55 protein-coding genes (1 of these 55 cut by a window edge) are annotated in these 54,763 nt (G+C 70.1%); 23 read left to right on the top strand and 32 right to left on the bottom strand.

The features are described 5' to 3' along the window. The 7 genes from recQ to HNR28_RS06160 form a co-directional block, all read right to left on the bottom strand. Positions 1-171, bottom strand: the start of a protein-coding gene (gene recQ / locus HNR28_RS06190; RefSeq protein WP_084330706.1) for a DNA helicase RecQ. It extends 1,770 nt beyond the left edge of the window; the window shows 171 of its 1,941 coding nt (coding positions 1-171); it begins with the start codon at positions 169-171; its stop codon lies off the left edge, out of view. An 8-nt stretch (positions 172-179) separates the two neighbouring features. Beyond that, positions 180-764, bottom strand: coding sequence for a Holliday junction branch migration protein RuvA (gene ruvA / locus HNR28_RS06185; protein WP_043684045.1), 585 nt, complete (start codon positions 762-764; stop codon positions 180-182). A gap of 61 nt (positions 765-825) precedes the next feature. Then, complete coding sequence (gene ruvC, locus HNR28_RS06180) at positions 826-1,374, bottom strand: crossover junction endodeoxyribonuclease RuvC (protein ID WP_043684043.1); 549 nt, start codon at positions 1,372-1,374, stop codon at positions 826-828. Between the two features lie 13 nt (positions 1,375-1,387). After that, positions 1,388-2,983, bottom strand: coding sequence for a bifunctional phosphoribosylaminoimidazolecarboxamide formyltransferase/IMP cyclohydrolase (gene purH, locus HNR28_RS06175; protein ID WP_151025528.1), 1,596 nt, complete (start codon positions 2,981-2,983; stop codon positions 1,388-1,390). Between the two features lie 50 nt (positions 2,984-3,033). Further along, positions 3,034-3,273: a helix-turn-helix domain-containing protein gene (locus tag HNR28_RS06170; protein WP_043684041.1), complete on the bottom strand. Its 240-nt coding sequence runs from the start codon at positions 3,271-3,273 to the stop codon at positions 3,034-3,036. Between the two features lie 18 nt (positions 3,274-3,291). Continuing rightward, entirely contained in the window at positions 3,292-4,302 is a 1,011-nt protein-coding gene (gene dusB, locus HNR28_RS06165; RefSeq protein WP_043684038.1) for a tRNA dihydrouridine synthase DusB, read from the bottom strand. Positions 4,303-4,349: 47 nt separating this feature from the next. After that, positions 4,350-5,501: an FAD-dependent monooxygenase gene (locus tag HNR28_RS06160; protein WP_184142596.1), complete on the bottom strand. Its 1,152-nt coding sequence runs from the start codon at positions 5,499-5,501 to the stop codon at positions 4,350-4,352. A 157-nt stretch (positions 5,502-5,658) separates the two neighbouring features. Here HNR28_RS06160 and HNR28_RS06155 point away from each other — a divergent pair, with 157 nt between their 5' ends. Both HNR28_RS06155 and HNR28_RS06150 read left to right on the top strand, forming a co-directional pair. Continuing rightward, a complete protein-coding gene (locus tag HNR28_RS06155; RefSeq protein WP_151025637.1) occupies positions 5,659-6,516 on the top strand; it encodes a cytochrome c oxidase assembly protein in 858 nt (285 codons plus the stop codon). Positions 6,517-6,548: 32 nt separating this feature from the next. Then, complete coding sequence (locus HNR28_RS06150) at positions 6,549-8,030, top strand: M48 family metalloprotease (RefSeq protein WP_244978199.1); 1,482 nt, start codon at positions 6,549-6,551, stop codon at positions 8,028-8,030. A gap of 51 nt (positions 8,031-8,081) precedes the next feature. Here the strand turns inward: HNR28_RS06150 and HNR28_RS06145 are convergent, their stop codons facing one another. Then, on the bottom strand, positions 8,082-9,023 hold the full coding sequence (locus HNR28_RS06145; RefSeq protein WP_084330705.1) for a LysR substrate-binding domain-containing protein: 942 nt from the start codon (positions 9,021-9,023) through the stop codon (positions 8,082-8,084). Between the two features lie 160 nt (positions 9,024-9,183). Between HNR28_RS06145 and HNR28_RS06140 the strand changes: the two genes are divergently transcribed. From HNR28_RS06140 to HNR28_RS06100, 9 genes are all read left to right on the top strand, one after another. Beyond that, positions 9,184-10,212, top strand: coding sequence for an ABC transporter substrate-binding protein (locus HNR28_RS06140; RefSeq protein ID WP_151025084.1), 1,029 nt, complete (start codon positions 9,184-9,186; stop codon positions 10,210-10,212). A gap of 70 nt (positions 10,213-10,282) precedes the next feature. After that, on the top strand, positions 10,283-11,350 hold the full coding sequence (locus HNR28_RS06135) for an ABC transporter ATP-binding protein (protein WP_151025085.1): 1,068 nt from the start codon (positions 10,283-10,285) through the stop codon (positions 11,348-11,350). Then, positions 11,343-12,206: an ABC transporter permease gene (locus HNR28_RS06130; protein ID WP_151025086.1), complete on the top strand. Its 864-nt coding sequence runs from the start codon at positions 11,343-11,345 to the stop codon at positions 12,204-12,206. Before HNR28_RS06135 ends, HNR28_RS06130 begins: the two co-directional genes overlap by 8 nt. Before the next feature lie 10 nt (positions 12,207-12,216). Beyond that, complete coding sequence (locus tag HNR28_RS06125) at positions 12,217-13,011, top strand: ABC transporter permease (RefSeq protein WP_151025087.1); 795 nt, start codon at positions 12,217-12,219, stop codon at positions 13,009-13,011. Positions 13,012-13,040: 29 nt separating this feature from the next. Beyond that, on the top strand, positions 13,041-14,168 hold the full coding sequence (locus HNR28_RS06120; protein ID WP_151025088.1) for an NAD(P)/FAD-dependent oxidoreductase: 1,128 nt from the start codon (positions 13,041-13,043) through the stop codon (positions 14,166-14,168). Next, on the top strand, positions 14,158-14,505 hold the full coding sequence (locus HNR28_RS06115) for a (2Fe-2S)-binding protein (RefSeq protein WP_043687415.1): 348 nt from the start codon (positions 14,158-14,160) through the stop codon (positions 14,503-14,505). Before HNR28_RS06120 ends, HNR28_RS06115 begins: the two co-directional genes overlap by 11 nt. Continuing rightward, positions 14,498-15,931, top strand: a complete 1,434-nt coding sequence (locus tag HNR28_RS06110; RefSeq protein ID WP_151025089.1) for an FAD/NAD(P)-dependent oxidoreductase — start codon at positions 14,498-14,500, stop codon at positions 15,929-15,931. Before HNR28_RS06115 ends, HNR28_RS06110 begins: the two co-directional genes overlap by 8 nt. Then, positions 15,924-17,051, top strand: coding sequence for an NAD(P)/FAD-dependent oxidoreductase (locus HNR28_RS06105; protein WP_151025090.1), 1,128 nt, complete (start codon positions 15,924-15,926; stop codon positions 17,049-17,051). The genes HNR28_RS06110 and HNR28_RS06105 overlap by 8 nt, the downstream gene beginning before the upstream one ends. Positions 17,052-17,095: 44 nt before the next feature. Continuing rightward, a complete protein-coding gene (locus HNR28_RS06100) occupies positions 17,096-17,452 on the top strand; it encodes a RidA family protein (RefSeq protein WP_043684024.1) in 357 nt (118 codons plus the stop codon). Between the two features lie 96 nt (positions 17,453-17,548). On the opposite strand, the gene HNR28_RS06095 is transcribed toward HNR28_RS06100, so the two are convergent. The 4 genes from HNR28_RS06095 to HNR28_RS06080 all read right to left on the bottom strand — a co-directional run bounded on the left by HNR28_RS06095 (position 17,549) and on the right by HNR28_RS06080 (position 20,388). Continuing rightward, positions 17,549-18,631 (bottom strand): YheT family hydrolase, encoded by a 1,083-nt coding sequence (locus tag HNR28_RS06095; RefSeq protein WP_043684022.1) that lies wholly within the window; start codon positions 18,629-18,631, stop codon positions 17,549-17,551. A 132-nt stretch (positions 18,632-18,763) separates the two neighbouring features. Then, complete coding sequence (locus HNR28_RS06090; RefSeq protein WP_043684020.1) at positions 18,764-19,186, bottom strand: YybH family protein; 423 nt, start codon at positions 19,184-19,186, stop codon at positions 18,764-18,766. A gap of 8 nt (positions 19,187-19,194) precedes the next feature. Beyond that, complete coding sequence (locus HNR28_RS06085; protein WP_043684018.1) at positions 19,195-19,407, bottom strand: zinc-finger domain-containing protein; 213 nt, start codon at positions 19,405-19,407, stop codon at positions 19,195-19,197. 60 nt (positions 19,408-19,467) lie between these two features. Beyond that, positions 19,468-20,388, bottom strand: a complete 921-nt coding sequence (locus HNR28_RS06080; protein WP_043684016.1) for a branched-chain amino acid transaminase — start codon at positions 20,386-20,388, stop codon at positions 19,468-19,470. A 129-nt stretch (positions 20,389-20,517) separates the two neighbouring features. Between HNR28_RS06080 and HNR28_RS06075 the strand changes: the two genes are divergently transcribed. Continuing rightward, positions 20,518-21,903, top strand: a complete 1,386-nt coding sequence (locus tag HNR28_RS06075; protein WP_184142593.1) for a DEAD/DEAH box helicase — start codon at positions 20,518-20,520, stop codon at positions 21,901-21,903. Positions 21,904-21,943: 40 nt separating this feature from the next. On the opposite strand, the gene HNR28_RS06070 is transcribed toward HNR28_RS06075, so the two are convergent. Next, complete coding sequence (locus tag HNR28_RS06070) at positions 21,944-22,396, bottom strand: thioredoxin family protein (protein ID WP_151025507.1); 453 nt, start codon at positions 22,394-22,396, stop codon at positions 21,944-21,946. A gap of 64 nt (positions 22,397-22,460) precedes the next feature. On the opposite strand from HNR28_RS06070, the gene HNR28_RS06065 reads away from it, so the two are divergent. The 6 genes from HNR28_RS06065 to HNR28_RS06040 all read left to right on the top strand — a co-directional run bounded on the left by HNR28_RS06065 (position 22,461) and on the right by HNR28_RS06040 (position 30,771). Further along, entirely contained in the window at positions 22,461-23,252 is a 792-nt protein-coding gene (locus HNR28_RS06065) for an EI24 domain-containing protein (RefSeq protein WP_052355886.1), read from the top strand. A gap of 12 nt (positions 23,253-23,264) precedes the next feature. After that, on the top strand, positions 23,265-24,143 hold the full coding sequence (locus tag HNR28_RS06060) for a competence/damage-inducible protein A (RefSeq protein ID WP_244978198.1): 879 nt from the start codon (positions 23,265-23,267) through the stop codon (positions 24,141-24,143). Between the two features lie 229 nt (positions 24,144-24,372). Then, positions 24,373-25,095 carry an IclR family transcriptional regulator gene (locus tag HNR28_RS06055; protein ID WP_409360371.1) on the top strand — a complete coding sequence of 241 codons (723 nt, stop codon included), beginning with the start codon at positions 24,373-24,375 and terminating at the stop codon, positions 25,093-25,095. A gap of 230 nt (positions 25,096-25,325) precedes the next feature. Beyond that, positions 25,326-25,898 carry a TIGR01841 family phasin gene (gene phaP / locus HNR28_RS06050; RefSeq protein ID WP_043684012.1) on the top strand — a complete coding sequence of 191 codons (573 nt, stop codon included), beginning with the start codon at positions 25,326-25,328 and terminating at the stop codon, positions 25,896-25,898. A 311-nt stretch (positions 25,899-26,209) separates the two neighbouring features. After that, positions 26,210-27,613, top strand: coding sequence for an efflux RND transporter periplasmic adaptor subunit (locus tag HNR28_RS06045; protein WP_184142590.1), 1,404 nt, complete (start codon positions 26,210-26,212; stop codon positions 27,611-27,613). Then, entirely contained in the window at positions 27,610-30,771 is a 3,162-nt protein-coding gene (locus HNR28_RS06040; protein WP_151024919.1) for an efflux RND transporter permease subunit, read from the top strand. Before HNR28_RS06045 ends, HNR28_RS06040 begins: the two co-directional genes overlap by 4 nt. Positions 30,772-30,956: 185 nt before the next feature. On the opposite strand, the gene dmpG is transcribed toward HNR28_RS06040, so the two are convergent. The 10 genes from dmpG to araD1 form a co-directional block, all read right to left on the bottom strand. Beyond that, positions 30,957-31,997, bottom strand: a complete 1,041-nt coding sequence (gene dmpG, locus HNR28_RS06035) for a 4-hydroxy-2-oxovalerate aldolase (RefSeq protein WP_151024918.1) — start codon at positions 31,995-31,997, stop codon at positions 30,957-30,959. Between the two features lie 11 nt (positions 31,998-32,008). Next, positions 32,009-32,932: an acetaldehyde dehydrogenase (acetylating) gene (locus HNR28_RS06030; RefSeq protein WP_043684005.1), complete on the bottom strand. Its 924-nt coding sequence runs from the start codon at positions 32,930-32,932 to the stop codon at positions 32,009-32,011. A 272-nt stretch (positions 32,933-33,204) separates the two neighbouring features. Further along, positions 33,205-33,978, bottom strand: coding sequence for an IclR family transcriptional regulator (locus tag HNR28_RS06025; protein ID WP_043684003.1), 774 nt, complete (start codon positions 33,976-33,978; stop codon positions 33,205-33,207). A gap of 176 nt (positions 33,979-34,154) precedes the next feature. Next, entirely contained in the window at positions 34,155-35,090 is a 936-nt protein-coding gene (locus HNR28_RS06020) for a dihydrodipicolinate synthase family protein (RefSeq protein WP_043684002.1), read from the bottom strand. A gap of 47 nt (positions 35,091-35,137) precedes the next feature. Continuing rightward, a complete protein-coding gene (locus HNR28_RS06015; RefSeq protein ID WP_151024917.1) occupies positions 35,138-36,664 on the bottom strand; it encodes a UxaA family hydrolase in 1,527 nt (508 codons plus the stop codon). Between the two features lie 61 nt (positions 36,665-36,725). Beyond that, complete coding sequence (locus tag HNR28_RS06010) at positions 36,726-37,526, bottom strand: transporter substrate-binding domain-containing protein (protein WP_151024916.1); 801 nt, start codon at positions 37,524-37,526, stop codon at positions 36,726-36,728. 37 nt (positions 37,527-37,563) lie between these two features. Further along, the gene (locus tag HNR28_RS06005; protein WP_043687401.1) at positions 37,564-38,292 is read right to left on the bottom strand and encodes an amino acid ABC transporter ATP-binding protein; all 729 of its coding nucleotides are present in this window, start codon (positions 38,290-38,292) and stop codon (positions 37,564-37,566) included. An 11-nt stretch (positions 38,293-38,303) separates the two neighbouring features. Continuing rightward, positions 38,304-38,957, bottom strand: a complete 654-nt coding sequence (locus HNR28_RS06000) for an amino acid ABC transporter permease (protein WP_043683996.1) — start codon at positions 38,955-38,957, stop codon at positions 38,304-38,306. Then, positions 38,954-39,706, bottom strand: coding sequence for an amino acid ABC transporter permease (locus HNR28_RS05995; protein ID WP_084330701.1), 753 nt, complete (start codon positions 39,704-39,706; stop codon positions 38,954-38,956). The genes HNR28_RS06000 and HNR28_RS05995 overlap by 4 nt, the downstream gene beginning before the upstream one ends. 303 nt (positions 39,707-40,009) lie before the next feature. Further along, the gene (araD1, locus tag HNR28_RS05990; protein ID WP_151024915.1) at positions 40,010-41,014 is read right to left on the bottom strand and encodes an AraD1 family protein; all 1,005 of its coding nucleotides are present in this window, start codon (positions 41,012-41,014) and stop codon (positions 40,010-40,012) included. 125 nt (positions 41,015-41,139) lie between these two features. On the opposite strand from araD1, the gene HNR28_RS05985 reads away from it, so the two are divergent. Next, positions 41,140-42,081: a LysR family transcriptional regulator gene (locus HNR28_RS05985; RefSeq protein WP_151024914.1), complete on the top strand. Its 942-nt coding sequence runs from the start codon at positions 41,140-41,142 to the stop codon at positions 42,079-42,081. Between the two features lie 83 nt (positions 42,082-42,164). Continuing rightward, positions 42,165-43,736: an aldehyde dehydrogenase (NADP(+)) gene (locus HNR28_RS05980; RefSeq protein WP_151024913.1), complete on the top strand. Its 1,572-nt coding sequence runs from the start codon at positions 42,165-42,167 to the stop codon at positions 43,734-43,736. Between the two features lie 130 nt (positions 43,737-43,866). Here HNR28_RS05980 and HNR28_RS05975 read toward each other — a convergent pair whose 3' ends face one another. The 4 genes from HNR28_RS05975 to HNR28_RS05955 all read right to left on the bottom strand — a co-directional run bounded on the left by HNR28_RS05975 (position 43,867) and on the right by HNR28_RS05955 (position 47,448). Next, complete coding sequence (locus HNR28_RS05975; protein ID WP_043683988.1) at positions 43,867-44,910, bottom strand: quinone-dependent dihydroorotate dehydrogenase; 1,044 nt, start codon at positions 44,908-44,910, stop codon at positions 43,867-43,869. 49 nt (positions 44,911-44,959) lie between these two features. After that, a complete protein-coding gene (locus HNR28_RS05970; RefSeq protein WP_043683986.1) occupies positions 44,960-45,697 on the bottom strand; it encodes an arginyltransferase in 738 nt (245 codons plus the stop codon). A 167-nt stretch (positions 45,698-45,864) separates the two neighbouring features. Continuing rightward, positions 45,865-46,827, bottom strand: a complete 963-nt coding sequence (locus tag HNR28_RS05965; protein WP_244978197.1) for a leucyl/phenylalanyl-tRNA--protein transferase — start codon at positions 46,825-46,827, stop codon at positions 45,865-45,867. Positions 46,828-46,860: 33 nt separating this feature from the next. Beyond that, complete coding sequence (locus tag HNR28_RS05955) at positions 46,861-47,448, bottom strand: NUDIX hydrolase (protein WP_043683983.1); 588 nt, start codon at positions 47,446-47,448, stop codon at positions 46,861-46,863. A gap of 187 nt (positions 47,449-47,635) precedes the next feature. Between HNR28_RS05955 and hpaA the strand changes: the two genes are divergently transcribed. After that, on the top strand, positions 47,636-48,577 hold the full coding sequence (gene hpaA, locus HNR28_RS05950; protein ID WP_151025628.1) for a 4-hydroxyphenylacetate catabolism regulatory protein HpaA: 942 nt from the start codon (positions 47,636-47,638) through the stop codon (positions 48,575-48,577). 66 nt (positions 48,578-48,643) lie between these two features. On the opposite strand, the gene HNR28_RS18340 is transcribed toward hpaA, so the two are convergent. The 4 genes from HNR28_RS18340 to HNR28_RS05930 form a co-directional block, all read right to left on the bottom strand. Beyond that, positions 48,644-49,600: a p-hydroxyphenylacetate 3-hydroxylase reductase component gene (locus HNR28_RS18340; RefSeq protein WP_043683982.1), complete on the bottom strand. Its 957-nt coding sequence runs from the start codon at positions 49,598-49,600 to the stop codon at positions 48,644-48,646. A gap of 12 nt (positions 49,601-49,612) precedes the next feature. Beyond that, complete coding sequence (locus tag HNR28_RS05940; protein ID WP_151025466.1) at positions 49,613-50,782, bottom strand: p-hydroxyphenylacetate 3-hydroxylase oxygenase component; 1,170 nt, start codon at positions 50,780-50,782, stop codon at positions 49,613-49,615. Positions 50,783-51,045: 263 nt separating this feature from the next. Continuing rightward, positions 51,046-51,663, bottom strand: a complete 618-nt coding sequence (locus HNR28_RS05935) for a DUF2946 family protein (protein WP_043683978.1) — start codon at positions 51,661-51,663, stop codon at positions 51,046-51,048. Then, the gene (locus HNR28_RS05930) at positions 51,664-51,891 is read right to left on the bottom strand and encodes a hexameric tyrosine-coordinated heme protein (protein ID WP_043683977.1); all 228 of its coding nucleotides are present in this window, start codon (positions 51,889-51,891) and stop codon (positions 51,664-51,666) included. A gap of 134 nt (positions 51,892-52,025) precedes the next feature. Here HNR28_RS05930 and HNR28_RS05925 point away from each other — a divergent pair, with 134 nt between their 5' ends. Then, positions 52,026-53,507: a M20 family metallopeptidase gene (locus tag HNR28_RS05925; RefSeq protein ID WP_151025467.1), complete on the top strand. Its 1,482-nt coding sequence runs from the start codon at positions 52,026-52,028 to the stop codon at positions 53,505-53,507. Next, complete coding sequence (locus tag HNR28_RS05920; protein ID WP_043683973.1) at positions 53,500-54,429, top strand: ZIP family metal transporter; 930 nt, start codon at positions 53,500-53,502, stop codon at positions 54,427-54,429. Before HNR28_RS05925 ends, HNR28_RS05920 begins: the two co-directional genes overlap by 8 nt. A 124-nt stretch (positions 54,430-54,553) precedes the next feature. On the opposite strand, the gene HNR28_RS05915 is transcribed toward HNR28_RS05920, so the two are convergent. After that, positions 54,554-54,763 (bottom strand): NAD-binding protein (locus tag HNR28_RS05915; RefSeq protein ID WP_184142586.1); only part of this gene is annotated, 210 nt, incomplete at its 5' end.

Here is a 54,763-nt window from a genome sequence, read left to right as displayed (position 1 = left end):
GAAGGCGTCGTAGCCGAAGACCTCGCGCAGGGCGTCCAGGGCGCTGGCGTAGCGCGGCGTCGCCGCGGGCGGCGGCGCGCCGCGCGGCCCGGCCGACCGGCCGCCGGCGGGCGAGGCCGCCACGGGCTGGCCGTCCTCGTCCCAGAAGGGGATCAGGTCTTCGTCGTGCATGCCGGTCCTCAACCTCTGGCCAGGGCCTTCAGGGCCTGGCGGATGCCGTCGGACACGCTCAGCCCCTCGGGCAGGGCGGCCATGGCGCGGCGGGCCTCGGCGGCGGAATAGCCCAGGGCCTGCAGGGCGTTGAGCACGTCGTCGCCGCCGGCGGGGGCTGGCGCGCCGTCCGGGCGGGACAGCCCCGCCACGGCGCCGAGCTTGTCGCGCAGTTCCAGCAGCAGGCGCTCGGCGGTCTTCTTGCCGATGCCGGGCACCTTCACCAGGCGGCCGGATTCCTGGCGCTCGACCGCGTCGGCCAGGTCGTCCACGCTCAGGCCCGAGAGCACGGCCAGGGCGGTGCGCGCGCCGATGCCGCTCACCTTGATCAGCGCCCGGAAGGCGCTGCGTTCGGCCGGCGTGGCGAAGCCGTAGAGCACGTGCGCGTCCTCGCGGATCGCCAGGTGGGTGTGCAGCGTCACGGCCTGGCCCACGGGGGGCAGCTTGTAGAGCGTGCTCATGGGCACGTCGATCTCGTAGCCCAGGCCGCCGGCCTGGACGCAGACCGTGGGGGGGGACAGCTCGATCAGGGTGCCGGTGATGCGGCCGATCATGGCGGACTCCGTCGTTCGGGGTGGATGCGGGGCGCGGGGCGCGAGGGGAAGCGGGCGCGCATCAGGACACCAGGCGTCCGGTGCGCAGACGCCCCCGGCTCGCGGACAGGGTGCCGGGCGCCAGCGCCTGCAGCCGGCCGGCCAGCGGCGCGCAGTGGGCGTGGCAGATGGCGCAGGCCAGGGCGTCGGCGGCGTCGGGGGCGGGCACGCCGTCCAGCGACAGCAGGTGGCGCACCATGGTCTGGATCTGCTCCTTGGAGGCGCGGCCGGTGCCGACCACGGCCTTCTTGATCTGCAGCGCGGTGTATTCCTGCACGTCCAGGCCGCAGTCGGCCAGGGCGCACAGGGCGGCGCCGCGCGCCTGGCCCAGCAGCAGGGTCGAGGCCGGATTGGCGTTGAGGAAGACCTTTTCCAGCGCCGCCTGGTCCGGCCTGGCGTCGCGCGCGACCTCGCGCAGATTGTCCAGGATGACCTTGAGGCGTGCGTGCAGGGGCAGGGCGGGCGGCACGACGATGGTGCCGCTCGCCACGTAGCGCAGCCGCGCCCCCCGGGCCTCGATCACGCCGAAACCCGTGCGCCGCAAGCCCGGATCGACCCCCAGGATGATCATCGGTGCGCGGACGTCAATGGCGGAAGTGGCGGGCGCCGGTGAAGACCATGGCGATGCCGCGTTCGTCGGCGGCCGCGATGACCTCGTCGTCGCGGATGCTGCCGCCCGGCTGGATGACGCAGGCCGCGCCCGCGTCGGCCACCACGTCCAGGCCGTCGCGGAACGGGAAGAAGGCGTCCGAGGCGACCGCCGAGCCCTGCAGCGTCAGGCCGGCCTTCCCGGCCTTGATCGAGGCGATGCGGGCCGAGTCGATGCGGCTCATCTGGCCGGCGCCCACGCCCAGGGTCATGCCCTGGCCGCAGAACACGATGGCGTTGGACTTGACGAAGCGGGCGACGTTCCAGGCGAACAGCAGGTCGCGCATCTGCTGCGCGCTGGGCGCCAGGCGGGTGACGACGCGCACGTCGGCCTCGGTGGCCTGCAGGTCGTCCGGGTCCTGGACCAGCCAGCCGCCGCCGACGCGCTTGACGTCGCAGGGGTTGTGCGCCGTGCCCAGCGGCACTTCCAGCACGCGCACGTTCTTCTTGGCGGCCAGCAGGCCCAGGGCGGCGCCGGTGTAGGCCGGGGCGATCAGGACTTCCAGGAACTGCTCGGAGACGGCCTGCGCGGCGGCTTCGTCCACGGTGGTGTTGAAGGCGATGATGCCGCCGAAGGCCGAGGTCGGGTCGGTCTTGAAGGCCTGGCGGTAGGCCGACAGGGCGTCGGCGCCCAGGGCCACGCCGCAGGGATTGGCGTGCTTGACGATGACGCAGGCGCCGGACTGGAAGCTGCGCACGCATTCCCAGGCGGCGTCGGCGTCGGCGATGTTGTTGTAGGACAGCTCCTTGCCCTGGATCTGGCGGTAGCCGGCCAGCAGGCCCGCGCCCACGTGGGCGTCGCGGTAGAAGGCGGCGCCCTGGTGCGGGTTCTCGCCGTAGCGCAGGGCCTGTTCGCGGCGCATCTGCAGGGTCAGCACGCGCGGCCAGGGCTCGCGTTCGGGCACCTCGGCGGGCGCGGGCTCGCGTGCCGCCAGGCTGCTGAGATAGGCGGCGATGGCGCCGTCGTAGGCGGCGGTGTGGGCATAGACCTTGGCGGCCAGTTCCAGGCGCAGACCGTAGGACGGCTGGCGCGCCGGGCCGTCCATGTCGGCCAGCACGCGCGGGTAGTCGGCCGGGTCGATCACCACGGTGACGCCGCCGCCCTCGGGAGAGCCGTGGTTCTTGGCCGCCGAACGCAGCATGGCGGGCCCGCCGATGTCGATGTTCTCGATGGCGTCGGCCAGGATGCAGTCCGGCTTCGCCACGGTCTGCTGGAAGGGATACAGGTTGACCACCAGCAGGTCGATGGGGGGGATGTCCTGTTCTTTCAGCGTTTGCAGGTGCGCGGGGTCGTCGCGGCGCGCCAGCAGGCCGCCGTGGATGCGCGGATGCAGGGTCTTGACCCGGCCGTCCAGGATCTCCGGCGAGCCCGTGTGGGCGGCGACTTCGGTGACTTTCAGGCCGGCCTCGGACAGCAGGCGGGCGGTGCCGCCGGTCGAGAGGAGGGAGACCCCGCGCTGGGCGAGGGCCTGGGCGAATTCGACGATGCCCGATTTATCGGACACGGAGATCAATGCGGTCTGGATGGTCATGTCGGCAAGAGGGAAGGAAGGGAGAAGCGGGGGGCGGGCGCGGCGGCGCCTCAGGCCTGGATCTGGTGCGTCTGGAGCTTCTTGCGCAGCGTGCCGCGCGTGATGCCGAGCATGTCGGCCGCGCGCGTCTGGTTGCCTCCGGTGCGCTCCAGCGCGACTTCCAGGACGGTGCGCTCGACGCACAGGCCGACCATGGACAGCATGTCGTGCGGGGTGGAGTCGCCCAGGTCTTCAAAATAGCGTTCGAGCTGTTCGCGGACGGCTTGTTCCAGAGGGGTGGTGGTGCTCATGTCGGATCGATCGGGAAATCAGTGGTGGGAAGGCGCGGGTTCCAGAACGGCGTCGGCGGGCCGCTCGTCGAACCACCGCCGCAGGGCGTCGGACTGCTGCGCCGTGCCGTCCAGCGTCATGATGCGCGGCAGCAGCGTGTCCGCGCCCGGCAGGCCGGCCAGGTACCAGCCGATGTGCTTGCGGGCGCTGCGCACGCCGGTATGTTCGCCGTAGAAGGCGTAGTGGTCGTCCAGGTGGCTCAGCAGATGCTCGCGCAGTTCGCCGTAGGTGGGCGGCGGCAGGCGGGTGCCGTGCGCCAGGTAGTGGGCGATCTCGCGGAAGATCCAGGGCCGCCCCTGGGCGGCGCGGCCGACCATGATGGCGTCGGCTCCAGTGTAATCCAGGACGCGGCGGGCCTTTTCCGGCGAGTCGATGTCGCCGTTGGCGATCAGCGGGATGCGGATCTCCCGGCGCACCTCGCGCAGGGTGTCGTATTCGGCCTGGCCCGTGTACAGGTCGCAGCGGGTGCGTCCGTGCAGCGTCAGCGCGGCGATGCCGCAGTCCTCGGCCAGGCGGGCGATGCGCACGGCGTTGCGGCTGTCGCGGTCCCAGCCGGTGCGAGTCTTCAGGGTGACCGGCACGCCCAGCGGCGCGCAGGCGGCCACCACGCGCTCCAGGATGCGGGCCACCAGGGCCTCGTCGCGCAGCAGCGCCGAGCCCGAGGCGACGTTGCAGACCTTTTTCGCCGGGCAGCCCATGTTGATGTCGATGATGCGCGCGCCCTTGCGGACGTTGAACACGGCGGCCTCGGCCAGCATGCCGGGATCGGCGCCGGCGATCTGCACCGCCACCGGATCGGGCTCGCCGTCGTGGTTCAGGCGGCGCGCGGTCTTGACGCTGTCCCACAGGCGCGGGTTGCTGGCCGCCATCTCGGATACCGCGTAGGCCGCCCCCAGCGCCTTGCACAGGCGCCGGTAGGGGCGGTCCGTGACCCCCGCCATGGGGGCCACGCAGACGGGGTGGGGCAGGGTCCAGGATCCGATGCGCATGGCAGGCATTGTAAGGCGGCCGTCAGGCCGCGGGCGCGCGGCGCGCCCTACAGCCGCTGGCCCTGCAGCAGGTGGCGGGCCAGGGGCTTGCGCAGCGCCGGCAGCAGGTCCAGGGCGGCCAGCCCCAGGCCGCAGGCGTGGCGCAGCAGCGGGTTGGCGGTGGCGAACAGGCGCGGCAGGGTGTCGGTGACGCCCAGGGTCAGCGCGCGGTCCGCGCGCCGGCGCCGGGCGTGGCGTTCCAGCAGCGGCTGGACCGGGGCCTCGGGCGCCGCCAGCCAGGGCCGCAGCGCCTGGGCTAGCTGGGCCGCGTCGCGCAGGCCCAGGTTCAGCCCCTGGCCGGCGACCGGGTGCAGGGTCTGGGCGGCGTTGCCCACGGCCGCTAGGCCCTGGCCCAGCAGGCTCGGGCCGGCATGCAGCGACAGGGGGAAGGCGTGGGCCTCGCCCACCCGGCGCAGGCCGCCCAGGCGCCGGCCGAAGGCCGCCTGCAGCGCCGCGTCGAATTCGGTGTCCGGCAGATCGCGCAGGGCCCGGGCGCGCGCCGGCGGCACGCACCAGACCAGGCTGTAGAGATCGGCGCCGGCCGGATGCGGCAGCAGGGCCAGCGGGCCGGTGCGGGTGAAGCGCTCGAAGGCGCGGCCCGGCAGCGGGGCGGCGGCGCGCACGGTGGCCAGCACGGCGTGCTGGCCGTATTCCCGGTGCAGACCCTCGGGCCGGGCGCCGTCGGACAGCAGCGCCAGGCGTGCGCTGCGGGGCCCGCCGGCCAGCCGCAGCAGGACGGGCGAGCCCGCCAGGGGCCGCTGCGGGCGCTCCGGCAGCAGGGCGACGCCGGCGCGGCGCACGGCGGCGTACAGCGTGTCGAGCAGGTCGTCGTAGGCCACCACGCAGCCCAGCCGGGGGACCCCCAGCTCGGCCTGGTCGATCAGGGTGCGCCCCAGGTGCCCGGCCTGGGACACGTGCACGGTCAGGATGTCGGCGGCGCGCTCCGGCCAGGCGCCCAGGCTTTCCAGGTGGCGGCGGCTGCCGTGGTTCAGGGCCAGGGCGCGCGGATCGACGGCCTGGCCGGCGGGGCGCGGCGCGGGCTCCGGGCCCACCAGGGCGATGCGCGCGGGGTCCGGGGCCGCGTCCGCCAGGCCGAGGGCCAGGGCGCAGCCGACCGGGCCGGATCCCAGGATGGCGATGTCGTAGGTCGGAAGGGCCATGGCGTGTCGAAAGAAGCGAAAGGAGAGGGACGAAAAGCAGCGGGCGAAGACGGCCATTTTAGAATGATGCTTTAAACTGGGTCGCGTCGTTTGGGAGACGCGCCGTCTCTTCCAAGTTGTTTTGCCCGGTGACGGGCGTGGATTGAAACTGGATCTCATGGACGTACTCGCCTGGCTGCAGCCTTGGGAATTCTCGCCCGCCCTGGTGCTGGCCTTCGCGGCGTCGGCGTGGCTGTTCCTGCGCGGCCGCCGCGTCCACCATGTCGGGGCCGTGCGCCAGTCCCTGTTCTGGATCGGCTGGGTCATGCTGTACCTGTCCATGCACACGCAGCTCGACTACTACGCCGAGCGCATGTTCTTCATCCATCGCCTGCAGCACCTGGTCCTGCACCACCTGGGGCCGCTGCTCGTCATGGGCGCCTATCCGGGCCAGGTCATGCGGGCCGGCCTGCCCCTGGCCTGGCGGACGCGGCTGGCGGCGGCGCGCCGGACGTCCGGCCCCGTCCGCGCCCTGGAAGCCCTGGCGACGCACCGGTTCCTGGTCCCGCTGCTGTTCCTGCTGATGGTGCTGGTCTGGCTGGAGCCCACCGTGCAGTTCTATTCCATGCTCGACTGGCGGCTCTACCGGCTCATGAACTGGGCGGTGGTGATCACCGGCCTGATGTACTGGAACCTGATCCTGGACCGGCGGCCCCATCCGCCGGCGGCGATGGCGCCCGGCGGGCGCATCTTCTCGCCCGTCTTCACCATGGCGCCGCAGATGGTCGCCGGCGCGGTGATCGTCTTTTCCGAACACGACCTGTATCCGGTGTTCGACCTGTGCGGCCGCGCGCTGCCCGGCTTCAGCGCGCTCGACGACCAGGTGATCGGCGGACTGATCATGTGGGTGCCGGCGGGCCTGATCGAGACTTTCGGGCTGCTGGTGGCGCTGGGGACCCTGATGCGGCTGTCGGCCCGCAACCGCCTGCCGCAGCCCCGGCGGCGCCCGGCGGACCGGTCCGCGCGGGCGGTCTGATGCGGCCCCGAACGAAGGACGGAGGAGGCGTCATGAGGATCTGGATGCGGCGGGCGGGAGCGGGCCTGAGCCTGGCCGGCGCCCTGGCGGCCGGCGTGCCGCCCGCCTGGGGCCAGCCCATGGGGCTGCCCTCGATGGGGGCGGCTTCGGCGGCGGAACTGTCTCCGGCGGTGGAGCGCACCCTGGGCCAGGCCATCATGGAGCAGGGCCGCCAGGACCCGACCTACATCGGCGACCTGGACGTCGGCCAGTACCTGACCGCGCTCGGCCGGCGGCTGGCCGCCCACGCGCCGCAGGCGCTGGCCCAGGACATCACCGTGTTCGCCGTGCGCGATCCCGCGATCAACGCCTTCGCCCTGCCGGGCGGCTACATCGGCGTCAACAGCGGCCTGGTGGTCGGCGCGCAGAGCGAGTCCGAGCTGGCCGGCGTGCTGGCGCACGAAATCGGCCACGTCATGCAGCGCCACATCGCCCGCGGCATCGCGCAGCAGTCGCAGGGCACGGGCATCATGGTGGCCAGCCTGATCGGCGCCCTGCTGGCGGCCCTGGCCGGCCAGGGCGACCTCGCCATGGGTGTGGCCACCTTCGGCCAGGCCGCCGCCATCGACCGCCAGCTGGGCTTTTCCCGGGGCGCCGAGCAGGAGGCCGACCGCGCGGGGCTGCAGATGATGCGCCAGGCCGGCTTCGACCCGCGCGGCATGCTGGCCATGTTCCGCCGCCTGATGAACGCCTCGCGCCTGAACGAAGGCACGGGCGGCGGCTACGCCTCGACCCACCCGCTGTCGATCCAGCGCCTCTCGGACATCGAGAACCGCATCGAGGGCCTGCCGCCCGCCGCCGCGACGCCCGACCCCGAATTCTGGTTCGTGCGCGCGCGCCTGGCCCTGATCCAGGCGCGCGACCATGCCGACCGCCAGCGTCTGCGGCAGACGCTGCGCGGCGAGGCGCGCGACCTCCAGGGCGCGCGCCAGGCGGCCGCCCTGTACGGCCTGGCCGCGCTGGACCGGGCCGAGGGCGACCTGGCCGGCGCGCGCGCGCAGCTGGCCCAGGCGCAGTCCATCCAGCCGGCGCCCCAGCTGGACGTGCTGGCGATCCAGCTGGCCGGCGCCCAGGGGCCGGCGGCCGCGGTGGACGTCTCGGCGGCCGCCTCGAAGCGCTGGCCCCGCAGCCAGGGGGTGGCCGACGCGCGCGCCCGCGCCCTGCAGAAGGCCGGCCAGGACGCGGCCGCCGCCGATCTCCTGCAGGCTGCCGCCCGGCAGTGGCCCGACACGCCCGAATTCCAGAAGCTGCTGGCGACCAGCCTGCAGCGCCTGGGCCGCGAGGTCGAGGCCCACGAAGCCATGGCGAGCTATTTCGAGCAGACCGGCGCCCTGCCCACGGCGGTCGAGCATCTGCAGCAGGCGCGCACCCTGTCGAAGGACTTCTACGCCCAGTCGCGGCTGGACATGCGCATCCGCGCCCTGCGCGAACGCCTGGACAACCAGCGCGCGCTGCTGGAACCGTTCAAGAAGTAGCGTCCGGATGGACGGACGCGGGGCCGCCGTCCGGGGGCCGTGTCCGGGCGCTCAGCGTTCCGGGTAGAGGACGGCCTCGGCGGGAATGCGCCGCAGCATTTCGGCGCGCACGAAGTCGATGAAGGGCTGCTGGAGCGCGCCCGGCGTCTGGTCCGGCGCCTGCATGAGAGAAAAATTCATGGGGATGGCGGCCTCGAACGGGACGAAGCGCACGCCCTCGTTCTGGTGGCAGGCCGCCGTCAGCGCATCGATCAGGGCGATCCCGACGCCGGCTTCCACGAGCCTGAGCATGGCATAGGAATTCTGGGTTTCTATGTCCAGGGTGCGCGTGACCCCGTGGGTCGCGAATGCGGCGTCCACCATGGCGCGTGTGTCGAGCAGGGTGGGATAGGACACGAAACGTTCGCCCTGCAGGTCTTTGGGCTTGATCAGGTCGCGTTGCGCGAGCGGGTGCGCGGCGGGGATGGCGCAGACCATCCTGGTGGACATCAGCAGCTGGCAGTAGCTGGATTGCAGCTGCAGCGAAAGAATGATGAAGCCGATGTCGGATCGTCCTTCCCGCACGCGTTCCATGACCGCCTGGGAGCTCAGCAGGAGCAGCTGGATCTGCGCGCGCGGATGGCGTTCCAGGAATTTCCCGATGGTCTGAGGCAGAAAGTCCAGCGCGAGCGAGGGCGCGGCGGCGATGCGCAGGCTGCCGCGCCGCAAGGTGCGTATTTCCGCCGCCGCGTCGGCGATGCGTTCCACGCCGGCCAGCGATTGCTTGACTTCCTCGTAGAGCAGCTTGGCCTCGGGCGTGGGATGCAGGCGCCCCCGCTGCCGTTCAAACAGGCGGATGCCGATGCGCCACTCGAATTCGGCGAGCAGCCGCGTGACCACGGGTTGCGAGATGCACATGGAGGATGCGGCACTGGTGACGGTCTTGTTGAGCATGACCGCGCGGAAGGCTTCCATGTGCCGCAAGGTGATGCGATTCGTCAGGCGGTTATCCATAGTGAAAAGACATTATATTATACATAAATAGAACTATTTTATCGCTTTGGTGGTTATTAAGATAGTAAACACAATGAGTTGGAACCGATTGAATCCATCTCAAAAAAACATAGGGTTTCTACTAATCATGGCCTGCCCTAGAGGCTCAAGGAGACGACATATGAAAAACTTGTTGAAACTGGCGTCGGTCTTTTCCCTGGCCGTCGCGCCGATGCTGTCGCAGGCGGTCACGCTGAACGTGGGTTCGTACGGCGGTTCGACGGAGCAGGCCTTCCGCGACAGCATCATCCCCATGTTCAAGGAAAAGACCGGCGTGGACATTACCTATGTGCCGGGGAATTCCACGGATACGCTGGCCAAGCTGGTGGCGCAGAAAAAGCACCCGCAGTTCGACGTGGTGCTGATCGACGATGGCCCCATGGAGCAGGCCCAGCAATTCAATCTGTGCGCCGCCCTGGCGCCGGCGCCCGTCTATCAGGACCTGTATCCCTTGTCGAACATGGGCAAGACCGCGGTCGCGCTGGGCGTGGTGGCGACGGGCCTCTTCTACAACAAGGAAGCCTTCGCAAAGGCCGGCTGGGCCGCGCCCGACTCCTGGCTGGATCTCGAGGATCCCAAGTTCCGCCAGAAGGTCGTGATTCCGCCGATCTCGAACGGCTACGGCCTGCATACGCTGATCAAGTTCGCCGAGCTGAACGGAGGGGGCGTCAAGGACATCGAACCCGGATTCAAGGCCATCATCGACAAGGTGGCGCCCAATGTCCTGGCCTGGGAGCCGTCCCCCGGCAAGATGTCCGAATTGTTCCAGAATGGTTCGGGGGTCCTGGGCGTATGGGGCAGCGGCCGGGTGGAAGCGCTGAAAAACACGGGCTTCCCGGTGGAGTTCGTCTATCCCAAAGAAGGCGCGGTCGCCTTGTTCACGGCGGTCTGCCCGGTGGCGCGCCCGGATGCCAAGCCCGAGGCGCAGCAGTTCGTGCAGTTTCTCCTCAGCCCCGAGATCCAGGCCATTCTCGCCAAGACCCAGGCCTGGGGGCCGGTCAACAGCAAGACCCGGTTGACGCCGGAAGTGGCCGCCGCCGTGCCGTATGGCCCGGAGCAGATCGGCAAGCTCGAGGCGGTGGACTATTCCGTGGTGAACGTGGAACGCGGCAAGTGGGCCAACCGCTGGAACCGTACGGTCGAGCGCTAGGACTTGGATATTGACGATGGGTTCAAGCGGTCTCCGGCTCGGCCGGAGACCGCGAGCCGGGAAGGGTATCGTGAGCTTTCTTGAAATCCGTGGTCTCAGAAAAGAGTTCGACGACTTCATCGCGGTCGAGCACCTGGACTTGCAGGTCGAAAAGGGGGAATTCGTCTCCCTGCTGGGACCGTCCGGATGCGGCAAGACGACGACGCTGCAAATGATCGCCGGCTTCCTGACGCCCACGCGGGGCGACATCCGGGTGGCGGGAAGCAGCGTCCTGGAGCAGAGGCCCGAGAAACGGGGCATGGGCATCGTTTTCCAGAGCTACGCGCTGTTCCCCCACATGACCGTCGAGGAAAACGTGCGGTTCGGACTGGAGATGCGCGGTGTGGATCGCCCGACCTGTAAAAAGCGGGTCGCGGAGGTCCTGGACATGGTGCGCCTGGAAGGATGCGACACGCGGTATCCGCGCGAATTGTCGGGCGGACAGCGCCAGCGCGTGGCGATTGCGCGCGCCCTGGTCATCCGCCCCGAAGTCCTGCTGCTCGACGAGCCCATGTCGAATCTGGATGCCAAGCTGCGCAGCGAAATGCACATCGAACTGCGCGCGATCCAGCGCCAGCTGGGGACGACGACCATTCTGGTGACGCACGACCAGACGGAAGCCATGACCATGAGCGACCGGATCGCCGTCATGCACGGCGGCAGGATCGTGCAGTTCGACAAGCCTCACACGGCCTATGAACATCCCGCCTCCGCCTTCATTTCGGACTTCCTGGGCAAGACCAATGCCTTGCGGGGGCGCGTCCTCCAGTGGCGGGAAGGCTGTTGCGACGTGCGCCTGGAAGAAATCAGCGTCACGGTGTCCTGCGATGCGCCTTTGCCCACGGACGAGGTCTCGGTCTACATCCGCCCCGAAAAGATCCGCCTGGTCCCTGCGGGCCGGGGCCGGCTCGACGCCGTCGTGCTGACGCGCCTCTTCCTGGGCGACCACTGGATGCTCGAAGTGGAGACTGGCCTGGGGGTGATGCGCGTCACGGTGCCGAACGTGGGCGCGTTCGACATCGACGAGGGCGGCCGGGCCGGGCTCGAATGGGATGACGCCAGCCTGAGGGTTCTGGGCAGGGAGCGGGATCATGTCTAGCCAATCCCGCGGTTCCTGGGTCCCCTGGGCATTGTCGGCGCCGGCGCTTGCGCTGTTCCTGGTGATGCTGCTGACCCCGCTGGGGCTGACCGCCGTTCTGTCCTTCCATGTGTTCGACGGCATCGGGACGATCAGCGACGACTATTCGCTCGTCAACTACCTGGAAGTCCTCTCCGACCCGTATTACCACGAGATTTTCCTGCGCACATTGGGTCTGGCCCTGGGCACGACCTTTCTGTGCGCGGTGTTCGGCGTGCCCGAGACCCTGATCCTGTCCAGGATGCGCAGCCCCTGGCGCGGCCTGTTCCTGGTCGTCATCCTGGCGCCACTGCTGGTCTCCGTGGTGGTGCGCACGCTGGGGTGGGCCATCCTCATGGACAACGAGGGCCTGATCAACCAGGCGCTGCTGGCCCTGGGCATCGTGCATGAACCGGTGCGCCTGGCCTTCACCATGACGGGCGTGGTCGTGGCGTTGACGCACGTGCTGATTCCCTTCATGGTGATTTCGGTCTGGGCTTCGCTGCAAAAGCTGGATCCGCAGGTCGCGCAGGCCGGCCTGTCGCTGGGCGCCTCGGGGGTGACGGTCATGCGCCGGGTGATATTGCCGCAGATCCTGCCGGGCATCCTGTCCGGCAGCATCATCGTCTTCGCGCTCTCCGCCTCGGCGTTCGCAACGCCGGCCATCCTGGGCGGACGGCGCCTGAAGGTCGCCTCCACGGCGGCCTATGACGAATTCCTGAGCACCTTGAACTGGCCGCTGGGGGCGACCATCGTGCTGTTTCTGCTGGTGGCGAACATCGTGATCATCCTGGGGTGCAACCGCCTGGTCGAACGCCGCTTCCAGCAGGTCTTCTGAGGAGGGTGCCATGAGAAAAAACCGCTGGCCGGCCTTGTGCTATCACGCCCTGTTCATCGCATTCATCCTGGCCCCGCTGGCCGTCGTGGTGGCGGTGTCCTTCACGGACAAGGGCTATATCTCCATGCCCGTGGACGGCCTGTCGCTGCGCTGGTTCCGCGCCATCGCGCAGGCGCCCGAGATGGTGCAGGCCTTCTGGATCTCGATCTGGCTGGGCCTGGCCTCGGCGACCACGGCCGTCATCCTGTCCGTTCCCGCCGCGCTGGCCATGGTGCGCTATCGCTTTCCGGGACGCAGCGCGTTGATGGCCTTTTTCCTGTCGCCGCTGATGATTCCCCCCGTGGTGCTGGGCGTGGCGTTCCTGCGGTTCTTCAATCTGGCCGGCATCAGCGGATCTTTTCCCTGGCTGGTGGCGACGCACGTCATCTTCGTCGCGCCTTATTCGTTGCGTCTGGTGCTGGCCGCCGCCGCGGGCATGGACCGGGATGCGGAACGCGCGGCGCTGTCCCTGGGCGCGCCGCGCCGGACCATGGTGCGGCGCGTCCTGCTGCCCATGATCCTGCCGGGCATCGCCGGCGGCTGGCTGCTGGCCTTCACGCAGAGCTTCGACGAACTGACGATGACGATCTTCGTGGCCACGCCGGGCATGACCACGCTGCCTGTGGTCATGTACAACCACATCGCCCAGACCATCGACCCGCTGGTGGCGTCCGTATCCACGGTCCTGATCGCCGTCACGCTCGTGCTCATGGTCCTGCTGGATCGCGTCGTGGGCCTGGAACGCGTCCTGGCCGGAAACCATTGATCGACTGAAGCCTCAACGCTGGATGAAAAATGAGTGATGTGATTGTTGTCGGGGCGGGGCTGCTGGGCAGCGCCATGGCCTATGGGCTTGCGCGCACGGGCGCGCGGGTCACGCTGCTGGACGGCGGGGATCAGGCGTACCGGGCCTCGCGCGGGAATTTCGGCCTGGTCTGGGTGCAGGGCAAGGGCGTGGGCAAGCCCGAGTACGCGCGCTGGAGCTGGGGGTCGGCGCGCCTGTGGCCCGGCCTCGCCCGGGCGCTGCTGGAGGAGACCGGCGTGGATGTCCGGCTGCAGCAGCGCGGGGGACTCCATATCTGCCTTTCCGAGGACGAACTGGCGGAGCGGCGCAGCCGCCTGCAGGGCATCCGCGAGGCGGTCGGTCCCGATTACGAATTCGAGATGCTGGACCTGCAGGCCGCGCGCGAGCTGATGCCCGGCCTGGGGCCCGAGGTCCCGGGCGTGAGCTTTTCGCTCATGGACGGCCACGTCAATCCGCTCAAGCTGCTGGGCGCCCTGCATGCGGCCTGCAGGCATCGTGGTGTCGCCATCCTGACGGGGCGGCATGTCGAGGCCATCGCGCGCAAGGGGGCGGATTTCGAGGTGCGGGCCGGCGGCGAGCGCTGGCAGGCCGCCCGCGTCGTCCTGGCGGCGGGCCTGGCGAATCGCACGCTGGCGCCCCTGGTCGGCGTGGACGCGCCCATCGGGCCGAATCGGGGCGAGGTGCTGATCACCGAACGCCTGCCGCCCGCGCTGGCCTATCCCACCAACTACATACGTCAGACGGACGAGGGCACGATACAGATCGGCGATTCCCTGGAGGACGTGGGGTATGACGACAGCGTCAGCACGCCGGTGCTGGGCGGCATCGCGCGTCGCGCCATCCGCTGCCTGCCATCCCTCGCCGGCCTGCGCCTGGTGCGCAGCTGGGCGGCGCTGCGGGTCATGACCCCGGACGGCTTTCCGATCTATCAGGAATCGGCGTCCATGCCGGGCGCTTTCGTCGTCAGCTGCCACAGCGGCGTCACGCTGGCGGCGCAGCATGTATTTACGATCGCGCCCTGGCTGGGCGGCGGTGAGCGGCCGCGGGCCATCGACGGGTTCCGGGCAGATCGTTTTCACTCGGGCGTGCTCATGGAGGAGCCTTTGGATGCGCACTGAAAGTTTGTTTCGCAGGCTGCCGGAAAAAGAAACCGGCGCCGAGCGGGAAATCGGGATGGACCTGGATGGCATGGCGGTGCGCGTGCCCGCCGGGATTTCCGTGGCGGCGGCGCTGCTGCTGCTGGGCGTGGACCGGTTTCGCGCCTCCGCCGTGAGCGGCATGCCGCGCGCGCCCTATTGCATGATGGGCGTGTGTTTCGAGTGCCTGGTGGAGATCGACGGCGAGCCGAACCAGCAGGCCTGTCTCGTCACGGTGCGCGACGGCATGCGGGTCGCCACCCTGCGGACGCCCGATCTGGCGGAATTCATGCGCGGCGGGGAGAACCTCCATGGCTGACTTGGCGGAACAGGGGCACGTGCCGTTGCGCGCGCCGGATCGTACCGTGGACCTGATCGTCATCGGGGCCGGACCGGCCGGGATGGCGGCGGCCGTCGAGGCCCGGCGGCACGGGATGTCGGTGCTGCTGCTGGACGAGCAGGAGACGCCGGGCGGCCAGATTTATCGCCGCGTCACCCAGGCGGACGAGGACCGGCGCCGGATCCTGGGGCCGGACTATGCCCGGGGATCGGATCTGGCGCGGGAATTCACCGTTTCGGGCGCCGAATACTGGCCGCGCACGGCCGTGTGGCAGGTCACGCGCGAGCGGCGCGTGCATGCGCTGCGCGATGGGCGCGTCGCGGCGCTGGAGGCGCGCGCGATCGTGCTGGCTACGGGCGCGATGGAGCGTCCCTTTCCCATTCCCGGCTGGACCCTGTCGGGCGTGATGACCGCCGGCGCGGCGCAGATCCTCATGAAAAGCGCGGGGATCGTGCCCGGGCAGGCGCCGGTGCTGGCGGGTTGCGGCCCGTTGCTGTATCTGCTGGCCTGGCAGTACCTGCGCGCGGGGGTGCGGATCGGCGCCATTCTGGATACGGCGGCGCCCGCCGACTTGCGCGCGGCCTTGAGGCATGCGTCCGGAGCCCTGGCGGGCTGGCCGGATCTGGTCAAGGGGTTGAAGCTGCTGTCCGGCATCAAGCGGCATCGCGTTCCGCACTACAAGGGTGTGACCGGCCTGGCCATCCAGGGCGAGGACGGCTGCGCGCAACGCATCCGGTTCCAGGCGGATGGCCGGACGCGGACCTTGCCCGCCTCCCTGGTGCTCCTGCACCAGGGGGTCGTGCCGAATACGCAGATCACGTGGTCGCTGCGTGCCGGGCACGTGTGGGATGACGCGCAATTGTGCTGGCGTCCGGTCGTGGACGGCTGGGGCGAGCTGGATGTGCCCGGGATCTATGTGGCCGGCGATGGCGCGGCCATTGCCGGGGCGCGGGCGGCGGAGATCCAGGGCCGCCTGACGGGCCTGGGGGCCGCCGCCGCGGCGGGGCGCCTGACCGCGGCGCAACGCGATGCGCGGGCGGCGCCCCTGGTGCGCGAGCGCCGTTCGTTCCTTCGCATACGGCCCTTCCTCGATCGCCTGTACCGGCCGAAGGACGAGAACCGCATCCCCGCCGACGAGGTCATGGTGTGCCGCTGCGAAGAGGTCACGGCGGGGCGGTTGCGGGACGACGTGCGGCTGGGGTGCGTCGGACCGAACCAGGTCAAGTCGTTCAGCCGCTGCGGAATGGGGCCCTGCCAGGGGCGCCAGTGCGGCCTGACGGTGACGGAACTGATCGCGGGCACGCGCCAGGTGCCGCCCGCCGATGCCGGCTACTATCGCATCCGCCCGCCGATCAAGCCGATCACGCTGGCGCAGCTGGCGAAAGAGGCCGAGGTCAATGAGTAGTCCCGCAACCGGGGCGGTCGGCGCCGATGCGCTCGTCATCGGAGGCGGCCTGCATGGCCTGTCCTCGGCGCTGCATCTGGCCCGGCGCGGCCTGCGGGTCCACCTCCTGGAGCGCGATTACTGCGGGCGCCATGCCTCCGGCGTCAACGCGGGCGGCGTGCGCACCCTGGGGCGGGCGCCGGCCGAGATCCCCCTGGCGCTGGCTTCGCGCGACGAGATCTGGCGCGTCGCGGAAGATTACCTGGGTTCGGATTGCGGGTTCGTGCCGAGCGGCCAGCTGCAGGTGCTGGAGACGGCCGATGACGTGGCGGCGGCGCGTGTCCGTGTCGATCGGTTGCGCCGGCTGGGGTACGCCCATGAGGTTCTGATCGGTCCCGAAGAGGTGCGCGAGCGGGTCCCCCGCATTGCGGAGCACGTGCAGGGCGGGATCTGGGTGGCCGGGGATGGATATGCCTGGCCGTATGGCGCCGTCATGGCCTTTCATGCCGCGGCGTTGCGCGCCGGCGTCGGCATCCGGGAAGGCGCCGAGGTGTCGCGGGTCTGGCGGCAGGGCGGCCAGTGGCACGTCCGCGCGGGCGATCGCGTCTTCAGCGCGCCGGCCCTGGTGAACGCGGCCGGCGCCTGGGCGCACCGGATCGCCGGGCAGGTGGGCGACCCGGCGCCCGTGCAGGTGGATGGGCTCATGCTGATGGTGACCCAGAGAACGGCGCATTTCCTGGACCCCGTGCTGGGCGGCTCGAGCCGGCCTCTGTCGCTGAAGCAGTTTGCGAATGGCACCGTGGTCATCGGCGGCGGCCTGCGCTGCGGGCTCGATGCCGCGCGGCGCGCGGCCGAGGTCGATCTGATGACGCTCTGGCCCAGCGCGCGGACCGTCGTCGGCCTTTTCCCGCATCTGGCCGCCGTCCCGATCGCGCGCGCCTGGGGCGGCGTGGAAGCCTTCACGCCGGATGGCATCCCGGTCATCGGCCGGGGCCGCGAGGAGGGCGTCGTCCATGCCTTCGGCTTTTCGGCGCATGGGTTCGAGCTGGGCCCCATCGTGGGACGGATCGTCAGCGAGTTGCTTTGCGATGGCGCCAGCCGGCTGCCCATCGAGGCTTTTTCGGTGGACCGGTTCCGTTGACGGCGCCCGGGTTCCATCCTCTTTTCGACAGGAGAAATCATCACATGACTACGGAAATCCAGCGGATGGACAGCAACGAGCGCCTGAGCCGCATCGTGATACACAATCACGTGGCCTACGTCGCGGGCGTCACGGCGTCGAATGCGCAGGCCGACGTCTATCACCAGACCCTCGATGCGCTCGCCAAGATCGACACCTATCTGGCCCAGGCGGGCACGGACAAGTCCCGCCTGCTGACCGCCCAGATCTGGCTGCGCGACATCGATCGGGATTTCGCGGGCATGAACGCCGCCTGGGGCGAATGGATCGATGGCGGCGCCGTCCCGACGCGGGCGACCTGCGAGGCGCGCCTGGCGCGCCCCGACCTGCTGGTGGAGATCATCGTCAGCGCGGCGGTCTGAAACTCCGTCGGCTTGATCGGCCTCCCGCGAGGCCATGCCGGCCGGCCGATACCCGGCTGGTTTTTTCGCCGGCCGCGCGCGGCGCGGCCGCCCGATTCAGTCGCCGGTGCCGAAAAACCGCAGCAGCCGCGCCGGCAGCCAGCGCAGGTGGCCCGGGAACATGCCGGTGACGAAGCCCGCGTGCCCGCCCAGCGCCGGCTGGTGCAGCAGCACGTCGCCGGACGCGTCGCGCGAACCCGGCAGCGAGGCCTCGGGCACGAAGGGATCGTTGCGGGCGTTCAGTACCAGCGTGGGCGTGCGGATCGACGGCAGCAGCGGCAGGCTGGCCGCGCGGGTCCAGTAGTCCAGCGCGTTGCGGTAGCCGTGCATGGGCGCGGTGTACAGGTCGTCGAGCTCGCGCAGGCTGCGCATGCTCTGGGTGCGCGACACGTCCACCGAGCCGGGGAATTCCTGGGCCTTGTCGAAGATCTTGCGCCGGATGCTGCGCAGGAAATGGCGGGTGTACAGGTGCCGTCCCCAGCCGGTGTCCGACAGGCGCCGGCCGCAGGCGGGGAGGTCCATCGGGACGGACACCGCGGCGGCGGCCCGCAGGCCGTGCGGGCCGGTGCCCGCCTCGCCCAGCAGCTTCAGCAGGGCGTTGCCCCCCAGCGAGATGCCGGCGGCGTGCCATTCGGCGCCGGGCAGGCGGGCGCGGACGTGGCCGAGCATGAACTCGATCTCGGCCGAATCGCCGCTGTAGTAGGCCCGCGCCATGCGGTTGGGCACGCCCGAGCAGCCGCGGAAGTGCGCCGCCGCCACGGTCCAGCCGGCGGCGCGGAAATCGTGGGCGATCACCTGCATGTAGGGACTCAGGCTGCTGCCTTCGAGGCCATGGAACAGGATCAGGGCGGGGCCGCCGGCCAGCGCGGCCCAGTCGGCGTCCTCGATCCAGCGCCGCGCCGCCGTGCCGACCAGGCCGGATTCGTGCGGCGAGGCCTGGCCGCCGGGCCGCTGGTTGGGGTTCAGGCCCGGGCCGCACCAGTCCAGGTCGATGAAGTCGCCGTCGGGCGTGTCCACCCGTTCGCGCACGAAGTGCAGGGTGGGGTGCTGGGCGCAGAAGGCCCCGTAGAGGGTCTGGACGTGGCCGCCGGGCAGCCAGGCCGGCACGGGGCACGGGCGGGTGTCGATGCGCGCGGTCATAGGACTTCGCCTTCGTGCCGTGCACGAAGGCATTCGCGTTTGGGGCGGCCCGGCACGCTCATGGGACTTCGCCTTCGTGCCGTGCACGAAGGCATTCGCGGTGGGGGACGGCCCGGCACGCTCATGGGCGGATCAATGGAGGGTGCGGGAGGGGTCCGGCCGGTCGAACAGCTCGGCCTCGCGGGGCGCGGCCGAGGCGTGGTGCACGATCATCCGCCAGCCTTCCGGGCCCTTCTGGTAGATGTTGGTGGTGTAGAAGTTCAGGGTGTCCTTGCCGCGCGGGGTGTTCACCATGATCTGCTCGATCAGCACGTGCACGGCGTTCATCACGCCCGTCATGGCCTTGACCTGCGCCGGGAAGGCGGCGATCGGGCCGTTGGTGAAGATGTGTTCCCAGGCTTCCCGCACGGCCCGCGGGCCGATGGTCCGCAGGCCGCCGGGGTGGATGCAGACCACGTCCTCGTCGTCGCCCCAGACGCGCATCATCAGGGCGGCGTCGCCCTGGCGCATGGCCTCGTAGAAGGCGTATTCGGCTTCTTCCGGCGTGGGGAACATGGGCGGGATCAGTGGTGGCCGTGCACCTTTTCGCCTTCGCGCAGGGCGTAGCGGGTGCCGCAGTACTGGCAGCGGGCCACCTTGCTCTTGACGACCTCGATGTAGATGCGCGGATGCTGGCTCCACAGGGGCGCCTTGGGGCCGGGGCAATAGACCGGCAGGTCTTCGGCGCCGACTTCGACGATGTCCTGGTTGCGGGCGGTTTCGGGCACGCTGCTCATGGTGTTTCCTGAAAAGGGCCGGACGGGCGGGCCGTCCGGGGTGGGGTTTGGATTGGGGGATCAGACCCGGGAGAGCCAGTGGTGGTATTTCGGCGTCTTGCCGGATACCGCGTCGAAGAAGGCCTTCTGGATCTGGGCGGTGACGGGGCCGCGTTCGCCGGCGCCGATCTGGCGGCCGTCGATCTCGCGGATCGGGGTGACTTCGGCCGCCGTGCCGGTGAAGAAGGCCTCGTCGGCGATGTACAGGTCGTCGCGGGTGAGCCGGCGCGATTCCACCCGCAGCCCCAGGTCGGCGGCGATCTGGTGGACGGAGGCCCGCGTGATGCCGGTCAGGGCGCAGGCGATGTCCGGCTCGTAGAGCACGCCGTCGCGCACGATGAACAGGTTTTCGCCGGAGCCTTCGGCCACGAAGCCCTGGGTGTCCAGCAGGATGGCCTCGTCGTAGCCGTGGTCCAGCGCCTCGGCATTGGCGAGGATGGAGTTGGCGTAGGTGCTGGCGATCTTGGCGCGCGGCATGGTGACGTTGACGTGCTGGCGCGCGTAGGAGGAGATCTTGACGCGGATGCCCTGCTTGAGGGCGTCTTCGCCCAGATAGGCGCCCCAGGCCCAGGCGGCGATGGCGACGTGCACCGAGGCGCCGCGGGGCGAGACGCCCATCTTTTCGGAACCGTAGAACACCAGCGGCCGGATGTAGCAGGATTCCAGCTCGTTGCGGCGCACGACCTCGATCTGGGCCTCGGAGATCGCCTCGCGCGAGAAGGGGATCTTCATCTGGTAGATGTGCGCCGAGTTGAACAGGCGCTTGGTGTGGTCTTCCAGGCGGAAGATCGCGGTGCCGTGGTCGGTGCGGTAGGCGCGGACCCCCTCGAAGACGGCCAGGCCGTAGTGCAGCGAATGCGTCAGCACGTGCGTGGTCGCGTCGCGCCACGGCACCAGCTTGCCGTCGTACCAGATCACCCCATCTCGATCAGCCATGGACATTGCCGTCTCCCGGAATTTGTCAGGGATTCATTGTACCAATTGCCCGGCCCGCGGCGATGCACGCTAAAATGAGGGGTTCATGAACGCGTGGGGCCGGATTTCCGGGTGCCTGCGCACCCAATCCGACGAATGACCGACTCCACTCCCCAAGACTCCACCGCCCAAGCGCCCGTTCCATTTGCCCAGTTCGGCCTGCATCCCGGCATCATGCAGGCCATCGAGGCCACCGGCTACGTGTCCGCCACCCCGATCCAGGCCAAGGCCATCCCCATCGCCATGTCCGGGCGCGACGTCATGGGCGCCGCCCAGACGGGCACGGGCAAGACCGCCGCCTTCTCCCTGCCGATCCTGCACCGGCTGATGCCCTTCGCCAGCAACAGCGCCTCGCCCGCGCGGCATCCCGTGCGCGCCCTGATCCTCACGCCCACGCGCGAGCTGGCCGACCAGGTGCACGCCAACGTCGCCCAGTACAGCCGCTTCGTGCCCCTGCGCACGGCGGTGGTGTTCGGCGGGGTGGACATCCGCCCGCAGCGCGACCTGCTGCGCCAGGGCTGCGAAATCCTGATCGCCACGCCGGGGCGCCTGCTCGATCACGTCGAGCAGCGCAACGTCAATCTCGGCCAGGTCGGCATCCTGGTGCTGGACGAGGCCGACCGCATGCTGGACATGGGCTTCCTGCCGGACCTGGACCGAATCATGCGGCTGCTGCCGCCGGGCCGCCAGGGCCTGCTGTTCTCCGCCACCTTCAGCCCGGAAATCCGCAAGCTCGGCCGCACCTTCCTGCGCTCCCCGGTCGAGGTCGAGGTCGCGCGCCCCAACGCCACGGCCGACACCGTCACCCAGATCGCCTATCCCCTGGAAGGCGAGGCCAAGCGCCGGGCCGTGGTGCACCTGGTGAAGTCCCGCCAGCTCAACCAGGTCATCGTGTTCTCCAACACCAAGATCGGCTGCAGCCGCCTGGCCCGCCAGCTGGAACAGGACGGCGTGCGCGCCGAATCCATCCACGGCAACAAGACCCAGATCGAGCGCATGAAGGCGCTGGACGCCTTCAAGGCCGGCACCCTGGAAGTCCTGGTGGCCACCGACGTGGCCGCGCGCGGCCTGGACGTGGCCGGCGTGCCCTGCGTCATCAACTACGACCTGCCGCGCAACGCGGAAGACTACGTCCACCGCATCGGCCGCACCGGCCGCGCGGGCGCCTCGGGCGAGGCCATCGCGCTGTTCGCCCCCGAGGAAGAACGCTACCTGCAGGACATCGAAAAGCTCATCAAGACCAAGATCCCGCGCGGCGAGCTCGAACTGCCGCGCGCCGCCCCCCGCCGCCGCGCGGTGGGCGGGCATCACGGGGCGCCGGGCTGGCGCGGCGCGCCCGAGGCGCCGCTGGACGACTTCTTCTCCCGGCCCTACGAGCCCGCCGCCGCTTCCGCGCCGCGCGCCGAAGCCGAATCGCGCCCCGCCGTGGTGCCGGCGCGCCGGCCCGTGGGAGTGCTGCTGGGCGGGGGCAAGCACGGCTGATCCGCGCGGCATGCCGCCGGATCGCGGCGCGGCGTGCGATTCAGGCGCCCCGGTTCCGGTTCCCCCGCTCCTGGTTTCCTTGATCCTGGATCCCCTGGTCCTGGTTTCCCCGGTCCTGATTCCGCGCCAGCGCGTCCAGGCTGCCCGGGCCGGCGGCCAGCGCCGGCAGGTCCGCCGCGCCGTCGATCAGCCGCCGCAGGTGTTCGGCGCGCGGCTGCACCGCGCCCCAGTAGCGCGTGCCGCCCCGGTCCTGCACCAGGATCGTGGGAAAATTCTCGATGTCCTCGTCGCCCAGCCAGTCGGGGCTGTCCTCGACGTCCACCCACAGGAAGGTCCAGCCGGGGTATTCGTCGGCCAGGGCCTCCAGCAGGGGGCGCCAGGCGTCGCAGGTGCGGCACCAGGCGGCGCAGTAGCAGGCCACGCGGCGGCCCGAATCTGCGGCCAGCCGCTCGCGCAGGGCGTGCGGGGCGGCGTGCGGATCGAACAATTTCATGCAGACAGGAATCCCTTTCTTTGAATAAGATGATTGTATGGGTTCTCAAGGATCATCCCGCTCCATGACGCATCAAGACCTCACCCTGCGCGACCCCCGCACCGCCCACGGCCTGGCGCTGGTCGGGCAGGCCTTCCGCCGCGCCGCCGCCAGCCAGCTGCATCCGCGCATGATCGCGGCCCTGTTCCTGCCCTTCGTGATCGCCTTCCTGGGCGCGGTGGTGCTGCTGTGGTTCTTCTGGCAGCCGCTGACCGGCTGGCTGGACCAGGAGGCCTCCTCCTGGGGCCTGTTCAACACCATCGACGGCTGGCTCGTCGCCGTCGGCCTGTTTTCCCTCAAGCTGTGGCTGGTGCCGCTGCTGGCGGCGGGCCTGCTGCTGCCCATGGCCGGCATCCTGGGGCTGGTGATCGCCGCCGTGTTCGTCATGCCCATCGTGCTGCGCCACCTGGAGCACCGCGAGTACCGCGGCCTGAACCGCCAGGGCCGCAACACCACGGCCCTGGGCGTCTGGAACGCGATCTGGGTCGGGCTGCTGTTCTGCCTGGGGTGGCTGGTCACCATGCCCCTGTGGCTGATCCCGCCCATGGCGCTGGTGCTGCCGGTGTTCTGGTGGGCCTTCGCGCTGAACCGCATGCTGCGCGTGGACGCCATGATCGAGCACGCCAGCGCGGCCGAGCGCCGGCTGCTCTGGCGCCGCCACAACCGCCAGCTCTGGCTGATCGCGGCCTGCCTGGCGGTCGTCAACCTGATTCCGCTGTTCTGGCTGGTGATGCCGGTGTTCTCGGCACTGGTGTACGCGCACTTCTGCCTGGAAGCCATCCGCCGCCTGCGAGCCGAAACCGTCATAGACGTCTGACCAGGAAATCCCATGATGAATACCGATGCCGCCGGCGTGGCCGGCCTGTCCGCCCCGCAGGCCGCCTGCGGGCCCGATGCCTGCGCGGTTTCCCAGGCGCCGCCGCGCATCCGCCTGATCGCCATCGGCGACGAGATCCTCTCCGGGCGCCGCCAGGACAAGCATTTCGCCCGGCTGATCGAACTGCTGCAGGAGCGCGGGCTGCGCCTGCACGCCGCCGAATTCATCTCCGACGACGAGGACGACATCGTCGAGTGCCTGCGCCGCAGCTTCGCCACGCCGGACCTCGTCTTCTGCTGCGGCGGCATCGGCGCCACGCCCGACGACCGCACCCGCCAGGCGGCCGCGCGCGCCCTGGGGGTGCCGCTGGCACTGCATCCCGAAGCCGCCCGCCTGATCGGCGAGCGCTGCGCCGAGATGGCCGCCAAGGGCCAGGGCAGCGCCGACATGGGCACCGCCGAAAACCAGCAGCGGCTGCAGATGGGCGTGTTCCCCGCCGGTTCTGAGATCATCCCGAACAGCTACAACAAGATTCCCGGCTTCTTCATCCGCGACCACAGCTTCATGCCCGGCTTTCCCGTGATGGCGCACGCCATGATGGCCTGGACGCTGGATACGCGCTACGCGCACTGGCACCACCGCGAATCCCGGGTCGAGCATTCCTTCCTGGTGTTCGGCCTGCCCGAATCGCGCATCACCCCGGCGCTCGAATCGCTGGAACGCCGCTGGGCGGGCATCCGCGCCTTCAGCCTGCCCAACGTCGGCGATTCGGGCGGCCCGCCGCACATCGAGCTGGGGGTCAAGGGCGCCCCCGAGGCCGCCGCCGAGGCCCTGGGCTGGCTGCGCGCCGAGGTCCAGTCGCTGGGCGGCAGGCTCGATCCGCCGGCCTGACCGGGGTCTTCCGCGGCCGGCCGGCGCCTGCCGGAGCGGGGCGCGGCAGGCAGAAAAGGCTTGCCATGTGGACCGTTTTTTCATAGTATGGAAAAATGGCGCGATGCAACAAAGCGAACCCATGGCACGTCTTTCCCCCCCTTCCGCTTCTTCTTCCCACGCCGCCCCGGCGCTGGCCGCGGCGGCCGGCGATCATGGCTCGGTGACGATCCAGGTCCTGGACCGCGCCATGCGCATCCTGGACGTCCTGGCCTCCCAGCGCGATCCGATCACGCTGAAGGAGCTGTCGGCGGCCACGGGCCTGCACGCCTCCACGGCGCACCGCATCCTGGCCGACCTGGCCGTGGGCCGCTACGTCGAGCGCGTGGACAGCGGCCTGTACCGCCTGGGCATGCGCCTGCTGGAACTCGGTTCGCTGGTCAAGGGCCGGCTGGACGTGCGCGCGGCGGCCATCGGCCCGATGCGCGAACTGCACCGCCAGACCGGCCAGACGGTCAACCTCTCGCTCGTCCAGGGCGACGAGATCGTCTACATCGAACGCGCCTGGAGCGAACGCTCCGGCATGCAGGTGGTGCGCGCCATCGGCGGCCGCGCGCCCCTGCACCTGACCTCCACCGGCAAGCTGTTCCTGTCCATGTGGGACGCCCGCAGCGTGCGCAGCTACGCCATGCGCACGGGCCTGGCCGGCACCACCCGCAATAGCATCACCCAGGTCGATCAGCTGGAACGCGAACTCGCGCTGGTGCGCCGGCACGGCTATTCGCGCGACAACGAGGAACTCGAACTGGGCGTGCGCTGCATCGCGGCCGGCGTCTACGACGACACCGGGGCGCTGCTGGCCGGGCTGTCCCTCTCGGCCCCCGCCGAGCGCATGCGCGACGACTGGATCCCCCTGCTGATGAGCACCAGCGCCCGCATCTCCGAGGCCCTGGGCTACGAGGCGCAGCACTGAGCCTGCCGCCGCACGGGGCGAGGCCGGCGGTTCCGCGCCGCGCCCGCGGCCGGCGAGCCCCTGCAGGCAAGCCCGCTGCAATTATTTTGTTGCGACGCAACAAAAACGATTGACATCCCCCGCCATTCCTTTAAAATTTCATTTGTGCGTTGCAGCAAAACCGCTGCGATCGAGAAGGTGCCGGGCATTGTGCCTCTGAGGAAACCTTCTACCATTGACAAGGAGTCATCATGAGCGCGAATCAACAATCCCTGCTGGCCTCGCAAAAGGCCGTCATCGACAATCTGCTGGCCGTCCAGGGCACGTTCTTCAGCGGCTTCGAGAAGCTGGTCGACCTGAACCTGAAGGCCACCAAGGCCGCCCTGGAAGAAGTCGCCCAGAAATCCCAGGAAGCCGTCGAACTGAAGGACGCCCAGGAACTGCTGGCCTTCACCTCCGCCCTGGTCCGTCCGGAGCAGGCCGTGGCCTACGGCAAGGACGTCTACGAAATCCTGGCCGACATCCAGGGCGACCTGAGCAAGCTGGCCGAAGCCCAGCTGAACCAGGGCCAGAAGCAGGTGTCCGAAGTGGTCGAGCAGTTCGCCCGCAACGCCCCCACCGGCTCCGAAGGCGCCGTGGCGCTGCTGAAGTCCTCGCTGGCCACCGCGACCAACGCCTACGAATCCGCCACCAAGGCCGCCCGCCAGGCCGCCAGCGCCGCGGAATCGAACTTCGCCGCCGCGACCAACGCCACCCTGAAGGCCGCCGCCGACGTCGGCAAGGCCGCCAAGGCCGGTTCGCGTTCGCGCCGCGCCGCCAACTGATCGGCACGGGCCGCGCCGGCGGATTTCGCCGGCGGCCGGTCCAGGCCCGAGCCCGGCCGGGGAAACCCCGGCCAGGCACCCGACCCCGGAACGAAAGTCCCGGGGTCGTTTCTTTTGTGCGTCCGGCTGATGCGTCCGGCCGCCGGGCGTCCCGGCGCGGTCGCCGGATCCCGCGTTCAGCCGCGCGTCATCCGGGGCAGCGCGCATTGACACTTCCTCGTATACTCCACAAGCGGCCGCGTGGCCGCCCGCTCCGCCGGCGCCGCGACGCGGCGGAGGCCTTCCTGTCGATCATCCCGTTTCGAGCTCTCATGGCGATTTCCTCCGTGCGCCGTTCTTTTCTGTGGTGGGGCCTGGCGGCGCTGCTGGTCCTGGGTGCATGGGGATGGTGGTCGGGCCGTCCGGCTCCGATGGCCGCCGCGGCCAACGGCAACGCCGCGGCGCCGGTCCTGGTGCATACGGCGGACGTGGCCGTGCGCGACATGCCCATCCGCCTCCAGGGGCTGGGCGCGGTCCAGGCCTGGGCCAGCGTGACGGTACGCGCGCGCATCGACGGCCAGCTGGAATCGGTGGGCTTCCGCGAAGGCGAGGTCGTGCATGAAGGGCAGCTCATCGCGCGGCTCGACGACCGGGTGCAGCAGGCCCAGCTGGCCCAGGCCCTGGCCCAGCGGACGCGCGACCAGGCGCAGCTGGACAATGCCCGCGAGGACCTCGCCCGCTACGTCGAACTGGCGCGCCACGGCGCCATCGACCGCAAGACCCTGGATACCCAGCGCGCCCAGGTGGCGGTGCTGCAGGCGGCGATCCAGGCCGACGAGGCCCAGGTCCAGGCCGCGCGCGTCCAGCTCGACTACACCCGCATCACGGCGCCGCTGACCGGACGCACCGGGGCCCGCCGGGTGGATCCGGGCAATCTGGTGCGCGCGACGGACGCCGACGGCCTGGTGCTGATCAACCAGATCGATCCGATCGCCGTCAGCTTCACCGTGCCCGACACGGCCTTCGCCGAGGTCCAGGCCGCCGTCCGCGCGGCGCGCGCCGTTCACGCCCAGGCGCCGGCCGACGGCGCCGGCGCGCCCGGATCGCCGTCCGCGGCGGGCGGCAAGGCGGCGGGTGCTGCGGGCGGCAAGGCATCGGCCGCCGCCCATCCCGTCCCGGGCCTGGCCGTCGAAGTCTACGGCCGGGGCCGGCCGGAGCGGCTGGGCCGGGGCACGCTGGTGCTGGTGGACAACCAGATCGACGCCGCCAGCGGCACGCTGCGCCTGAAGGCCCGGCTGGACAACCCCGACCAGGCCCTGTGGCCGGGGCAGACCGTGGACGTGCGGCTGATCCTCGGCGACCGGCCCGGCGCCCTGGTGGTGCCGGAGTCCGCCGTGCAGCGCGGCGCCCAGGGGCTGTACGTCTACGTGATCGAGGCGGACGGCCGGGTGCGCGTCCAGACGGTGCGGGTGGCCGTGGCGCAGGACGGCCTGGCCGTGGTGTCCGAAGGCCTGTCGGCGGGCCAGCGCGTCGTGGTCGACGGCCAGTACAAGCTGCGCCCCGGCCTGAAGATCGCCGAGGCCGCGGCTGAAACGGCCGCCGCGGCCGCGCCCGCGCCGGGCGGCGGGAAAGCCGCGGCGGACGGCAAAGCCGCGCCTGGCCGGAAATCGGCGGCCGACGGAAAAGCCGCACCGGGCGGGAGCGCCGCGCCCGCCGCGCCCGGGGACGTGTCGTGAACATCTCCGAGGCGTTCATCCGGCGCCCCATCGGCACCTCGCTGCTGGCGATGGCCCTGTTCCTGCTGGGCCTGGCGGTGTTCCCGTTGCTGCCGGTGGCGCCGCTGCCGCAGGTCGATTTCCCCACCATCCAGGTCACCGCCAAGCTGCCCGGCGGCAATCCGGAGACCATGGCCACCAGCGTGGCCCAGCCGCTGGAACGGGAATTCTCCACCATTCCCGGCCTGGTGCAGATGAGCTCGGAGAACGCGCTGGGCGCCTCGCGCATCACGCTGCAGTTCGCCCTCGACCGCGACATCGACGGCGCCGCCCTGGACGTGCAGAGCGCCATCAACGCGGCCTCGCGCCAGCTTCCTTCCAACCTGTCCAGCCCGCCCACCTTCCGCAAGGTCAATCCGGCGGACTTCTCCATCCTGATCCTGTCGGTGCAGTCCGACGTGCTGCCCGTCACCGAGGTCAACGACTACGCCGACAACATCCTCGCCCAGCAGCTCTCGCGGGTCGAGGGCGTCGGCCAGGTGAACATCTTCGGCCAGCAGAAGCCGGCCATCCGCATCCAGGTCGATCCGCAGAAGATCGCCGCGCTGGGCCTGGACCTGGAGTCGATCCGCGGCGTGATCGCCACCACCACGGTGAACCAGCCCAAGGGCACGATCGACGGCAGCAGCCAGAGCTACACCATCTACACCAACGACCAGGTGCTCGATGCCGCGCCCTGGAACGACGTGATCGTCGCCTGGCGCAACGGCGCGCCGGTGCGCGTGCGCGACATCGGCATCGCCGTGCCGGGGCCGGAGGACACCAAGCAGGCCGCCTGGGCCTTCGCCGGCAAGGGGGCGGGGCCGGGCGACGTGGCCAGCGACGGGCGCTCCCTGGTGATGGGGATCACCAAGCAGCCGGGCGCCAACGTCATCGACACGGTCGAGCGCGTGCGCGCGGAGCTGCCGCGCCTGATGGCGTCCATGCCGGCCAGCATCCAGGTCAGCACCCTGATCGACCGCACCCAGAACATCCGCGCATCGGTCCACGAGGTCGAGTTCACGCTGCTGCTGTCGATCGCGCTGGTGGTGATGGTGATCTTCATGTTCCTGCGCAACGTGGCGGGCACGCTGATCGCCAGCGCCACGGTGCCGCTCGCGCTGATGGGCACCTTCGCGCTGATGTACGTGGCCGGCTACAGCCTGGACAACCTGTCCCTGATGGCGCTGACGATTTCCGTGGGCTTCGTGATCGACGACGCCGTGGTCATGCTGGAGAACATCTGGCGCCACGTGGAAGAAGGCATGCGGCCCATGGAGGCGGCCCTGAAGGGCGCGCGCGAGATCGGCTTCACCATCGTGTCGATCTCGGTGTCGCTGGCGGCCGTGTTCATCCCCCTGCTGCTGATGGGCGGCATGGTGGGGCGGCTGTTCCGCGAATTCGCCGTGACCGTCGTCATGACGGTGCTGATCTCCGTGCTGGTGACGCTCAGCCTGACGCCCATGCTGTGCTCGCGCTACCTGCGCAATCCGCAGCAGGCCTCGCACGGGCGGATCTACCAGGCGTTCGAGCGCGGCTTCGACCGGATGCTGGCGGTCTATCGCCGGGGGCTGGACCACGCGCTGGATCACCAGTTCGCCACGCTGTGCGTCTTCCTGGCGACGGTGGCCGCGTCCGCCGCGCTGTTCATCGTGATCCCGAAAGGCTTTTTCCCGCAGCAGGACACGGGCGCGATCTTCGGCCTGGCCGAATCGTCGCAGGACAGCTCGTTCGAGGCCATGAACCAGCGCATGATGGCCCTGGCCGAAGTCCTGCGCCAGGATCCGGACATCGCCGCCTTCGGCATGAGCAGCAACGCGCCGACCTTCAACACCGGGCGCTTCTTCATCAGCCTGAAGCCGCGCGAAGCGGGCCGGCGCGCCAGCGCCGACGACGTCATCCGCCGGCTGCGCCCGCAGCTGGAGCACGTGCCCGGCGTGCGCCTGTTCATGCAGGCGGGCCAGGACATCAACGTCGGCGGGCGCCTGTCGCGCACCCAGTACCAGTACACCCTGACCAGCGCCAGCCTGGACGAACTGAACGCCTGGGCGCCGCGCCTGCTCGACCGCCTGCGCGGCCTGCCGCAGCTCGCCGACCTGGCCACCGACCAGCAGAACGGCGCCAACACGGCGATGGTGACGATCGACCGCGCCCGCGCGGCCATGTTCGGCATCACCCCGGCCATGATCGACAGCACCATCTACAACGCGCTGGGCCAGCGCCAGGTGGCGCAGTATTCCACCCAGATCAACAGCTACCAGGTCGTCCTGGAGATCACCCCGGAACTGCAGTCGGACCCGGACGTGTTCTCGCGCCTGTACGTGAAGTCGCCGCTGACCGGCGAGCAGGTGCCGCTGTCCAGCCTGACGCGGCTGGACACCTCGAAGCCGGGCTTCCTGTCGATCAACCACCAGGGCCAGTTCCCGGCGGTGACGATCTCCTTCAACCTGGCCGCCGGCCATTCGCTGGGCCAGGCGGTGGACGCCATCCACGCGGCCCAGGCCTCCATGAACATGCCCCTGTCGATCCAGGGGGCCTTCCAGGGCACGGCCCAGGTCTTCCAGGAATCCCTGGCGAGCCAGCCCTACCTGATCGCCGCCGCCCTGGTGGCCGTGTACATCGTGCTGGGCCTGCTGTACGAAAGCTACATCCACCCCCTGACCATCCTGTCCACCCTGCCGTCGGCGGGCGTGGGGGCGCTGCTGATCCTGATGGGCAGCGGCTTCGACCTCAGCGTGATCGCCATCATCGGCATCCTGCTGCTGATCGGCATCGTCAAGAAGAACGGCATCATGCTGATCGACTTCGCCCTGGTGGCCGAGCGCCAGCAGGGCCTGTCCCCGCGCGAGGCCATCTACCAGGCCTGCCTGCTGCGCTTCCGGCCCATCATGATGACGACGATGTGCGCCCTGCTGGCGGGCCTGCCGCTGATGCTGGGCAGCGGCGCCGGATCCGAGCTGCGCCAGCCGCTGGGCTACACGATGGTGGGCGGCCTGATCCTGTCGCAGGCGCTGACGCTCTTCACGACGCCGGTGGTGTACCTGTACCTGGACCGCCTGCACCACCGCTACGTGCGCGGCCGGGCGCTCAAGCAGGCGCAGCGGCTGCGGCGCGCGCGCGTCCGCGGGCGGGCGGCCTGAGGACGGGGCCGGCATCGGGGCCGGCCGGGCATGTGAAGACCGGCTTCACGCTGGTGCAGGTCCGCCGCCAGCAGGGCGATACGGCCCTCCGGGTTCGGGTGCGCGGCAGCCGGCCCAGCCCGGCGGCCGGGCCGGATGACGGCCCGCGCCGGCCCGGGCGGCGACGGGCCCGGGCGGCGACGGAATCAGGCGGTGACGGCCTGCTTCTCGCGCCGGGCCAGCATGGACAGCGCCGTGTCCTCGATCATGTCCTCCTGGCCGCCCACCATGCCGCGGCGGCCCATTTCGACCAGGATCTCGCGCGCGGGCACGCCGTATTTCTGCTCGGCCCGCTTGGCGAACAGCAGGAAGGACCCGTAGACCCCGGCGTAGCCCAGGGTGAGGGCGTCGCGGTCGATGCGGATGGGGAAGTCCATCATCGGCACGACCAGGTCCTCGGCGACGTCCTGGATCTTGAAGACGTCGATGCCGGTGTCGATGCCCATCAGGTCCAGCACGGCGACCAGCACTTCCATCGGCGTGTTGCCGGCGCCCGCGCCCAGGCCCGCGCAGGCCGCGTCGATGCGGGTGGCGCCGGCCTCGATGGCGGCGATGCTGTTGGCCACGCCCATGGCGAGGTTGTGGTGGCCGTGGAAGCCCAGCTCGGTCTCCGGCTTGAGGGCGTCGCGCACCGCCAGCAGGCGCGCGCGCACGGTCTCGGGCAGCAGGTGGCCGGCGGAATCGGTCACGTAGATGCAGTTGGCGCCGTAGCCTTCCATCAGCCTGGCCTGGCGGGCCAGGCCTTCGGGGCTGTTCATGTGGCTCATCATCAGGAAGCCCACCGTGTCCATGTCCAGGCGCCGGGCCTCGGTGATGTGCTGCTCGGAGACGTCGGCCTCGGTGCAGTGGGTGGCGACGCGGATGGTGTGCACGCCCAGGTCGTGCGCCATGCGCAGGTGGTCGGTGGTGCCGATGCCGGGCAGCAGCAGGGCGGAGACCTTCGAGTGCTTCACCACGGAGAGCACCGTCTGCAGGTATTCCTCGTCCGCATGCGCGGGGAAGCCGTAATTGACGGAGGCGCCGCCCAGGCCGTCGCCGTGGGTGACTTCGATCAGCGGCATCCCGGCCGCGTCCAGGCCGGCGGCCACGGCGCGCATCTGCTCCAGCGTGATGCGGTGCTGCTTGGGATGCATGCCGTCGCGCAGCGTCATGTCGTGCAGCGTGATCTTCTTGCGTTCTTGGGTCATGGTTCTGCTCCTCAGAGGGCGGTGGAGGCGGCCTGCGCGGCGCCTTGCAGCATGTGTTCGGCCATCAGCTCGGCGGTGCGCGCGGCGGCGGCCGTCATGATGTCCAGGTTGCCGGAATACTTCGGCAGGTAGTCGCCCAGGCCTTCGATCTCCAGGTAGACCGACACGCGCCGGCCGTCGAAGACCGGCCCGTTGACCAGCCGGTAGCCGGGGACGTACTTGCGCACCTGCTCCAGCATCTGCCGGATGGATTCGGTGATGGCCGCCTGGTCGGGCTCGGTCTCCGTCAGGCAGTGCACGGTGTCGCGCATGATCATCGGCGGCTCGGCCGGGTTCAGGATGATGATGGCCTTGCCTTTCTTCGCGCCGCCCACCCGTTCCACGGCGCCGGCCGTGGTGCGGGTGAATTCGTCGATGTTCTTGCGCGTGCCCGGGCCGGCGGAGCGGGACGACACGGTCGCCACGATCTCGCCGTATTCCACCGGCTGCACGCGCGAGATGGCGTACACCATGGGGATGGTGGCCTGCCCGCCGCAGGTCACCATGTTGACGTTGTTGACGCTCTGCTGGTCCTGGCCCACCAGCTCGGCCAGGTTGACCGGCGGCACGCAGTAGGGGCCGATGGCCGCCGGGGTCAGGTCGATCATGCGTACGCCCAGCGCGGTGAGCTTGTCGGAATTGGCCTTGTGCACGTAGGCGCTGGTGGCGTCGAAGGCGAAGCGGATGTCGTCCTCCAGCACGTGGGGCAGCAGGCCGTCCACGCCCTGGTCGCTGGTCTTCAGGCCCAGTTCCCGCGCCCGCTTCAGGCCGTCGGACTGCGGGTCGATGCCGACCATCCAGACCGGCTCGATCCATTCGCTGCGCATCAGCTTGGCCAGCAGGTCGGTGCCGATGTTCCCGGGGCCGATGATGGCGGCCCGTAGCTTCTTTGTCATGGCGAACTCCAATTATCCGTGTGCGAGATGAGGGTCATGGGAGGCGCGCTCACATGCCCATGACGGCGGTCCAGCCAGGCTGCGGCCGTGCGGAAATTTTAGGAGAGTCCGATGATTTTTTCAATAGATGAGATTGACTCTCACATATTGAGAACAAAGAATCCTCGTGGATAGGAATGGGACAGGAACAGGGATGGGGGTGCCTGGAGAGGAATGAATTCGGGGTTGAAACGGGAGCCGGCGCGGTTGCCGATGGGGCCGAGGCGGCCCGGCTAGTTGCCCAGTTCGGCGCTGATCTGGCGCGCGGTCGCCACCACCACCGGCACCAGCTCGCGCATGCGCTCGGGCGGCATGTAGTCGGCGGTGCTCGACACGCTGAGGGCCGCGACGATCCTGTGGCTGGCGTCCCGGATGGGCGCGGCCACGCAGCGGATCGCGGGCTCGTCCTCGCCCAGGTCGTAGGTGTAGCCGTGCCGGGCGTATTCCTGCATCATGTCCAGCCACTGGTCGCGCGGCATGGCCAGGCCCAGCCTTTGGGCATCGGCGTCGTACAGCGCGCCCCAGGAGCGCACGGAGCCGTCCAGCAGCAGGGCCTTGCCCACGCCGGTGGAGATCAGCGGCTTCATGCCGCCGATGCGGGAGCTGATTTCCACCGGGCGGCGGCTGGCGATCTTGTCCAGGTAGAACACCTTGCCCAGTTCTTCGCAGGCCAGGTGCACGGTGTCGTGGGTCTGCCGCGCCAGGCGTTCGAGAAAGGGATGCGCCACGGGGGTGAGGTCCACCTGGCTGTAGGCCTGGAAGCCCAGCGCCAGCAGCTTGCTGCCCAGGCGGTAGCCCTTGCCGGGCACGCGCTTCAGGTATTGGCGCTGGATCAGCGCCGAGACGATGCGGTGCGCCGTGCTGTAGGTCATGCCGGTGCGGGCCGCGATCGTGGTGATGTCGCTGGCGCCGTCGGCCGAGACGGCCTCGATGACGTCGAGGCCGCGCACCAGGGTCTGGCTTGCCGTCGGGCGCTCGGCTGTCGTCTTGAGCCCTGCCTTTTCCATGGGGTCCGTCCTCTGCATGGTGTCCGGAACGGCCGCGTGGGCGCCGCCCTGTCTTCCTCCTCCGCTGGAGCCAGCACATTCTACGGCATTCGCGGGGGCGCTTCGGCGGCGCTTTCGACCGGGACGGCCCAGTGGCGCAAAGGACCGGCCCGGGGGAGAGGATGCGCGGGCGCCGTTCAGGCCGCCCAGCGCAGCACCAGCGGATCGAGCCGGCGGGCGGCGTCCAGCAGGCCGGCGCGGATCGCGGGAATGGCGGTGGGGAAGGGATGGCGCGCGTGATCCGATCCGATGATGCCGCCTTCCTTCATCAGGATCTTGCTGGTCTGGATGCCGGTCTGCCGGTTCTCGTAGTTGATGAGCGGCAGCCACTGCTGGTAGAGCGCGACGGCCTGTTCGCGGTCGCCCGCGACGTGCGCGTCGAAGATCGCCTTGATGCCGTCCGGATAGCCGCCGCCCGTCATGGCGCCGGTGGCGCCCGCGTCCAGGTCGGGCAGCAGGGTGATGGATTCCTCGCCGTCCCAGGGGCCCTCGATGGCGTCGCCGCCCAGTTCGATCAGGGCGCGCAGCTTGCCGGCGACCCCGGCGCTTTCGATCTTGAAATAGCGCACGTGCTCGATCTCGCGCGCCATCCGCGCCAGCGCCGGAGCCGACAGCGGCGTGCCGCTGATGGGGGCGTCCTGGACCATGATGGGGATGCCGGCGGCGTCGGACAGGCGGCAGAAGTATTCGTGCACGCGCGCCTCGTCGCAGCGGATGGTGGCGCCGTGGTAGGGCGGCAGCACCATCACCATGGCCGCGCCGAAGGCCTCGGCGTGCCGGTTGCGCTGGATGCAGAGGTCGGTGCTGTAGTGCGAGGTGGTGACGATGACGGGGACGCGGCCGGCCACGTGCTTCAGGATGGCCTCGGTCAGGATGCGGCGCTCCTCGTCCGTCAGGGAGAACTGCTCGGAGAAGTTCGCCAGCAGGCTCAGCCCGTCGGAGCCCGCGTCGATCATGAAATCGACGCAGCGGAGCTGGCCTTCCAGGTCGAGCGATCCGTCGTCCTTGAAAATGGTCGGGACGACGGGGTAGACGCCCTTGTAGCGGGCCTTTTGGTAACGATCGGATGACATCGGGGAAATTCCAGGCGGCGGAAAAAGAGGAAAAGAGAGGGATCGGATCAGGTGATGACGCTCGGCTGCCAGGGCACGAACTCGTTCTGGCCGTAGCCGTAGAGCTCGCTCTTGGAGGGCTCGCCCGAGGCGCAGCGCAGCATCATGTCGTAGAACTCGCGGCCCAGCTGCCGGATGTCGGCGCCCTGGTCGACGACCGTGCCGCAGTTGAAGTCCATGTCGTCCTGCTGGCGGTTCCACAGGGCGGTGTTGGTCGCCAGCTTCAGCGAAGGCGCGGGGGCGCAGCCGAAGGCCGAGCCGCGGCCGGTCGTGAAGCAGATCATGTTGGCGCCGCCGGCCACCTGTCCGGTGGCGGACATCGGGTCGTAGCCGGGGGTGTTCATGAACACCAGCCCCCGGGCCTCGACCGGCTCGGCGTACTGGTAGACCTCCATCATGCCGGTGGTGCCGCCCTTGGCCACGCCGCCCAGGGATTTCTCCAGCACCGTCGTCAGCCCGCCGGCCTTGTTGCCCGCCGAGGGATTGTTGTCCAGCGAGGCGTGGTTGCGCTCGCACAGGTCCTTCCACCAGTCGATCACGTCCACCAGCTTGCGGCCGATCGCGGGGCTGGCCGCGCGGCAGGTCAGCAGGTGCTCGGCGCCGTAGATTTCCGGCGTTTCCGACAGGATCGCCGTGCCGCCGTTGCGCACCAGGATGTCCATGGCCGCGCCCAGCACCGGGTTCGCGGTGATCCCCGAATAGCTGTCCGAGCCGCCGCACTGCAGGCCGATCTTCAGGTGGCTGACGGGGACGGGAGTGCGCTCGACGCGGTTGGCTTGCGCGAGCATGCCCTGGATGATCTCCACGCCCTTGGCGATGCTTTTGGGCGTGCCGCCCGCGTCCTGGATGTTGAAGGTCTGGAGGTTGTGGCCTTCTTCCAGCGCCTGGGCCTTCATCATGGCCGAGATCTGGTTGGTCTCGCAGCCCAGGCCGATGACCAGGAGGCCGGCGAAGTTCGGGTGCCGCACGTAGCCGGCGATCGTGCGCTGCATGATTTTCAGGCCTTCGCCCGCGGCATCGATGGCGCAGCCGAAGCCGTGCGTCAGGGCGACCACGCCGTCCACGTTGGGGTAGGGCTCCAGCGCCTCGGGGCGGATCTCCCGGCGGAACCGGTCGGCGATGGCGCGCGCCACGGTGGCCGAACAGTTCACCGAGGTCAGGATGCCGATGTAGTTGCGCGTGGCGACGCGCCCGTCGGGCCGCACGATGCCCATGAAGGTGTCCGGCGTCTCGACGAAGCGCGTCGGCGCGTAGTCTTCCGAATAGCGGTAGTCCTTCTCGAATTCCCCGATCGCCAGGTTGTGCACGTGCACGTGCTGGCCGGCGGCGATGTCGCGCGTGGCGAAGCCGATCACCTGACCGTAGCGCCGCACGGGCGCGCCCTGGCGCACCGGCCTGAGGGCGGCCTTGTGGCCGGAGGGGATGGCGTCGAGCAGCCGGATGCTGTTGACGAGCGCGTCCTTGGGCAGTTCCCGCAGCGCGATCATGACGTCGTCGGCGGGGTTGAGGATCAGAAACTGGGGGCTGTTCGGCATGGTCTGGATCTCGTGAAGGGCCGCGGGCCCGGTCGTCCCGGGGCCGCGGCCGGGGTGGCGCTTACTTCAGCATTTCCTCGGGCAGGGACTGGCCGAAGAAGTACTTCTGGTAGATGCCGTTCAACTTGCCGTTCTTCAGGTTGGCCGCGACCCATTCGTTGACGCGGGCCTTGAACTCGGGCTCGTTCTGGCGGATGCCGACGCCCATCGGGAAGCTGACGGCGGTGTACTTGAAGGCGATGTCGGTGTTCGGGCTGGTCTTCTTGATTTCCGGCAGCACGCTGCTGGCCGCCACGATGTACTTCTGCTGGCCGGTCATCACGGCCGTGTTGGTCGTGGCGTCGTCCTGGTAGCGCACGATCGTCACGTCGGGCACGTCCTTGGTGCTGTCGGTGATGATCTTGTCGCTGGTCGTGCCGCGCGTCACGGCGATGGCCTTGCCGGACAGATCCCGCGGGCCCTCGATCTTCTCGCTCGCGGGGCCGCCGACGACGACGGGGACCACGCCGTAGGGGTCGGAGAAGTCGATCACTTTCTTGCGCTCCTCGGTGATCGAGAACGAGGCCATGATCGCATCGACCTTCTTGGTGCGCAGGAACTGCACCCGGGTCGGCCCCGTGACGGGCACCACGACGAGCTTCACGCCCAGGGACTCGGCCAGCAGGCGGGCCGCGTCGATGTCGAAGCCGGTCTGCTTGGCGTTCTCGTCCACCATGCCGTAGGGCGGCGCGCTGATGTCCACGCCGATGGTGATCTCGCCCTTTTTCTGGATGTCCTCCAGCTGGTTGGCCTGGGCGCCGGCCGCGCAGGCCAGGGCCAGGACGCAGAGGGCGGCTTGGGAAAAGTGCTTGAGGGTTTGCATAGGTCTCTCCGGTCGTTGTGGTGGTGCTGCGGTCGGCTCACAGGCCGTTGCTGATGAATTGCTGCAATTCGGGGGTCCTGGGGTTCTTGAGCAGCCCGCCGTCGCCGGCCTCCCAGACGATGCCGTCGCGCATGTAGATGATCTGGTCGGCCACGGCCGTGGCGAAGCCCATCTCGTGGGTCACCAGCACCATGGTCATGCCGTCGCGGGCCAGGCCCTCGATCACCTTCAGGACCTCGCCGGTGATCTGCGGGTCCAGGGCCGAGGTCACCTCGTCGAACAGCATCAGCTCCGGCTGCATGGCGAGCGACCGGGCAATGGCCACGCGCTGCTGCTGGCCGCCCGAGAGCTGCTCGGGGTAGGCGTTGGCCTTGTCGGCCAGGCCGACCTGGCCGAGCACGTGCAGGGCGAGCTCGTGGGCTTCCTTGTGGCCCATGCGGCGGACCTTGCGCGGCGCCAGGGTGATGTTCTTCTCCACCGTCAGGTGGGGAAAGAGGTTGTAGCTCTGGAACACGATGCCGACCTGCAGCCGCAGCGCGGCGATGTCGCAGTCCTTCTCGTGCAGCGCGCGGTCGCAGACGTACAGCTCGCCGCCGTTGATCTCTTCCAGGCCGTTGATGCACCGCAGGGCCGTGCTCTTGCCCGAGCCGCTCTGGCCGATGAGCGCGACGACGTTGCCCTTGAAGACGTCGAAGGAAATGCCCTTCAGGACTTCGGTGTCGCCATAGGATTTCCGGACGTTCTGGAACCGGACGCGTGGATTCATGGTGTTCCCCATTATCTGGAATGCCGCTTGAGCTTGCGTTCCAGTCGGTACGACAGGATGGAAAGCGGGTAGCACAGCGCGAAGTAGATCAGCGCGGCGACGGTGAAGACGACGAACGGCTTGAAGGTCGAGTTGTTGATGACGCGCGCCGAATAGGTGAGATCGAAGAACCCGATCACCACCGCGTACGAGGTGTTCTTCACGATCTGGACCAGGAACCCCACCGTGGGCGGGATGGCGATGCGGAAGGCCTGGGGCAGGATCACGTGGGCCAGCGTCTGCGCCTTGTTCAGGCCGAGGCAGTCGGACGCCTCCCACTGGGTGTGGGGGATGGCCTCGATGCAGCCGCGCCAGATCTCGCCCAGGAAGGCGCTGGAATACAGCGTCATGGCGATGCCGGCCGCCACCAGCGCGGGCAGGTCGTAGCCGGCGATGCTGATGCCGAAGTAGACGATGAACATGATCACGGGCAGCGGAATGCCCTGGATCAGCTTGACGTAGGCGGCCGTCGGCAGCCTGAAGAGGCGGTTCTTCGAGGCGCGGCCGATGGCCACGGGCAGGCCGACCACGGTGCCGCCGAGAAAGCCCAGGACCGAGAGGACCAGGGTCCAGCCCGCGCCCGTCAGGATGAACAGCCACTGGCTGTAGGTGACGCCCAGGATCATGGCTTCGCTCCGTTCATGGCGGTGCCGCCCGGCTTGCCGCGGCCCGGCTGCCGGCGCGCGGCGGCGCGGGACTGCGCGCTCATGTGGCGCTGCTTCGGGAAGGCGACGTTGTAGCAGAAGGTCATGACCACCCGCAGCAGCCAGGACATGATCAGGTAGATGGCGGCGATCACCAGGTAGGCCTCGAAGCCGCGGAAGGTCTGGCTCTGGATCTGGTAGCCGATGGCCGTGAGCTCCTCGACGGAGATTTCCGACATGATCGAGGTGGCCAGCATCATCAGCACGAACTGGCTGATGAGCGACGGGTACATTTTCTCGATGGCCTGGGGCAGCACGACGTAGCGCAGGATCTGCGGCGGGCTCAGGCCCAGGCACGCGGCGGCTTCCTTCTGGCCGGCGTGCACCGAATCGATCCCGGCGCGCACGATCTCACAGGTGTAGCCCGAGGTGTTGATCGCCAGGGCCACGACGGCGGCGTAGAACGCCGGGACGCGGACATCGAGGGCGGAAAGGCCGAAGAACAGCCAGAAGGTCTGGACGATGAGCGGCGTGTTGCGGGTCAGGTCGACGAAGCCGCCGGCCAGGTGGCGGACCAGGCGGCTGCCGTGGCCCCGGGCGACCGCCAGCAGCACTCCCAGGACGAAGCCGCCGCACAGCGAGACGGCCGCCATCCTGATCGAGACCCACAGGCCGTCGAGCAGGCTGGGCCAGAACTCGTCCAGAAAACTGAAATCGAAACCGTAGTCCATATTGAATGTCTCTGGTGATGGGTGCTTGTCTGCCTCACGGGAAGCCAGTGTCCATGAGACCCGTTTTCCCTGTCTATTGAATAATTGTGGTCGGCTGAACGCTTTTTGGAATGGTGGCGTCCGGCGGCCGGAAATACGCGGGATTCGATGCAGGGCCCCCGCGTCCGCCCTAGGGTAAACCATGATCGCGGGGCGGGTCCGGGACGGCGGAATTTCAACGCCGCCCTCCCGTTCCGGCCCGCTTTGACTCGTTTGGCCCGTTCCGGCTTGCTCCGGCGGCGGCGCGCCGCCCGGGCGGGTGGTTCAGAGCGGGACGGTGTTCCCCGGCATATAGGGCGCGGCCGGTTCCTGGCGGGTCGGATTGCGCAGCGGCGCGCCGAATTCGGGCGCGTGGATTTCAAATTCGTCGCCCGGCCGGGTCTGGATGCCGTCGGCGAACGACAGGGTCGCGGTGCCGAAGAAATGCACGTGCACGCTGCCGGGGCGCAGGAACTGTATGTATTTGAAATGATGGTATTCAAGATTTTCTAGGGTGTGGCTCATGTTGCCTTCCCCCGAATGGAACGGTTTTTCCCACAGGATTTTGCCGTCGCGCCGGATCCGGCTGGTGCCGCGAATATCCCGCGGCATTTCGCCGACGCGCAATTCCGGTCCGAAGGAGCAGAATCTCAGTTTGGAATGCGCCAGGTAGAGATAATTCCTGCGCTCCATGACGTGATCCGAGAATTCGTTGCCCAGGGCGAAGCCCAGCCGATAGGGCAGGCCGTCGTCGCCGATGACGTACAGGCCGGCGATTTCCGGTTCCTCGCCGGCGTCTTCGGCGAAATCGGGGTAGGGTATGGGGTGGCCGGGCGGCACCACGATGCCGCCGTCGCCCTTGTAGAACCATTCGGGCTGGGTGCCCGGCGTGCCCCGCCGCGGCTGGCCGCCTTCCAGGCCCCAGCGGAACATGCGCATCGAATCGGTCATGGTTTCCACGGCGGACTGGTCGGTGTGCATCTTGTCGCGCGTGGCGGCGCTGCCCAGGTGGGTCAGGCCCGTGCCGGTCACCAGGCAGTGCGCCGGGTCCTCGTGGTCCAGCGGCACCAGGACGCGCAGCCCGGCGAGCAGGTCGGGGTAGGATTCGTCCGCCGGATCCCGGCCGCGCGCGGCGATTTCAGCGGCCAGCGTACGCCGGGCGCCGATGGCGGCCATGGCCAGTTCGTAGGTGGACGAGACGCCGCGGACGACGTCGATGCGCCGGCCGTCCGCGGCGGGCATGCCGACGCGGCGCCGTCCCGCCGTGTCGATGAATTGAATCAAGCGCATTTTCCTGCCTGTGGTTAAATTGCCTGGGGATTGAATTGATCGAATTGATCGAATTGCATGGCAGGATTGTAGGCATGCCCGTCATATTGCCGTAAAAGAATATTTTGCATGTGGTGATGAATATTATGAATGCTGCGGACCGCACATTGAAGATGGTGATTGGTAAACTGCGCGTAAAACAGCTGCAGCTGCTGATCGCATTGAGTGAATATAAATCCCTGCACAAGGCGGCGAGCGTCATGTTTCTGACGCAGTCGGCCGCCAGCAAGGCCCTGCAGGAAATCGAAGGAATGCTGGAAGCCACCCTGTTCGAGCGCACCAAGGTGGGCCTGGTGCCCAATGCCATGGGGCATTGCGCCATCCGCTATGCCAGGCTCATCACCACCGAGCTGAACAATTTCTGCCGCGAGGTGTCCGAGATCCAGTCGGGCACGGGCGGCCGGCTGGCGATCGGCACCATCATGGGCGCCATTCCGGAAATCCTGGTTTCCGCCCTGCACTGGCTGCGCACGGCCCATCCCAATCTGTCGATCGAGATCGTCGAGGGCACCAGCCGCCATCTCCTCGAATTGCTGGACGGCGGGCAGCTGGATCTGGTGATCGGCCGCTCCAGCGTGAGCCCGGAGCCGTATGAATACAATTATTTCCCGATCAGCGACGAGCCCATTTCCGTCGTGGCCGGCGGCCGCCATCCCGAGGTGTCCGGCGAAATGCCGTTTGAATTGCTGCGGGATTATCGCTGGGTGGTCTATCCGAAGAAAATGCCGCTGCGCGTGCTGCTCGAAAAGGAAATGGACCTGGCCGGCCTGCCCGCGCCCACCCACACCATCGAGACGGACTCCACCTTCGCCACCGTCGCGATCCTGCAGAAGAGCATCGACGTCGTGGCGCTGCTGCCCACCGACGTGGCGCGCATGTTCGCGCGGGTGGAGATGATCCGGATCCTGCCCGTGACGCTGAAGATCCCCGCCAATACCTTCGGCATCGTGACCCGCAAGGGGGGCATGCCCACGGCCGTGGCGGAACTGTTCATCCGGGCGATGCGCGAGCGGCCGCTGGCGCATTAGGAATGTCCGGCCTCATTTTTCCCCAGCCTCGTTTTTTGACGAGCCCGAGTTTGACGAACCCAAGGAATTCCAAGGAATTGCAGATGCAGATCACCGGCACCATGCTGATAGGCCATGACGACGTCGCGGGGACGGAGCCCGCTTTCCGGGCGGTGGATCCGGCCACGGGCGGAACGCTCGAACCCGCCTACGGGGGCGGCGGCCAGGCTCACGTCGATGCGGCCGCGCGCCTGGCCCATGACGCCTTCGCCAGCTACCGGGCCGAGGCCCCGGCGCGCCGGGCGGCCTTCCTGCGCGAGATCGGCGCGCGCATCATGGGGCTGGGCGATGCCCTGATCGAGCGGGCCATGCGGGAAACCGGCCTGCCGCGCGCCCGCCTGGAGGGCGAGCGCGGCCGCACCGTCAGGCAGCTGGAACTGTTCGCCGAGGTGGTCGAGGCGGGCGACTGGCATGGCGTGCGCATCGACCACGCGCAGCCCGGGCGCACGCCCCTGCCGCGCGCCGACATCCGCATGCGCCATGTGCCGGTGGGGCCGGTGGCCGTCTTCGGCGCCAGCAACTTCCCCCTGGCCTTTTCCGTGGCGGGCGGGGATACGGCCTCGGCGCTCGCCGCCGGCGCGCCGGTGGTGGTGAAGGGGCATCCCGCCCATCCGGGCACTTCCGAACTGGTGGGGCGCGCCATCCGGGCGGCCGTGCAGGCGCAGGGCCTGCACGAGGGCGTGTTTTCGCTGCTGTTCGGCGCCGATCACGGCATCGGCCTGGCGCTGGCGAGCCATCCGCGGATCAAGGCGGTCGGCTTCACCGGCTCGCGCTCGGGCGGCCTCGCCCTGATGCGGGCCGCCGCCGCGCGGCCGGAGCCGATTCCGGTCTACGCCGAGATGAGCAGCATCAATCCCGTCTATCTGCTGCCCGGCGCCCTGAAGGCCCGCGCCCGGGCGGTGGCCGAAGGCTTCGCCGCCTCGCTGCTGGGCAGCGCCGGGCAGCTGTGCACCTGCCCCGGGCTGCTGGTCGGCCTGGACGGCCCCGACCTGGACGCGTTCATCGACGCGGCCGCCGGGCGCATCCGCGAAGGCGCGCCCGGCACCATGCTGACCCCGTCCATCCACCGGGCCTATACCGAAGGGGTGCAGCGCCTGTCGGAGCGGCCGGGGGTGGCGGTGCGGGCGCGCGGTCCGGCGCCGCAGGCGCCCAACCAGTGCCGGGCCGCCCTGCTGGAGGCCCGCGCCCGCGCGTTCATCGACGATCCCGAGGGCCTGGGCCAGGAAGTCTTCGGCTCGTGCGCGCTGATCCTGCGCTGCGCCGACGAGGCGGAAATGCTGCGGGTCGCCCGGTCCGTCGAAGGCCAGCTGACGGCGACGCTGCACCTGGAGCCCGGCCCCGACGACGCCCTGGTCCGCGCCCTGATGCCGGTCCTGGAACTGAGCGCCGGCCGGATCCTGGCCAACGGCTTTCCGACGGGCGTCGAGGTCTGTCACGCCATGGTGCATGGCGGGCCGTTCCCGGCCACCTCCGATCCGCGCGGCACCTCGGTGGGGACGGCGGCCATCCTGCGTTTCCTGCGGCCGGTGGCCTACCAGGACATCCCCGACGCCTTCCTGCCCGAACCGCTGCAGGCGGCGAATCCGTGGGGCGTGCCCCGCGCGGAGCGCCGCTGACCGCGCGCCGGGGCGCCGGCCTCGCCGCCGGCTCCATCGCCCGCCCCATGGAAGGCCCCCTCATCGGCCCCCTCATCGGCTCCGTCGCCGGCGCCGCCAGCGGCGGCTGGACAGGGCGGGGCCGCGGCCCTCAGGCGGCTTCCAGCGCCCGCACGCATTCGGCGACCAGCGCCGGCCCCCGGTAGATCAGCCCGGTGTAGAGCTGCACCGCGTCGGCCCCGGCCTGGACCTTTTCCACCGCCTGGCGGCCGGATTCGATGCCGCCCACGCCGATGATCGCGGTTTCCCGGCCCAGGCGCTCGCGCAGGCGGCGGATCACGGCGAGCGACAGGGCGTGCACCGGCGGGCCGGACAGGCCGCCGGCCTCGTCCTCGTGGGGCAGGCCGCGCACGGCCTCGCGCGCGAGGGTGGTATTGGTGGCGATGATGCCGTCGATGCCGTGGCGCGGGACCAGTTCGGCGACGGCGTCGATTTCCTCGGCCGCCAGGTCGGGCGCGATCTTGACCACCAGCGGCGTGCGACGGCCGTGGCGGTCGGCCAGGGCCTCGCGGCGTTCCCGCAGGGCGCCCAGCAGCGCGTCGAGCGCGTCGTGGCTCTGCAGGCTGCGCAGGTTGCGCGTGTTGGGCGAGGAGATGTTGACCGTGACGTAGTCCGCGTGGGGGTACACGCCGTCCAGGCACAGCAGGTAGTCGTCCACGGCGCGCTCGATCGGCGTGTCGGCGTTCTTGCCGATGTTCAGACCCAGGATGCCGCCGTGCCGGCGCCACTGGCTGCGCTGGACGTTGGCGACGAAGGTGTCCAGGCCGTCGTTGTTGAAGCCCATGCGGTTGATCAGGCAGCGCGCCCGCGGCAGGCGGAACATGCGCGGCTTCGGATTGCCGGGCTGGGCGCGCGGCGTGACGGTGCCGACCTCGATGAAGCCGAAGCCCAGGGCGGCCAGGCCGTCGATGCAGGCGCCGTTCTTGTCCAGGCCCGCCGCCAGGCCGACGGGATTGCGCAGCGGCAGGCCCATGACGGTGCGCGGCAGGACCGGCTGGCGCGCGGCCAGCAGCCGCGTGAGGGCGCAGCCCTGGCTGCGCTGCAGCGCGCGCAGCGTGCATTCGTGGGCCTGTTCGGGGTCCATGGAGAACAGGGCGGCGCGCGCCAGCGGATAGGCTTGGAACAGCAGGGACATGGGGCGAAGACGGATCGGTTGGGTGGGGACGCGGCGCGCCGGCCCGGGCTCAGTCGCCGTCCGGCGGCGGTTCGGTCCAGACGCCGCCGCGCAGGATCTGATGCGGCCTGAAGCGCGATTTGTAGGCCATTTTACGGCTTTCGCCGATCCAGTAGCCCAGGTACAGCCAGGGCAGGCCCAGGCGGGCGGCGTAGTCCAGCTGCCAGAGGATGCCGTAAGTGCCCAGGCTGGCGCGCCAGTCGGGATCGTAGAAGGTGTAGACCGCCGACAGGCCGTGGTCCACGCGGTCCATGATGGCCACCATGCGCAGCGCGCCGCCGTCGTCGCGGAATTCGGCCATTTCGGAATGGACCCGGCTGGTCAGCAGGAACTGGGTGTATTGGGCCTGGTCGTCCTGGTCCATGCCGGCGCCGGGGTGGCGCCGCTTCTGGTAGCGCAGGTACAGGTCGAAATGCCGGGCGTCCCAGTGCAGCGGCGCCAGGCGCGCCTTCAGCACGGGCTGCAGGCGGCGCCAGAGCTTGCCCTGGGTGCGGTCGCGGCGGAAGCGCCCGACGTCGATGCGGATGGGAATGCAGGCCTGGCAGAGCTCGCAGGCGGGCCGGTAGGTGAACAGGCCGCTGCGGCGGAATCCCTGCTCGATCAGCCGCGCATAGGCGGCCTCGTCCACCAGGTGGGTGGGGGCGGCCACCTCCGAGCGCGCCATGCGCCCGGGCAGGTAGCTGCACGGATAGCTGGCCGTGGTGTAGAACTGCAGGCGGCGGAAGATGGATTCACTGGGATTGCTCATGGATCGGGCCCGGGATCCTCCGGACCGGAGGGCCCCCAGAGTGGCGACCGATTCATTGTGGCACCGGCGGCGCGCGAAGGCCAGCGCCGGGCGGCCCGCGGCGGCTTGTGGCGGCCCGCGGCGCCCCGCGGCGGCCCGCCGGCCGTGGTCGGTGCGCCGTCCGTATGTCAGCGCGCCCGCCAGCCCGCGGGCGGCGGCTCCAGGCCGCCGTCGGCCCGCAGGCGCCCGCGCTCCCAGGGCGGGGCCGGCGCGTCGCGGCCGGCCGCCAGCATCTCCAGGAACCGCGCGCGGGGCACGGGCCGCGCGCCCAGGCTGGCGAGGTGGGGCGTTTCCTGCTGGCAGTCGATCCAGGACGCGCCCCGGGCCAGCAGGTGGCGCACCAGGTAGGCCAGGGCGACCTTGCTGGCGTCGGCGGCCAGGCTGAACATGGATTCGCCGAAGAAGCACTGCCCCAGGCCCACGCCGTAGAGGCCGCCCGCCAGCCGCCCGCCGATCCAGGTTTCCACGCTGTGGGCGCGGCCCATGCGGTGCCAGGCGGTATAGACGGCCATGATGTCCGGCGTGATCCAGGTGGCGTCCCGGCCCTGCGCCGCGCCGGGTTCGGCCCAGTCCCGGCCGGCGCGGGCGGCGCCCAGGCCGATGCGCGGGGCGCCGCGCCGCGCGCAGCGGGCGATCACCTCGGGAAAGGCCAGGTTCAGGGTGACGCACAGGGCGGGCGGGGCGTCGGTGCGCGGCGGGCGGTCGGCGGACTCAGAGGCGGATCCGGTGGCGGACTCAGAGGCGGATCCGGTGGCGGACTCAGAGGCGGATCCGGTGGCGGACTCAGAGGCGGATCCGGTGGCGGGTTCGGGGACGGGCTCACCGCCGGCGGCCCGGTCGAACTGCCGGACGCGCTTGGCCAGCGAGCGGCTGACGCGGAAATCCTCGCAGCGCAGCACCATGCGCGGGTCCGGGCTCCACCACAGCACCGGTTCGCCGGGGCCGTACCAGGGAAACAGGCCCTTGCGGTAGGCTTCGGCCAGCCGGGCGGGCGAGAGGTCCAGCCCCGCCGCCGCCAGGCCGCTGGCGGGCACCGGCGCGCGGGCCGGGTCGGGCAGGGGATCGCGGTCTTCGACCCAGGCGAGCGTCATGGCGGCTGCGCGGTTGCCGTTCCGTGCGGCCGTTCAGTCCGGGAACCGCAGGTCGATGGCGTAGTGGTGGGTGGGGAACGTGCCCAGGGCGCGGTCCCGCAGGTAGTGCTCCAGCGTCGTGCTGACGGTGCGGAAGGCCAGCTCGCGCCAGGGGATCTCGTCCAGGCCGAAGAAGGCGGCCTCCAGGGTTTCCGGTCCCGGCGCCAGATGCGGCCCCAGGACGTCGGCCAGGTAGTACAGGTGGACCTGGTTGACCGAGGGCACGTCGATCACCGTGAGCAGGGAGCGGATGCGGATGCGCGCGCCGGATTCCTCCTGGTTCTCGCGCTCGGCGCCCTGCTCGGTGGTCTCGCCCAGTTCCATGAAGCCGGCCGGCAGCGTCCATTTGCCGTGGCGCGGCTCGATGGCGCGGCGGCACAGCAGCACCCGGTCGTCCAGGATCGGCACCACGCCGACCACGTTGCGCGGGTTCTGGTAGTGGACCGCGCCGCAGTGGGTGCACAGGTCGCGGATGCGGTTGTCGTCCGGCGGGATTTCCCGGCTGAGCGCATGGCCGCACTGCGAGCAGAACTGCTGGGAGCGGGGGGCGGGGTGGTAGAAGGCGGGATCGGACGAAGTCATGCGGCGATTTTAGCCTGCGACCGCCTCCGTGGGTGCCCGGTCGATGCCCGGCGGGAATGCCCGGGCGGGATGTCCCGGCGGGATGTCCGGGTGCATGCCGGACGGGAACGTCCGGCAGGGATGCCCGGCGGGACCCCCCCGGCATCCGGCGTAGAATGGGCGCCTGGACAACTCCCCCGGAAACGGTATGTCGCGGCAGGACATTCCCAATCTCGATCTGAGCCACATCGCGGGCCCGGATCACGCGGATGCCGACCTGCACTACGAAGCGCTCGGCACCCTGGCCAGCCAGCTGGGGCGCAGCATGGCGATGCATCGGCACGACCAGTTCTTCCAGGTCCACTACGTCCTGGAGGGCATGGTGCGCGTGCAGCTGGAGGACGGCCTCTACCGCCTGCGCGGGCCGATGGTGTTCCTCACGCCGCCGGCGTTCCTGCATGCGTTCGTGACCGACGACGACGCCGACGGCCACGTCCTCACCGTCAGGCCGCAGTCGCTCTGGCCGATGCCGCACGACGACACGGTCTGGCCCGCGAGCGGCGCCCAGATCGCGCCCGTCTGCCTGTCGATCGGCGCGCTGGAAGGCGAACACGCCGACGAGGCGCGCCGCATGGACCAGCTGTTCGACCTGCTGCGCCGGGAGCACGCCGGGCGGCGGCCGGGCCGGGACCAGAGCCTGCTGCTGCTGGCGCGCCTGATCTTCATCAGCCTGCTGCGCCTGTCCTCCCAGGCCCTGGGCTCGCCCCCGCCGTGCCGCGAGGAACTGCAGCTCTTCCAGCAGTTCAGCGCGCTGATGGAAGCCCGCTTCCGCGAGCACTGGACGCTGTCCCGCTACGCGGCCGAGCTGGGCATCGGCGAGCAGCGGCTCAACGAGGTGTGCCGCCGCATGACCGGCAAGCCGCCCAAGCGGCTGATCAACGACCGCCTGATGCAGGAAGCGCGCCGCCTGCTGCTCTATTCCGGCCAGGCCGTCAGCCAGGTGGGCTATGCGCTGGGGTTCGACGATCCGGCCTATTTCGGCCGCTTCTTCCTGCGGCAGGCCGACGAATCGCCCGGCAGCTACCGGGCGCGCATGGCCGGCGCGCCCGGACGCCGGGCCGCGGGCCCGGGCCCGGCGGACGCCGGCTGAGCCGGGCCCGGGGACTTCCCGGGCACCCCGGCGCTCCCGGGCGCCGGCCGGGGTTTCGGCCCGCGCTCAGGCCGCCGCGGCGATGATGCCGCGGAGCACCAGCTTGAAGTTCTCCACCTGCGCGCGGTCGAAGCGGGCGAAGACCTGTTCCTCGTGGCTGCGCGCCAGCGCCCAGATGCCGCGGACCTGCGTGGCGCCGGCCGCCGTTAGCGCCACGCCCTCGGGCGTGCGTTCGACCAGGCCGCGGCTGCGCAGCAGATCCAGGGTGTGCTCGACCTGGTGCTGCGGCATGTCGGCCTGGCGCGTGAGCGCGGCCATGTCCCGCGCGGGGCCGTCGTTCAGGATCATCAGCAGGCGCGCCTCGCCGGGCCGCCAGCCGGTCTGGATCTGCTTGGGCTGGTAGCTTTCCTGGTAGCTGCGCACGGCCTGGGTCATCAGGTAGTAGGGATGGTCGGCCAGCCGGGACTGCAGGCCGTCGGCCGGCTCCCCCGCGGCCGCGCCCTGCGGCGGCTGCCGGTGGGGGTGGGGCAGCACCATGGAATACGAGCCCTGGTGGTACACCAGGGGCGCCGTGCCATGGTCCTCGAAGGCCCGCACCCGGCCGATGAGGATCCAGTGGTCGCCGCCTTCGATGATTTCGACCTTCTCGCACTGGAAGTTGGCGCTGGTGCCTTCGAGCAGGATGCAGCCGCCCTCGCCCGGGCGCCAGGGGACGCCCGCGTAGCGGTCCTCGTGCGGCCGGGCGAAGCGGTTGGACAGCTCGATCTGGTCCATGGCGAGGACGTTGATGGCGAAGTGGCTGGCGCGCCGGAACACCGGCAGGCTGCCCGAGCGCTTGTCGATGCTCCAGAGGACCAGCGGCGGGTCGAGCGAGACCGAGCTGAAGCTGTTGGCGGTCACGCCGACCATGTCCTCGCCGGCGCGGGCCGTGACGATGGTGACGCCGGTGGCGAAGTTGCCCAAGGCCCTGCGCAGGATGCGGGGGTCGAATGCCGCGGGTTCGGCGGGGTGCGGGGCGTCCATGGGCGGTCCTCCTCAGATCATCGTGGGGTCGGGCTCCAGGCCCATGAGCTGGCGTCCCAGGATCTGGGCGCACACGTCGTAGTCGGTGTAGGCGTGGGCGGCCGTCATGTGGCTGTCGCGGAACAGGCGCTGGATCTCGTTGGTCTCGAACCAGGCGGTGGCGCCGGCGGCGCTGAACAGGCGGTCGACCGACTCGACGCACATCTTGACCACGTAGGCCTGGTTGGTGCGCCAGGCGGTCAGCGTGTCGGTGGACGGATAGCGCTTGGCCTCGCCGTGCGCGCGGTGGTCTTCCCAGGTCTTTTCGAGCAGGGCGCGGGCGGCCGCCACCTGATGGGTGGACTCGGCCAGGCGCATCAGGGCCGGGGTGGCCGTGCCCACGCTGGCGCCCGTATAGGCGCGCACGCGGTTGCGGGTCTTTTCCTTGAAGGCTTCGAGCATGCGCTCGGCGATCCCCAGGCTGATGGCCGAGAAACCGCTGGCGAAATAGGGGCGGTACGGCGTGTAGTAGATCTTGCTGTCGGGGTACAGGCCGAAGCCGGCGGACCGGCCTTCCATCATGTCCTTGGCGGCCTGGATGCGGTGCTCGGGCACGAAGACCTTGTCCAGCACCAGCGTCTTGGAGCCGCTGCCGCGCATGCCGACGGCGTACCAGTCGTCGCGGATGGTGTAGTCCTTGCGCGGCACCACGGCGAAGCAGTAGGTCTTCTCGCCGGCCGGATTCATGCGGTTGAAGCCGACGATGGCCCATTCGGCGTGGTCGCAGCCGCTGCTCCAGCCCATCTCGCCGCTGAACAGCACGCCGCCCTCGACCTCCTCCGTGCGCCCGAAGGGGGCGATGCTGCTGCTGGCGGTGGCATCGGGATTCTCGGCCCAGAGCTCGTCCTGGAGCTGCTTGGAGAACATGGCGAGCTGGTGGCTGTGCGTGCACAGCAGGCTGAAGGCCCAGGTCGCGCCGGCGTCGGCGCCCGCCAGGGCCACGACGCACTGGCCGAAGTCGGGCAGCGACATTTCCAGCCCGCCGTAGGCCTTGGGCTGGAAGGCGCGGTGCAGGCCGGTGCCCTTGAGCAGGGCGATGCTCTCGGCGGGCACCTGGCGCTCCTGCTCGGACTGGGCGGCGCGGGAGGCGAGTTCGGGGAGGATGGACTGGATGCGTTCCAGCATGGGGTTCGTGCTTGTCATGGCTGTTGTCTCCTGGGTCGGAAGAATCGGATGGCGGATGAACGACTCACGAAAATTGTAAATATGTTAGTGAATTTTCCTGATGTACATTTCCACCCGAACATGGCACTTTTCTCGGATTTCGGGAAAACCCTGATCATGGGTCCGGACACGGTGCGGTGCTTGGGGGCCGCGCTGGCCTGACACATCGAATCTGGGCCGGGCGGCTCGATGCGTGCCGTCCGATGCGCGCCGTCCCATGCGGATGCGTGTCGCGGGCGGGGCTACGGCCGGCGCACGAAACCCAGCGTGGCTTCGAGCGCGCCGTCCGCCAGCAGGCCCAGCGGCGTCGCGGCTCCGGCGCGGTCCGTCCCGGCGTCTCCGGTCAGGCGCACGGCGATGCCGGCGGGATCGGGCCGCTCCAGCCAGTCGTCCAGCGGCCGGCCCTCGGCCGTGCGCAGGGCCTCGACCACGCGGGCCAGGTCGCGGTCGGACACCAGGCCCGCGCCCTGGGCCGACCGGGCGTACAGCCGGCCGCCGGAGTCCAGCCACCAGTGCGCGACGGGACCGTAGTCCCGGCCGGTATGGGTGCGCAGCTGCGGGCGGCCTTGCGCATCGGCGTCCATGCCGAGGATCCAGGGGGCGCCGTCCAGGCGCACGTAGACGCGCTGCGGGCCGTTCTGGAAGAACCAGCGCCCGGCGTCGTCCGACAGGTAGTTGCGGCCGATGAAAGCGAGGATCTGCGGGCTGGTGATGGCTTCGCCGGGTTCCTCGTCCGGCACGCCCCAGCCGCGCCCGCGCGGATGCAGGCGCCACTGGCCGCGTGCCGACAGCGACAGCCAGCCGCGCACCGCCGGCACGTCCGGCCAGCGGGCCATGGCGGCCAGGACCTGCTCGTCCATCTATTTCCAGTAGCCGTTGGCGGCCGCGATGGTCTGGAAGTTGATGGCGACCACCTGCGACGAGGCGATCAGGGCGTTGGCGTCCTCGCCGTAGACGGGGCGGAGCTTGTCGCGGACTTCGGCCGAGGGCTGGGTGTATTTGACGCCCATGCGCGCCAGCTTGATGGCCAGTTCAAAGCCTTCCTGGGGGGTGGCGGTGATGAGAGAGGTGAGCCAGGTATCTGCCATGGTGATGTCTCCTGTGGATGGGTTTGCCGCCCAAGGATGACATGAAAACGGCCGGCCCGCATCATCCCCCACGTCATCCGGGGGCTTGGAGCCGGGCGTAAAATGGTCCTTTGGACGCATTCCCAGGAAACATCATGGACACGCCGCTGGCCGCCATCCCCGCCGGACCGGATCCCGCCGCCCTCCGGTCCTTCGTCGACACGCAATGGGACCGTGAAATCCTCCCGGCGCTGAGCGATTACATCGCCGTTCCGGCCAAGAGCCCCGCCTTCGACGCCGACTGGGCCGCCCACGGCTACATCGACCGCGTGGTGGAAGACGCCGCCCGCTGGGCGCGGACGCGGCCCATCCAGGGCCTGACGGTCGAGGTCGTCCGCCTGCCGGGCCGCACGCCGGTGCTATGGTTCGAGGCCCCCGCGACGCGCCGGGACGATGGCGGCGCGGTGCTGATGTACGGCCACCTGGACAAGCAGCCGGAATTCTCCGGCTGGCGCGCCGGCCTGGGGCCGTGGACCCCGGTGCTGCGCGACGGCAGGCTCTACGGCCGCGGCGGCGCCGACGACGGCTACGCCGTCTACGCCTCCCTCACCGCCATCGAGGCGCTGGACCGCCAGGGCGTGCCGCGTCCGCGCTGCGTCGGCCTGATCGAGACCTGCGAGGAATCCGGCAGCTACGACCTGCTGCCCTACATCGACGCCCTGCGCCCCCGCCTGGGCCGCGTCGCCCTGGTGGTCTGCCTGGATTCGGGCGCGGGCAACTACGATCAGCTCTGGATGACGACCTCGCTGCGCGGCCTCGTCACCGGCACGCTCGAAGTCCAGGTGCTGGACGAAGGCGTGCATTCGGGCGACTCCAGCGGCGTGGTGCCCTCCAGCTTCCGCATCCTGCGCCACCTGCTGGACCGGCTGGAGGACAGCGGCACCGGCCGCGTGCTGCCGGCGAGCTTCCATTGCGAGATCCCGGCCGAGCGCGCCGAGCAGGCCCGCGCGGCCGCCCGCATCCTGGGCGACGAGGTCTGGAAGCGCTTCCCCTGGAGCTGCGGCGCCGAGGGCGGCGTCGTCCTGCCGATGGCGACCGACCCGCAGCAGGCCCTGCTGAACCGCACCTGGCGGCCGGCCCTGTCCGTCACCGGCGCCGAAGGCCTGCCGCCCCTGGCCAGCGCCGGCAACGTGCTGCGGCCGCGCACCGCCTTCAAGCTGTCCCTGCGCCTGCCGCCGCTGGTGGATGCCGGCGCGGCCGCGGACGAACTGAAGCGCCTGCTGGAGCAGGACGCCCCCTACCGGGCGCGCGTCCTGTTCCAGCCCGATCCGGGCGTGGCCAGCGGCTGGAACGCGCCTGAGTCCGCGCCCTGGCTGCGCGATGCGCTGGCCGCCGCGTCGCGGCGGCATTTCGACGCGCCCTGCGGCTACATCGGCCAGGGCGGCACGATTCCGCTGATGAACCTGCTGCGTCAGGGCTTCCCGGCCGCGCAGTTCATGGTGTGCGGCGTCCTGGGGCCGCAGTCCAACGCCCACGGCCCCAACGAATTCCTGCACGTGCCGTACGCCCGGCGGCTGACGGCGGCGGTGGCCCAGGCCATGGCGGCCCTGCCGGCGGGGGTGCAGGCCGATGAGTGACGCGCGGGCGGCCCCGGCGCCTTTCGCCCAGGCCTGGCGCCGGCAGCTGCGCGAGCACCGGGCGGCGGCCTTCGGCCTGGGCGTGGCCCTGCTGGCCGTGCTCTGGCTGCTGCTCAGCGGCGGCGCGGAATCGTTCGCGGAGGGCAACCGCGAGTTCCTCGGGTACGCGGTGCTGGGCGGGGCGGCCGGCTTCGGCGCCACGGCGCTGGGCGCGCTGCTGGCCCTGGGCCTGCGCGCCGTCGAGACCCGCGCCCAGGACTGCATGCTGGGCTTCGCCGCCGGCATGATGCTGGCCGCCAGCTCGTTTTCGCTCATCCTGCCCGGCCTGGACGCGGCCCGCGAACTGCTGGACAGCGGCGCGGGCGCGGCCCTGACGGTCACGATCGGCCTGGGCCTGGGCGTGCTGCTGATGCTGGGACTGGACTATTTCACGCCCCATCGGCATGAAAGCTCGGGCGCCCATGGCCCGGCCGCCGCGCGCATCGGCGGCGTCTGGCTGTTCGTGCTGGCCATCGTGCTGCACAACCTGCCCGAAGGCATGGCGATCGGGGTGGGCTTCGCCCACGGCGACCTGGCGGTCGGGCTGCCCCTGACCACGGCCATCGCCATCCAGGACATCCCCGAAGGCCTGGCCGTGGCCCTGGCGCTGCGCGCCATCGGCCTGCCGCTCGCGCGGGCGGTGCTCGTCGCCGTCGCCTCCGGCCTGATGGAGCCCCTGGGCGCGCTGGTGGGCGTGGGCATCGCCAGCGGTCTGCCCATCGCCTATCCGGTCAGCCTGGGCCTGGCCGCCGGCGCCATGATCTTCGTGGTGTCGCACGAAGTCATCCCCGAGACCCACCGCAACGGCCACCAGACGGCGGCCACCGTCGGCCTGATGGGCGGCTTCGCGGTGATGATGTTCCTGGATACGGCGCTGGGGTGAGGGGGCGGCGTGCTTCCCGGGGAGGCGGCACCGTGGGACGGGCCGGCGCTTGCAGGGCCGGCGCCGGCGGTCGGCGCCCCTGTAATCGGCGCCTTTGATCGGCGCCCGTGGCCCGCGCCTGCGGTCAGCGCCTGTAGAGCTTCAGGATGCTGGAAAAATCCAGCATGCCGTGGCCCTGGGCGCTGTGCAGCGCGTACAGGTTGCGCGCCAGTTCGCCCAGCGGCGTGGTCGCGCGCGCCTGCATGGATGCCTCGGCCGCCAGCCCCAGGTCCTTGAGCATCAGGTCCACGCCGAAGCCGCCGGCGTAGCCCTTGGAGGCCGGGGCGTTCTCCAT

Origin of the sequence: Castellaniella defragrans (assembly GCF_014203015.1) — a bacterium.
GTDB lineage: Bacteria > Pseudomonadota > Gammaproteobacteria > Burkholderiales > Burkholderiaceae_B > Castellaniella > Castellaniella defragrans.
Note: the sequence above shows the minus strand (reverse complement) of the source record. Positions and strands in the feature narration are given on the sequence as shown.

What these genes read in the sequence shown, in the direction of transcription:
- ruvA (WP_043684045.1), bottom strand. Translation starts at nt 764, where the DNA reads ATGATCGGCCGCATCACCGGCACCCTGATCGAGCTGTCCCCCCCCACG.
- ruvC (WP_043684043.1), bottom strand. Translation starts at nt 1,374, where the DNA reads ATGATCATCCTGGGGGTCGATCCGGGCTTGCGGCGCACGGGTTTCGGC.
- purH (WP_151025528.1), bottom strand. Translation starts at nt 2,983, where the DNA reads ATGACCATCCAGACCGCATTGATCTCCGTGTCCGATAAATCGGGCATC.
- HNR28_RS06170 (WP_043684041.1), bottom strand. Translation starts at nt 3,273, where the DNA reads ATGAGCACCACCACCCCTCTGGAACAAGCCGTCCGCGAACAGCTCGAA.
- dusB (WP_043684038.1), bottom strand. Translation starts at nt 4,302, where the DNA reads ATGCGCATCGGATCCTGGACCCTGCCCCACCCCGTCTGCGTGGCCCCC.
- HNR28_RS06160 (WP_184142596.1), bottom strand. Translation starts at nt 5,501, where the DNA reads ATGGCCCTTCCGACCTACGACATCGCCATCCTGGGATCCGGCCCGGTC.
- HNR28_RS06155 (WP_151025637.1), top strand. Translation starts at nt 5,659, where the DNA reads ATGGACGTACTCGCCTGGCTGCAGCCTTGGGAATTCTCGCCCGCCCTG.
- HNR28_RS06150 (WP_244978199.1), top strand. Translation starts at nt 6,549, where the DNA reads ATGAGGATCTGGATGCGGCGGGCGGGAGCGGGCCTGAGCCTGGCCGGC.
- HNR28_RS06145 (WP_084330705.1), bottom strand. Translation starts at nt 9,023, where the DNA reads ATGGATAACCGCCTGACGAATCGCATCACCTTGCGGCACATGGAAGCC.
- HNR28_RS06140 (WP_151025084.1), top strand. Translation starts at nt 9,184, where the DNA reads ATGAAAAACTTGTTGAAACTGGCGTCGGTCTTTTCCCTGGCCGTCGCG.
- HNR28_RS06130 (WP_151025086.1), top strand. Translation starts at nt 11,343, where the DNA reads ATGTCTAGCCAATCCCGCGGTTCCTGGGTCCCCTGGGCATTGTCGGCG.
- HNR28_RS06125 (WP_151025087.1), top strand. Translation starts at nt 12,217, where the DNA reads ATGAGAAAAAACCGCTGGCCGGCCTTGTGCTATCACGCCCTGTTCATC.
- HNR28_RS06120 (WP_151025088.1), top strand. Translation starts at nt 13,041, where the DNA reads ATGAGTGATGTGATTGTTGTCGGGGCGGGGCTGCTGGGCAGCGCCATG.
- HNR28_RS06115 (WP_043687415.1), top strand. Translation starts at nt 14,158, where the DNA reads ATGCGCACTGAAAGTTTGTTTCGCAGGCTGCCGGAAAAAGAAACCGGC.
- HNR28_RS06110 (WP_151025089.1), top strand. Translation starts at nt 14,498, where the DNA reads ATGGCTGACTTGGCGGAACAGGGGCACGTGCCGTTGCGCGCGCCGGAT.
- HNR28_RS06105 (WP_151025090.1), top strand. Translation starts at nt 15,924, where the DNA reads ATGAGTAGTCCCGCAACCGGGGCGGTCGGCGCCGATGCGCTCGTCATC.
- HNR28_RS06100 (WP_043684024.1), top strand. Translation starts at nt 17,096, where the DNA reads ATGACTACGGAAATCCAGCGGATGGACAGCAACGAGCGCCTGAGCCGC.
- HNR28_RS06095 (WP_043684022.1), bottom strand. Translation starts at nt 18,631, where the DNA reads ATGACCGCGCGCATCGACACCCGCCCGTGCCCCGTGCCGGCCTGGCTG.
- HNR28_RS06090 (WP_043684020.1), bottom strand. Translation starts at nt 19,186, where the DNA reads ATGTTCCCCACGCCGGAAGAAGCCGAATACGCCTTCTACGAGGCCATG.
- HNR28_RS06085 (WP_043684018.1), bottom strand. Translation starts at nt 19,407, where the DNA reads ATGAGCAGCGTGCCCGAAACCGCCCGCAACCAGGACATCGTCGAAGTC.
- HNR28_RS06080 (WP_043684016.1), bottom strand. Translation starts at nt 20,388, where the DNA reads ATGTCCATGGCTGATCGAGATGGGGTGATCTGGTACGACGGCAAGCTG.
- HNR28_RS06075 (WP_184142593.1), top strand. Translation starts at nt 20,518, where the DNA reads ATGACCGACTCCACTCCCCAAGACTCCACCGCCCAAGCGCCCGTTCCA.
- HNR28_RS06070 (WP_151025507.1), bottom strand. Translation starts at nt 22,396, where the DNA reads ATGAAATTGTTCGATCCGCACGCCGCCCCGCACGCCCTGCGCGAGCGG.
- HNR28_RS06065 (WP_052355886.1), top strand. Translation starts at nt 22,461, where the DNA reads ATGACGCATCAAGACCTCACCCTGCGCGACCCCCGCACCGCCCACGGC.
- HNR28_RS06060 (WP_244978198.1), top strand. Translation starts at nt 23,265, where the DNA reads ATGATGAATACCGATGCCGCCGGCGTGGCCGGCCTGTCCGCCCCGCAG.
- HNR28_RS06055 (WP_409360371.1), top strand. Translation starts at nt 24,373, where the DNA reads ATGCGCATCCTGGACGTCCTGGCCTCCCAGCGCGATCCGATCACGCTG.
- phaP (WP_043684012.1), top strand. Translation starts at nt 25,326, where the DNA reads ATGAGCGCGAATCAACAATCCCTGCTGGCCTCGCAAAAGGCCGTCATC.
- HNR28_RS06045 (WP_184142590.1), top strand. Translation starts at nt 26,210, where the DNA reads ATGGCGATTTCCTCCGTGCGCCGTTCTTTTCTGTGGTGGGGCCTGGCG.
- dmpG (WP_151024918.1), bottom strand. Translation starts at nt 31,997, where the DNA reads ATGACCCAAGAACGCAAGAAGATCACGCTGCACGACATGACGCTGCGC.
- HNR28_RS06030 (WP_043684005.1), bottom strand. Translation starts at nt 32,932, where the DNA reads ATGACAAAGAAGCTACGGGCCGCCATCATCGGCCCCGGGAACATCGGC.
- HNR28_RS06025 (WP_043684003.1), bottom strand. Translation starts at nt 33,978, where the DNA reads ATGGAAAAGGCAGGGCTCAAGACGACAGCCGAGCGCCCGACGGCAAGC.
- HNR28_RS06020 (WP_043684002.1), bottom strand. Translation starts at nt 35,090, where the DNA reads ATGTCATCCGATCGTTACCAAAAGGCCCGCTACAAGGGCGTCTACCCC.
- HNR28_RS06015 (WP_151024917.1), bottom strand. Translation starts at nt 36,664, where the DNA reads ATGCCGAACAGCCCCCAGTTTCTGATCCTCAACCCCGCCGACGACGTC.
- HNR28_RS06010 (WP_151024916.1), bottom strand. Translation starts at nt 37,526, where the DNA reads ATGCAAACCCTCAAGCACTTTTCCCAAGCCGCCCTCTGCGTCCTGGCC.
- HNR28_RS06005 (WP_043687401.1), bottom strand. Translation starts at nt 38,292, where the DNA reads ATGAATCCACGCGTCCGGTTCCAGAACGTCCGGAAATCCTATGGCGAC.
- HNR28_RS06000 (WP_043683996.1), bottom strand. Translation starts at nt 38,957, where the DNA reads ATGATCCTGGGCGTCACCTACAGCCAGTGGCTGTTCATCCTGACGGGC.
- HNR28_RS05995 (WP_084330701.1), bottom strand. Translation starts at nt 39,706, where the DNA reads ATGGACTACGGTTTCGATTTCAGTTTTCTGGACGAGTTCTGGCCCAGC.
- araD1 (WP_151024915.1), bottom strand. Translation starts at nt 41,014, where the DNA reads ATGCGCTTGATTCAATTCATCGACACGGCGGGACGGCGCCGCGTCGGC.
- HNR28_RS05985 (WP_151024914.1), top strand. Translation starts at nt 41,140, where the DNA reads ATGAATGCTGCGGACCGCACATTGAAGATGGTGATTGGTAAACTGCGC.
- HNR28_RS05980 (WP_151024913.1), top strand. Translation starts at nt 42,165, where the DNA reads ATGCAGATCACCGGCACCATGCTGATAGGCCATGACGACGTCGCGGGG.
- HNR28_RS05975 (WP_043683988.1), bottom strand. Translation starts at nt 44,910, where the DNA reads ATGTCCCTGCTGTTCCAAGCCTATCCGCTGGCGCGCGCCGCCCTGTTC.
- HNR28_RS05970 (WP_043683986.1), bottom strand. Translation starts at nt 45,697, where the DNA reads ATGAGCAATCCCAGTGAATCCATCTTCCGCCGCCTGCAGTTCTACACC.
- HNR28_RS05965 (WP_244978197.1), bottom strand. Translation starts at nt 46,827, where the DNA reads ATGACGCTCGCCTGGGTCGAAGACCGCGATCCCCTGCCCGACCCGGCC.
- HNR28_RS05955 (WP_043683983.1), bottom strand. Translation starts at nt 47,448, where the DNA reads ATGACTTCGTCCGATCCCGCCTTCTACCACCCCGCCCCCCGCTCCCAG.
- hpaA (WP_151025628.1), top strand. Translation starts at nt 47,636, where the DNA reads ATGTCGCGGCAGGACATTCCCAATCTCGATCTGAGCCACATCGCGGGC.
- HNR28_RS18340 (WP_043683982.1), bottom strand. Translation starts at nt 49,600, where the DNA reads ATGGACGCCCCGCACCCCGCCGAACCCGCGGCATTCGACCCCCGCATC.
- HNR28_RS05940 (WP_151025466.1), bottom strand. Translation starts at nt 50,782, where the DNA reads ATGACAAGCACGAACCCCATGCTGGAACGCATCCAGTCCATCCTCCCC.
- HNR28_RS05935 (WP_043683978.1), bottom strand. Translation starts at nt 51,663, where the DNA reads ATGGACGAGCAGGTCCTGGCCGCCATGGCCCGCTGGCCGGACGTGCCG.
- HNR28_RS05930 (WP_043683977.1), bottom strand. Translation starts at nt 51,891, where the DNA reads ATGGCAGATACCTGGCTCACCTCTCTCATCACCGCCACCCCCCAGGAA.
- HNR28_RS05925 (WP_151025467.1), top strand. Translation starts at nt 52,026, where the DNA reads ATGGACACGCCGCTGGCCGCCATCCCCGCCGGACCGGATCCCGCCGCC.
- HNR28_RS05920 (WP_043683973.1), top strand. Translation starts at nt 53,500, where the DNA reads ATGAGTGACGCGCGGGCGGCCCCGGCGCCTTTCGCCCAGGCCTGGCGC.